Here is a 57671-nt window from a genome sequence, read left to right as displayed (position 1 = left end):
ACTGAACACGGCATCGCCCTCGGCGACCCGGCGCACCGCGTCGGCCAGCTCACCGCCGTCGATCGTCTTGGTCACATATCCGCGCGCGCCGGCCCGGATCGTCGCGATGACGTCCTCGGCGGCGTCGGACACGGACAACGCCAGGAACACCGGGGCGTCGGCGCCCATCGCATCGGTGACCCCGCGCAGGACCGCCACGCCGCCTCCGGCGGGCATGTGTACGTCGAGCAGCACCACGTCGGGGCGCAGCCGGGTGATCCCGGCGACGGCCTCGGCGACGCTGCCCGCCTCGCCGGCCACCGTGAGCCCTGCCTCCCCGGCCAACTCGACCCGCACCCCCGACCGGAACACGCCGTGATCGTCGACGAGGAAGACGCGATACTGCCGGTCACTTCGCGGCTGCGGCTGTTCGAGGGTCATGACACCTTTCCGTGTTCGGCTCCGGCACTGTCGGCCGTTGACGGCAGCGCACCGGAAGCCGGTGCGCCGGAATCATTATCGCGTTCTTGAGCGAGGGTGGCGGCCCCTTCTGGAGCCTGCACCTCCCCCCGCGGCATGGTGACCCGCACGTTGGTGCCACGCCCGGGCGCCGACCTGATCGTCACATGCCCACCCACACGTTCGGTGCGGGCGCGGATCGACCGCGCGATGCCCTGCCTATCGTCGTCGACCCGGCCGAGGTCGAAGCCGACGCCACGATCACGCACGAAGACCTCGACCTCGTCGTCGCCGACCTCGAGATAGACATCGACCTTGCGTTCGCCGGAATGCTTGGCCGCGTTGACCAATGCCTCGCGGGTGACGCCGACCAGCGCAGGCCAGCGCTTGGCGGCGACCTTGTCGGTGTCGTCGTCGGGACGCAGATCGCCGACGGTGACGACCTCCACCTCGATGCCGTAATGGTCCTCGACCTCTCCGGCGACACTGGTGAGTGCGGCGACCAACGAACTGCCGCGCTGCGCCGGGTCACCGAAGAGCCAGCTCCGCAGTTCGCGTTCCTGGCTGCGGGCGAGGCGGGCCACCTCCTCGGGTCTGGCCGCCTTCTTCTGGATGAGGGCAAGTGTCTGCAGCACCGAGTCGTGCAGGTGGGAGGCGATCTCCTCGCGCTCGGCATTTCGGATACGCGCTGCCCGTTCGGCATTCAGGGTGCGCCACATGCGCATCCACAGCGGGACGGTCAGCAGCAGGACGCCGAGCAGGGTGGCGGCCACGGCCAGCAGCGTGGTGCTCAGACCGCCGAAATTGCGGGTGCCGGCGAACACGATGACGACGAGGCCGCCGATCACGAGCACCGCACCGCCGGCCAGCCGTGTCCACGTCAGCAGCGGTCCGTGGGGACGCGAACGCGCCGAGGTGTCGAATTCCCGCCACACCAGACTCGCACCGACGGCGACGAACACCAGCGGCACCAGATAGGTTGCGGGCGTACCGGACGCAGCGAATCCCACCACGCCCATCGCGACGAGACCGATGATCGCCAGCCCCCAGGCCTGCCGCCGTTCGGCGGGCGTGGGCGCGGTGACGTCGTCGCCCAGCGGGCAGAAGAACCAGAGCAACGCGTACGCGAGGGCACCTGCGCCGGCCATCGCGGTCAGCACCACGAAGACCACCCGAACCCGGAACGCGTCGACGCCGAGGTGGTCGGCGACGCCACCGGCGACACCACCGATCACGCGGCCGCCACTGCGGCGCGACAGCCGCTGCGGTCGCTCGATCTCCGCAGTTCCCATCTGTCGATACTGACACGTTCACCCCGTCGACGGCATCAGGGTTCACCCGGGTGCCGACCCGGAGGACCGTGGGCGCACCGGCGCCGGGAGCGAAGCGAGCGGGCCGCATGTATCGGGCCACCGGCCGGTGCCCGGGCCCCGATCCGATCCGGGTGGATCTCAGGGTCGTTCCCCGATGTGCCGACCGCGACGGGGCGACAGGATGGCTGTCATGAATACCGCACACCTTCGGATGCAACTCGGGCGATTGTGGGACACCCGGCCGGTACGACCTTCCTCCCCACGCACCATCGCCGGCGTCTGCGCGGGCATCGCCGGGCGCTACCGGATCGACCCCACGCTGGTGAAGGTGGCGTTCGTGGTGGCAGCGGTATTCGGCGGCAGCGGCCTGATCTTGTACGTCGCGGCATGGATCGTCTTCCCGTCGAGCACCGGCGCCCGCGCCCGCGCCGAACGCAGCCACGGCGGCCATGCGCACGGCTGGTTCAACAACCCGACAGTCATCCTCTGGGTCGTCATCGTGATCGTGGCGTCCTCCGTCCTCTCGCGGGGACCGTGGGGTTCGGGCGGTGTGGTCGGCGGACTCCTGATGCTCGTCGGGTGGTGGTTGCTGTTCCTGCGCACCCCCGAGCCACCCGCCGGCACCAGCGTGACGACGGTGGCGATCCCCGAGTCGCCGCAACGGTTCGTGCGCTGGACCCCGCGTGCGGTGCGCACCGGCGCCCCGGTCGCGGCTGCCGCTGCCACCGCCACCGGCGCGCGGGCGGCTGCGGCTGCCGTACCCACCGACACCGGCGCGCGGGCGGCTGCGGCTGCCGTACGCACCGACACCGTGCCCACCGACACCGTGCCCACCGACACCGTGCCGACCGAGACCGGCCCCACCGACTTCCTCGACGCCACCCCGCCTTCGTGGGATCCGCTCGGGGCCGCGCGGTTCGCGTGGGACCTGCCCGAGCCCACCACCCCGCAGCCACCGCCGGTCACCTATCCGCGCCACCCACGGCGTTCGGCATTCTCGTTCGTCGTGCTCGGCCTCGCCATCCTGGTGGTCGCGGGCGGAGTCGCGGCCAATGCGCTCGGAGCGGACTGGTTCACCACTGCTCACGTACTGTCCCTGGCGTTGGCGGTGATCGGCGCCGGGCTGCTCGTCAATGGGCTGCGCCGCCACACTCCGCGTTCACATCCGGGCGCCTTGGCGCCGCTGGCGATCGGATTGTCGGCGGCGGTGATCGTGACGACGCTGCTCACCACCTGGGGGCCCGACGACCACCGGCTGGGCATGCCCGCCGGCGGGATCGGCGATCGCAACTGGAAACCATTGAGCCAGAATGATATCCGGGATGAGTACACCTTGAGCACGGGGAGCATGACACTCGACCTGCGCGATATCACGCTCGCCGCCGATGACACCGTGCATCTGCGCAACGGGATCGGTGAGATCGTTGTCAAGGTTCCGGCCGGGATGAACGTCCGGGCCAACTGCTCCGCCGGCGCCGGCGACTACACCTGTCCGGAAGGCCTCGACGGCGGCGCAGACGGAACCGGCGGGCCGGTACTCACCATCGATGCGCACACCAACGTCGGCAGTGTGGAGATCAAGCGATGAACCAGTCGAATCAGAACAGCATAGGAGACGAGATGAACGGCGCCACAAGCTCATTCGACACGTCCGCGAGCTCGGAGCCGGGTGGGGTGCGGCGCCGCCGCGCACCTGCGGTCGCGCTGACCGGCGTGGTCGCGCTGGTGATAGCGGGATGGGGCCTCGCAGACGGGCCACGCGTTCCCGACCCGGCCACCATCGGGTGGCTCGTGGTGGCCGTGGCCGTCGCCATCGGCGCGCTGCTGATCGTCACCGGGGCGCGGTCGGCGCGAACCTGAGCGCGGTCGGAGACCGCTACTCCCATTCGCGCGGTCGGAGACCGCTACTCCCATTCGCGCGGTCGGAGACCGCTACTCCCATTCGATCGTGCCCGGCGGCTTGCTCGTGACGTCGAGGACGACGCGGTTCACGTCGGGCACCTCGTTGGTGATGCGGGTGGAGATGATCTCGAGCACCTCGTAGGGCACCCGCGTCCAGTCCGCGGTCATCGCGTCCTCGGACGACACGGGGCGCAGGACGATCGGATGCCCGTAGGTGCGGCCGTCGCCCTGCACGCCGACGCTGCGGACGTCGGCGAGCAGCACCACCGGGCACTGCCAGATCTGCGTGTCGAGCCCGGCGGCGGTGAGTTCTTCCCGGGCGATGAGGTCGGCGGTGCGCAGCATGGCGAGCCGGTCGGCGGTCACCTCACCGACGATGCGGATCGCGAGCCCCGGACCCGGGAACGGCTGGCGGCCGACGATCTCCTCGGGCAGACCGAGTTCGCGTCCGACGGCGCGGACCTCGTCCTTGAACAGCAGGCGAAGCGGTTCGACGAGTGTGAATTCGAGGTCCTCGGGCAGCCCGCCGACGTTGTGATGGCTCTTGATGTTGGCGGTGCCGCTGCCGCCGCCGGATTCCACGACATCCGGGTAGAGCGTGCCCTGCACCAGGAATTCGACCTTTTGGTCGTCGGCGGCGTGTTCGCCGAGCACGTCGGTGACCGCGCCTTCGAAGGATCGGATGAATTCGCGGCCGATGATCTTGCGTTTCTGCTCGGGATCGGAGACCCCGCTCAGTTCGGAGAGGAAGGTCTCGGCGGCGTCGACGGTGACCAGTTTCGCGCCGGTGGCACCGACGAAGTCGTGCTGGACCTGCTCACGCTCCCCTGCCCGCAGCAGCCCGTGGTCGACGAAGACACAGGTGAGGCGGTCGCCGATGGCTCGCTGCACCAATGCTGCGGCGACCGCGGAATCCACCCCGCCCGACAGGCCGCAGATCGCCAGGCCGTCACCGATCTGGTCGGCGACCTGATCGATCAGGGCGTCGGCGATGTTGGCCGCGGTCCACGTCGGCTCCAGGCCGGCGACCTCGTAGAGGAAGCGGGTGAGGAGCTGCTGACCGTGCGGGGTGTGCAACACCTCCGGGTGGTACTGGACACCGGCCATCCGCCGTTCGACGTTCTCGAAGGCGGCAACCGGGGCACCCGGCGTCGAGCCGGTGACCGTGAACCCTTCCGGGGCTTCGACCACGGCGTCGTTGTGGCTCATCCACACCGGCTGGGCGCCGGTGAGACCTTGGTGCAGGACACCGCCTTCGGTGGGAGTGAGTGTGGTGCGGCCGAATTCGCGACCACCGGTGTTGGCGACGTGCCCACCGAGCGTGGCCGCCATCGTCTGGAATCCGTAGCAGATGCCGAAGACCGGGATGTCGAGGTCGAGGAGTGCCGGATCCAGTCGCGGGGCGTCGTCGGCGTACACCGACGCCGGGCCGCCGGAAAGGATCAGCGCCACCGGATTCTTGGCCCGGAACTCCTCGATGCCGGCGTCGTGCGCGATGACCTCGGAGTAGATCCGGGCCTCCCGGACGCGGCGCGCGATGAGCTGGGCGTACTGGGCGCCGAAGTCGACGACGAGCACCGGGCGGGGCGCGTCGAATCCGCCGGTGGCACGCGATTGGTCTGCAGAATCGGTCACGGCACGAGTCTAATGTCCCGCCTGCGGCGGCCCCGGTGCGGATCGCGGTGCGGATTGATCGACCGCGGCGCCGCGGCGACCTCAGCACGTGGAATACTCGTTTCTCGCGATGCAAACCACCGAAAGCCGTGATCGCACCTGGTCACTGAATATCTCCGACATCACCCAGGCCGCCGTGTTCGCCGCGTTGATCGCCGCGCTCGGGCTGCCGGGCACCATCAGCGTGGGCACCAGCGGTGTCCCGATCACCTTCCAGACCCTCGGGGTGATGCTGGCAGGCGCGATCCTGGGTCCCAAGAAGGGCACGCTCGCGGTGGTCCTGTTCATGGTTCTGGCGATCGCGGGTCTGCCGATCCTCTCCGGTGGCCGCAACGGACTGACCGCGTTGAGCTCCCCGACCTCCGGATTCTTCGTCGGCTTCCTTCCCGGCGTGATCGTCATCGGGGTGCTGACCGCGCTGATGATGTGGACGCGCACGTCTCGGACGCCGCCACCGCGCTACCGGCTGCTCCCCGGTATCGCGATCAACCTGATCGGCGGCATCCTCGTGGTGTACGTGTGCGGAACCGTCGGCCTGATGATCCGTGCGGACATGACGTTGTGGGCGGCGATCGCCGCGAACGGCTGGTTCATCCTCGGCGACGCCATCAAGGCCGTCGTCACCGCCCTGGTCGCCGCGCAGGTGCACCGCGGATGGCCCGGCCTGATCGGGCCGCTACGGCGGACGCGGGCCGACGTCCCGGCCACGTCGGACTGACGCGTTCGCAATCGCCGATACCGTGATCGAATTCCGCGACGTCACCCACGCCTTCGGTGAGCGCACCGTGCTGCGCGAGGTGTCGGTCACCCTCACCGAGCGGCGCGTCGGCATCGTCGGCGCCAACGGGAGCGGCAAGTCGACCCTGGTGCGCATGATCAACGCACTCGTGGTGCCCGACCACGGCACGGTGACCGTCAACGGGATCGACGCGCGCCGCCACCGGCGCCGCGTCCGCCGGGAGGTCGGCTTCATCTTCTCCGATCCCGATCGGCAGATCATCATGCCGACGGTCGCCGAGGACATCGAGCTCTCCCTGACCCGCAGCGAACTCACCAAAGCCCAACGGGCCGAACGTACCCGGGAGATGCTCGAGCGATTCGGACTCGCCGACCACGCCGACCAGCCCGCCGCGCGGCTGTCGGGCGGACAGAAACAACTCCTCGCCCTGGCGTCGATCTTCGTCACCGAACCGGCGATCGTCGTCGCCGACGAACCGACCACGCTGCTCGATCTGCGCAATGCCCGCATGCTGCGCACGGTGTTCGCGGGTCTCGACGAGCAGCTCGTCGTGGTCAGCCACGATCTCGAGCTCGTCGCCGACTTCGACCGGGTACTGGTCGTCGACGACGGCCGCATCGTCGCCGACGATGCACCCGGGCCGGCCCTGGCGCACTACCGGGCGATGATGTCATGAATCCGCTGGGCACCTACCGCCCGGGACGCTCACCGCTGCATCGGGCGTCGCCGGGAGTCAAACTCCTCGGCCTCGCGGCCGCGATCGTGGCGATGTCGGTGTTCGTGCGGTCGCTGCCCGCGCTCGGTGTCGCAGCGCTCGCGGTCGCGGTCGTCTACGCGCTCGCCGGCATCGGCCCGCGCACCGCGTGGCGCCAGTTCCGGCCCACCCTCTGGATCCTGGTGTTCATCTTCGCCTTCCAGTGGATCTTCACCGACTGGCGCCGCGCGCTGCTGGTGTGCGGGGTCCTCGGGCTCTCGGTACTGCTGGCCGCGGTGGTGACCTTGACGACCCGCACCACCGACATGCTCGATTCGATGACGCGGGGACTACAACCCTTGGCGCGCTTGGGTGTTCGCACCGACCTGATCGCCATCGCCCTGGCGCTGACCATCCGTGCGATCCCGTTGATGGTCGAGGTCGCCGCCCAGGTCGACGAGGCACGGCGGGCGCGCGGGCTGCGGCCGGGACCGCGAATCCTGGTGGCGCCCATCGTCCTCGCCGCGTTACGCACCGCCGACGGATTCGCCGAGAGCCTCTCGGCCCGCGGCCTCGACTGAGACACTGTCTTCGCGTACCCACTGTTCGTACAGGCTGCGCAAGGTCGGGGCGTCGACCTCCACGCCCGACCGGTCGGCGTATTCCTGGACGTGACGGGCCAATTCGGGTTGCTCATGCGGTTCGAGCACGATCCCGTATTCGGTCTCGAGTACGTAGGCGATCCCGCCCTTGCCCGACTGGGAGTTCACGCGGATCACCGCCTCATAGGTGCGGCCGATGTCGGCCGGGTCGATCGGCAGATACGGCACCTCCCAAGGCAACCGGCGCTCGGCGATCCCGGTGGCTGCGGCACGTTCGCGGTGCTCGGCCAGTCCCTTGCGGATGGCGTCCTGATGGGTTCCGCTGAACGCCGTATGCACCAGCGACCCGGCATAGGGATGGCGCGGATGGATCTCGATGCGGTTGGCGTACTCGACGGTGCGGGCCACCTCGTCGATGTCGGAGAAGTCGATCATCGGATCCACGCCCTGCGCATGGAGATTCAGTGCCAGGGTGGCGATGTCGACGTTGCCGGTACGTTCCCCGTTGCCGAAGATGCACCCCTCGACGCGTTGGGCGCCGGCCAGCACGGCCAGCTCGGCGCACGCGATCCCCGTACCCCGGTCGTTGTGCGGGTGCACCGACAGGATCACCGACCCGCGGCGGTCCAGGTTGCGGTACATGTACTCGATCTGGTCGGCGTACACGTTGGGCGTCGCCACCTCGACGGTCGCGGGCAGATTGATGATCACCGGCCGGTCCGGACTCGCCTCCCACAGTCCGGTCATCGCGTCGCACACCTCGAGGGCGAAGTCCGGTTCGGTCAGATTGAACACCTCGGGAGAGAACTCGAAACGAACGTTGTCGAGCCCGTCGGCGCACTCGAGGATGTCGCGGCCGCCGCGGGTGATGATCTCCCGCAGGCCGTCCCGGTCCCGTCGCAGCACCACGTCACGCCAGATCGGGGCGGTCGCGGTGTACATGTGGATGACCACATCGTTGGCGATGCCCCGCACCGAATCCACGGTGCGTTCGATGAGATCGCGCCGTGCGGGGGTGAACACGACGATCGTCACGTCGTCCGGGGCGATGTCGTCGGTGGCCAGCATCCGGACGAAGTCGAAGTCGGTCTGCGACGCCGACGGATAGCCGACCTCGATCTCCTTGTACCCCATGGCGACCATGAGTTCGAAGAAGCGTCGCTTGCGTTCGGGGTCCATCGGTTCGGCCAGTGCCTGATTGCCGTCGCGCAGGTCGACCGGTACCCACAGCGGCGCGGTGGTGATCCGGTTGGTCGGCCAGCGGCGGTCGGTCAACGGGAGCTCGACCCGGTCGTGGACGGCGCGGTAGCGGTACGACGGCATCTGCGAGCATTGTTGGCGGTTCCACGCCGGGGCACCGGTTGCCACGCCGCCGGCCGGCGTGGAGATCGTGGGGAAAGAAGTTGTGCGCATGGTATTTCGGACTCCGTGGTCGAGATCGGTGTTCGACCGGCACGACGGCTCCCACGGCGGGGAGCCGGTCGTGATCAGGCCCCGCCGTGGCAGCGAAGGAGGAGACGCGCACAGAACTGCATGCCCCGAAACCTAACAGTCCTCAGACAAGTGCGCAAGCCGTGGCCCGAGGACGACCGAACGGCGGGGCCGTCAGCCGGCGTCGACGTGTGCGGCCGGCGTGATCGGCAACCGCAGGGCGCCCGGCGCGTCGGCCGGAACGACCGGGGTCGTCGGCGCGACGGGGGCCACCCGGGCGTATCGCTCCCCCTGCGCCGGGCGGGTATCCGCCTCCCCCTTGTTGGGCCAGAAGGCCATTGCGCGTTCGGCCTGCGCGCAGATCGACAGGGACGGATTCACCCCGAGGTTCGCCGAGATGGCGGCGCCGTCGGTGATGTGCAGCGTCGGATAATGCCACACGCGGTGGTACGGATCGATGACGCCTTTCGCCGGCACGTCGGAGATGGCACACCCACCGAGATAGTGGGCGGTCAGCGGCATGTTGACGATGTCGCCCCAGGTGCCGCCGGCGACGCCACCCGGAAGTTTGCGTGCAATCCGGCGGGTGGCCTCGTTACCGGCGGGAATCCACGTCGGATTGGGTTCGCCGATGCCTTGTTTGCTGGTGATGTAGCGGAACGGTCCGCGCTCGCGGACGAAGGTCGTCAGCGAGTTGTTGTTGTTCTGCATGACCAACGCGATCACGGTGCGTTCACTCCAGCGGCGCACCACCAGGAGGCGACCGAGCGACAACGGATTCGCGGCGACCTGGCGCACGAATTGCCCGAATCGGTTCGCCGGAGACCCGCCGTCGGTGAGCAACGTCTGCAGATAGGCGATCGCGTTGGAGCCCTTGCCATATCGCACCGGCTCGATGTGTGTGCTGGGGTCGGGATGAAATGACGAGGTGATCGCGACGCCCCGCGAATAGTCGTGTGCCGGATCGTATCTACTGGCCATCGCCCCCAGGATGGACTCGGAGTTGGTGCGGGTGAGACGGCCCAGCGCATCCGAGATCCGTGGCAGGGTGCGATATTTGGCGTGATGCAGCAACCGCTGCGTGTTGAACGTCCCCGCGGCGACGATCACCTGCGACGCGGTGTAGGTCCGCGTGCGGCGCCGTACCGGTCCCCACGCCGACGAGCGGTGGGTGCCGACCTCCCAGGTGCCGTCGGCCCGTTGGGCCAGTCCGTCGACCGTGGTGCGGTCGACGATCGTCGCACCGTGGCGTTCGGCAAGGCCGAGGTAGTTCTTCATGAGGGTGTTCTTGGCGCCGACACGGCAGCCGGTCATGCAGGCACCGCATTCGGTGCAGGCGGTTCGCTCCGGTCCGGCGCCGCCGAAGTACGGATCGGGCACGGTATGTCCGGGCCGACCCGCCAGGCCCGTCTTCTCCCCGAAGAACACCCCGACCGGGGTGGCGGTGAAGGTGTCGCCGACGCCCATCTCCTCGGCGACGTCGCGCATGATGCGATCGGACTCGGTGAAACTCGGATTGGTCACCACCCCGAGCATCCGCCGGGCCTGCTCGTAGTACGGGCCGAGTTCGTCCGCCCAGTCGGTGATGTGGTTCCACTGCGGATCGGCGAAGAACGGCGTCGGTGGTTTGTAGAGCGTGTTCGCGTAGTTCAGCGATCCGCCGCCGACCCCCGCGCCGGCCAGGATCATGACGTCCTTGAGCGCGTGGATGCGCTGAATGCCGAAGAGTCCCAGCTTCGGTGCCCACAGCCACTTGTGCAGACGCCAGCTGGTCTTGGCGAACTCCGAGTCCTCGAAGCGACGGCCGGCCTCGATCACGCCGACGCGATATCCCTTCTCCACCAGCCGCAGCGCGCTGACGCTGCCGCCGAATCCGGAGCCGATGATGAGCACGTCGAAGTCGGTGGGGTCACGGTGGGCTGCCATGAAAACATTCTAACGTTCATTGTCACATCAAGTGACGTGGGTCTCCCGGTAGCCCGGCTGACGGCGTTCCGGCCATCGGGGCATCCCGTCACCGATGGACGGTGAGCCCCACCTTCTGGAACTCCTTGAGGTCGGAGTAGCCGGCCTTAGCCATCGAACGACGCAGTGCGCCAACAAGATTCAACTCACCAAACGAGTTGGCGGATGGCCCGGAGAGGACCTGTTCGAGGGTCGTCCGCTCGTCGGGGATCGCAACTTGCAGCAGCGCCCCCCGCGGGGTGTCCGGATGCGCCGCCGCCGACGGCCAGTACCAGCCACGCCCTGGCGCCTCGACGGCCGCGGCCAGCGGCGTCCCGAGCACCGCCGCGTCGGCACCGCACGCAATCGCCTTGGCGAGGTCACCCGAGTCGTGGATGTCGCCGTCGGCGATGACGTGCACGTACCGCCCGCCGGTCTCGTCGAGGTAGTCGCGGCGCGCCGCAGCGGCGTCGGCGATCGCCGTCGCCATCGGCACCCCGATACCGAGCACCTCGCCGGTGGTCGTGGCCCCTGCGGTGGAGCCGTATCCGACAATGACACCCGCTGCACCTGTGCGCATCAGATGCAACGCGGTGCGGTGATCGTGGACGCCGCCGGCGATGACGGGGATGTCGAGTTCGGCGATGAAGGTCTTGAGGTTCAACGGATCTCCGGAACCGTTGGCCACATGCTCGGCCGAGATGATGGTGCCGTGCACCACCAGGATCTCCACTCCCGCGGCCACCAGCGCCGGCGTCAGCTCGGGTGCGTGCTGCGGGCTGACCCGCACCGCCGTGGTCACACCGGCCTCGCGGACCGTGGCCACCGCGCGCGCGAGCAGGTCTGGGTCGAGCGGCGCGGCATGCAGTTCCTGCAGCCGGCGCACCGCCGCTTGCGGGTCCGGGTCGGTGGTGGCGATCTCGACGAGCTCGGCGATCTTCTCGTCGACGTCGCGATGCCGTGCCCACAATCCCTCTCCGTTGATCACCCCGAGCGCACCGAGCCGGCCCAGTTCGATGGCCACTTCCGGCGACACCAGGGCGTCGGTCGGATGACTCAGGATCGGCGCGTCGAACCGGTAGGCGTCGATCTGCCATGCGGTCGAGACGTCCTTGGACGAGCGGGTCCGTCGGGACGGCACGATACTGATGTCGTCGAGCTCGAACGTCTGCCGTGCCGTCCGACCCATGCCGATGTCCACGAGATCACGCACCCTTGCGCCTTTCTGTCCGGCCCACGATCCGATGCGGACGTGGGCCCCGAGGTCCGGAGACCGGGAGAAGTTGAGATCGGGAGAACTTGCCGGGAACTCAGCGAGAATAGTAGTTCGGTGCCTCGGCGGTGAGAGTGATGTCGTGTGGATGCGACTCCTTGAGACCCGCCGCCGTGATCTGGACGAACTGCGCCTGCTGCAGTTCGGGAATCGAACTCGCACCGGTGTAGCCCATTGCCGCGCGGAGTCCACCCACGAGTTGGTGGATCACCTGGGTCAGCGGTCCGCGGAACGGCACCCGCCCCTCGATGCCCTCGGGCACGAGCTTCTCCTCGTTGAGGACGTCGTCCTGGAAGTAGCGGTCCTTGGAGTAGGACTTGGCTTGCCCACGACCCTGCATCGCGCCCAGCGATCCCATGCCGCGGTAACTCTTGAACTGCTTACCGTTCACCAGGACCAGATCGCCGGGAGCCTCGGCAGTGCCGGCCAGCAACGACCCGAGCATCGCCGTCGACGCGCCGGCAGCCAACGCCTTGGCGATATCGCCGGAGTACTGCAGGCCACCGTCGGCGATGACGGGGACGTCGGCCCGCTGACAGACGGTCACGGCCTCGAGGATCGCGGTGATCTGCGGGGCACCGACACCGGCCACGACGCGGGTGGTGCAGATCGACCCCGGCCCGATGCCGACCTTGACCGCGTCGGCACCGGCGTCGACGAGCGCCTGGGCGGCCTCGCGCGTGGCGATATTGCCCCCCACGACCTGTACCCGGTCGCCCGTCTCGGCCTTGAGTTTGGCAACCATGTCGAGCACCAGCCGATTGTGCGCGTGTGCGGTGTCGACGATGATCACGTCGACACCCGCGTCGGTCAGGGCCATCGCACGATCCCACTGGGCCTCGCCGGTTCCCACGGCCGCACCGACGAGCAGCCGGCCGTCGGCATCCTTGGTGGCAAACGGATGCTGTTCGGTCTTGACGAAGTCCTTGACGGTGATCAGCCCGGTCAGTTTGCCGTTGCCGTCGACGATCGGCAGCTTCTCGATCTTGTGGCGGCGCAACAACCCCAGCGCGGCCTCGGCCGAGACACCCTCCTGGGCGGTGATCAGCGGCGCCTTGGTCATGACCTCGGCAACCGGCCGGTCCTGGTCGACCTCGAACCGCATGTCGCGGTTGGTGATGATGCCGACGAGCTCACCGGTTCCGTCGACGACGGGCAGCCCGGAGATGCGGTACCGAGCGCACATGGCGTCGACCTCGGCGAGCGTGTCCCCCGGCGAGCAGGTCACCGGATCGGTGACCATGCCGGCCTCCGACCGTTTGACGGTCTCGACCTGAGCGGCCTGGGACTCGATGGACAGGTTGCGGTGCAGCACGCCCATTCCGCCCGCGCGCGCCATGGCGATGGCCATGCGTGCCTCGGTGACGGTATCCATCGCCGAACTGACCAGCGGCACGCGCAGGGAAATGTTCCTGGTCAGCCGGGACGATGTATCCGCCTCACTCGGGACCACATCCGAAGCCGCGGGCAGCAACAGGACATCGTCAAAGGTGAGACCGAGCATTGCCACCTTGCCGGGATCATCTCCACCGGTGCGAACGTGTGTCATCCGTTCATGGTATCCGGCGATCGCGGCGCCAACCCAATGCGACGATCCGACCCATGCCGCCACCGCGGAGTCGGCGCCGTCGATCTGTGGAACCGATGCGGCGCTGGTCACGTGAAATCGGTTACGGTGGAGTCGTGCGTGACCACTTGCCACCCGGCCTCCCACCCGACCCCTTCGCCGATGATCCCAGCGATCCCGCGTCGGCGTTGGATTCGGTCGAGCCCGGCATCCCACTCGACGAGAACGAGCGGGTCGCGGTCGAGGAGGACCTCGCCGACCTGGCAGTATATGAAACGCTGCTGGCCCATCGCGGCATCCGCGGCCTCGTCGTCGTCTGCGAGGACTGCCACGAAGATCATTACCACGACTGGGATATGTTGCGCGCCAATCTCTTACAACTTCTGATCGACGGTACCGTGCGCCCGCACGAACCAGCTGTCGACCCACGTCCCGACGACTACGTCACCTGGGACTACTGCCGCGGCTACGCCGACGCATACGCACAGCTCGGCGGCGAGCGCTGAGCTAACTCGGCGGCACCACCGTCGAGGTCTGAGCCGAGGTCGGCGTCGGTGTCGTCGGAGCCGGACTGGTCGGCGTCGTGGACGTCGGCGGGGTCGTGGTCGTCGGTGTGGTCGACCGATCAGACGTCGGCGGGGTGGGACTGCCCGACTGCGGGGACGTCGAATCGGGTGCGGTGGTGGCGGGACCCGGCGCCCGCGAGCTCTGCCCGGGGGCACCGGACTCGTCGGCACGCAAGCGGCTGATCCACTGATTCATCTGCTCGCGGGTCTGCGCGTCGCGCACCGGCCCCATCTTGGTCTGGGCACGCGCGATGAGCTGCTGCGCCTGGACCATGTCGCCCGAGGCGAGCGCGGCCTCGGCCTGTTCGAGGTCGGAGCGCACATCGTAGGCCGCCTGCGTCTCCGAGGCCTTGTCGGCGAATACGACCTTCTTGACACTCCAGAGCGAGTCGCCCGGCTGAGCACCTTCGCTGACGACGGTCAGACCGGCAACGGCGACCACGGCGATCGCGGCCGCGCCGGCGATCACCCGCAGTCCGCGACCTACGCGCGTGCCGCGGCGCGGTGCGCCATCGGTCGCCATCGCGTGCTCGACCTCCGCGATACCGGGCAGCAGCGGCGCCGGCTCGGCGAGGACATCGTGGCGCCAACCCGAAAGCAGTGCTGCCAACTGGTATTCGGTGTCATCTCGCGTCGGGGTGGGCACGTCATGTGAGAGCGCATCGAGAAATGCGTCGTCGAAGTGCAACTGTCGTAAGTCGATGTGCTCAGTTGGGTCGGCGTCCGGCATCGGCCGACGCCGATCATGCTCGTCGTTCATTGCGTCGTCCACCTGCCTTCCTCAGCTCGTCTTTCAGTTTTGCCAGTGCTCGATGCTGGGCGACTCGCACTGCCCCCGGAGTACTGCCGACCGCGTCGGCCGTCTCCTCCGCCGACATCCCGACCACCAGCCGCAACACGAGGATCTCGCGCTGCTTGTCGGGCAGCACCGACAACAGCCGGCGCATGCGCCGACTGGCGTCGGAGTCCAGCGCCACCTCCTCGGGCCCGCCGAGAACCGTGGTGACGTCGGGGACGGCGTCGACCGGGTCGGCCTTGACCCGCCCCGCCACCCGCATCGCATCGGCGACCTTGTGCGCGGCGATCCCGTATACGAAGGCCATGAACGGCTTGCCCTGATCTTCGTATCGGGGCAGCGCGGTCATCACCGCCATCAACGCCTCCTGCGCAACATCATCCGCGGAGAACAAATGACGCTCTCCGACACCGATTCGCCCTCGGCAGTAGCGCAGGATGGGCTCGTGCACACTCTCGAGAACCGACGTGAGAGCCACGCGATCGCCCTGCCTTGCGGCGCGGACGGCGGCGTCCAACTCATCACCCGTCAATTTCATCGTCAGTCGAGATCCCCGCGTTACATATCGTGTGGCGGACTCACCAGGTCCGATGTGGCGGGCCGCAACGACCCGGATGGCGACGCCCGCGACCGGGGACTGCGGTGGCGGGGCGGCGAACCCCAAACACCTTAGCGATCGTTGTGCGACCTCACGAACGGCATGCCCCGGGCGTGTAGGAATCGATATAGATCGTTGACCGCCGCCACCGTCTGCGCAGACGTGTCGCCCAGCCCCTGTTGTAACGACAGCGCGGCCCACTGTAGCGGCCTCAGGCCGGCTTCGGCGGACGCATCGCCCAGCGCGATCGCGGCCTGCATCGCCACCTCTGCATGTCCGGTTGCCGCCTGCGCTGCCGCGACGATCAGTCCGGTCTTGATCCGATGCCGTTGAGTACCGCCGTCGGCCCGGTCGGCCAGCATCGCCGTCGCCCGTTGCCCGGCGTCGAGCGCGGCATCCGGGTCATCGGAGTAGATCGCCAGCTCGGCGCGGACCCACAGGGCACGCAGCCGGCAGCGGGCGTCGGTGAGCCACGGGGCGTCGGCGCCAGATGGCGAACCCTCGGCAAGTTCGTCGGCCCGATCGAGCAGCCGCCGCGCCGCCCCGAATCGGCCGAGGCCCAGGTTGTCTGCAGCAAGATTGATCAGCGCGTCGCATGCGGCCGCACGCGCCCACGCGGAGCGCCCGGGCATGTCGGCGCCGGCCAGCAGTAACGCGTGGCCGTCGCGGATCAGAGCGTCGCGGTGACGCCCGGCCTGCCGGTACAACGACGCCGCAGTACTGCATGCGAGGGACGCGACCGGCCGGTCGCCGACGACGCGGGCGTCGGTGACCACCGCGGCCAGCGCGGTCAATGCCGCCGCCCCACGGCCGTGAGCGCCGGCCGCCACCGCCGCCGACCACCGGGCAACAAGCTCGTCACCAGCGAGAACGTGGCCGGCGTCACGCCCTCCCGACGCAGTTAGCATGAATTTAACCTGGCGTCACAAATGTTAAAACCCGCAGCGACATAAACGCCTGATGACATCATTGTTTCGCTCAGGTTAATCGATAATCTTGGCGGTCGTCGTCGCATCATTTACCGACACCCTCCCATTCCACTTCTTGTGTGCGATCACCTGCTGTTCAGACGCATATTTGCAGGACATGAGCACCTGACGGCGCCCCGCTGCCGCGTCGTGCTAGTACGAAGCCGACGGCTAACCGTGCGTTAACAATGCCGGAATCTTTGGAATCATTTCGCCGTGATTGACGGTATTGACGCCGTTTCTCCAGCCCGCTTAATGTTCTCTTGCGCCACCGGAAAAGACCCTCGGCAGCTCATCTGCCGAGACTTTCCGACCCGGACTGACGCGGACCATGCCATGACCGAGGCCCACGAAGTCGGGTTCCACGTCCTGCAGAAGGAGATGCTGCCATGCCCCAGCCCAACCACCTCCCCGGCCCCAATGCAGATGTCTGGGACTGGCAGATGCACGGCCTGTGCCGTGGCGTCGAGTCGTCGGTGTTCTTCCACCCCGACGGTGAGCGCGGCCGAGCCCGAGCGCAGCGCGAGCGGCGTGCCAAGGAGATGTGCCACCAGTGTCCGGTGATCGCCCAATGTCGCGAACACGCACTGGCCGTCGCCGAACCCTACGGAATCTGGGGCGGGCTGTCGGAGTCCGAACGCAGCATGCTGATGAAGCGGCGCGTCGGTCGCCGCATGGCCAGCTGAACCACAACCGACGAGAACCACAACGCGGCCGGCGAGAGCCACCGAACCAAAAACGCCGGGGTGGTCACCAGATGGTGACCACCCCGGCGTCGTGTTCGCGCCATCACGGCCCGATCCGCCACGCGCCGAGGCGCTGCTCAGTGGGCGTGGCCGTGACCGTGATCGGCCCCGGCAGACTCCTCGGGCTTGTCGACGATGGCGGTCTCGGTGGTGAGAACCATGCGAGCAACCGACGCCGCGTTGACCACTGCCGAACGGGTGACCTTGACCGGATCGATGATGCCCTCGGCGATCAGATCGCCATAGCTCAGGGTCGCGGCATTGAAGCCCTCTCCCGCGGCCGCCTCGGCGACCCGATTGACCACGACGGCACCGTCGACACCCGCGTTGGACGCGATCCAGAACAGCGGGGCCTTCGCCGCGTCCCGGACGACCCGAACGCCGAGCGCCTCATCTTCGGGAAGTCCGGCCGCGAGATCGTCGAGCACCGACGCAGCCTGCACAATGGCCGAACCGCCGCCGGCGATGATCCCCTCTTCGACAGCGGCCTTGGCCGCCGCGACGGCATCCTCGACACGGTGCTTACGCTCTTTGAGATCCGTCTCGGTGGCAGCACCGACCCGGATGACCGCGATACCGCCGGAAAGCTTCGCCAACCGCTCGGCCAGCTTCTCGCGATCCCAGTCGGAGTCACTGTTGTCGATCTCCCGGCGCAACTGTGCGGCGCGATCGGCGATGGCCTCCGAGGTGCCGCCGCCCTCGACGATCGTCGTCGTGTCCTTGGTGACGACGACGCGCCGGGCCGAACCCAGCAGATCGAGCTCGGCACCGGCCAGGCTGAGGCCGATGTCAGACGAGATCACGGTGCCACCGGTGACCACCGCCAGATCATCCAGGAACGCCTTGCGGCGGTCACCGAAGAACGGCGCCTTGACCGCGACCGCCTTGATCGTCTTGCGGATCGAGTTGACCACCAGCGTCGACAGCGGCTCGCCCTCGACGTCCTCGGCGACGATCAGCACCGATCGGCCCGCGTTGACAATCTTCTCCAGCAACGGCAAGAAGTCCGGCAGCGAACTGATCTTGTCGCGGTACAGCAGCACCAACGTGTCCTCGAGGACCGCTTCCTGCGCGTCGGCATCAGTGACGAAATAAGGTGACAGATAACCCTTGTCGAACTGCACTCCCTCGGTGACCTCGAGGTCGGTACTCAGACCCGAACCCTCCTCGACGGTGACCACACCATCGACACCGACGGTCTCCATGGCCTTACCGACCATCTCGCCGACCTCGCCATCACGCGAAGACACGGTCGCGATCTGGGCGATCCCCTGCTGACCCGCCACCGGCGTCGAACGACGCAAAAGCTCCTCGCTCAGCGCGTCCGCAGCCTTGCCGATACCCACACCCAGCGAGATCGGCCCCGCGCCGGCAGCGACGTTGCGCAATCCGGCCGCCACGATCGCCTGCGCCAGCACGGTCGCCGTGGTGGTGCCGTCCCCGGCAACGTCATTGGTCTTGGTCGCCACCGACTTGACCAGCTGCGCCCCGAGGTTCTCGAACGGATCCTCCAGGTCGATGTCGCGGGCGATGGTCACACCGTCATTGGTGACACTCGGTCCGCCGAAGGCCTTCGCCAGAACCACGTGACGACCACGCGGCCCCAACGTCACCTTCACGGTGTCGGTGAGCTGATTGATGCCGCGTTCGAGCGCGCGGCGCGCCTTCTCATCGAATTCGATCTGCTTTGCCATAAGTCTCTGCTTTCTGCGATCGCTCCGCGAATCGCGTGTGTTTGCGCCTGGGTGCACTGCTCTTCGTCGTCGCCGGCGTCAGGTTTGGCGATCGCTCCGCGAATCGCGTGTGTTTGCGCCTGTATGCACCGCTCTTCGTCGTCGCCGGCGTCGTCGCTACGCTCCTTGCCGCTCCACTCTGGTTTGGCGATCGCTCCGCGAATCGCGGTGTTTGCGCCTGGGTGCACTGCTCTTCGTCGTCGCCGGCGTCGTCGCTACGCTCCTTGCCGCTCCTCCTGCATCGCAGCGCGCGCAAACACTCTGTGGTTTGGGGGTTTTCTGTGTTTATCGATCGGTGAGGCAACTCCGCCCCGGGACCCCCTGCGGGGTACCGGGGCGGAGAGTCACGCTTGTCTCGCTGGTCCTACTTGCCGATGACCGCGAGCACGTCGCGGGCCGACAGGATCAGGTACTCCTCGCCGGCGTACTTGATCTCGGTGCCGCCGTACTTGCTGTAGATGACGGTGTCACCTTCCTTGACGTCGACCGGGACCCGATTGCCCTGCTCGGTCACCCGTCCCTCGCCGACGGCGATGACGGTGCCTTCTTGCGGCTTCTCCTTGGCGGTGTCCGGAATGACCAGACCCGACGCGGTGGTCGTCTCGGCCTCGACGGCCTGCACCAGGATCTTGTCCTCAAGCGGCTTGATATTCACGCTCGCCACGATGTGAGTCCTCTACTTTCTCATCCGAGAAAACGATGTACTTGTTGCAGATGAAACTGCACTTGGGGGCTCTGCCACAAACCTCGTCGTCGCGGGTGCCGAGGTTCACAACACAGTGCCTACTGGCACTCTATACATGCGAGTGCCAGCACTCAAGACTGGCGGGTGCAAAATCTCAACCCTGATCGCAAAGCTGCGGCACGGCATCGCAATCCTCGTCAGCCGGTGGCATCTCCCCCGACCTCGATGCCTGCGGCTGCGACCCCGGCGAGGCGAGGGCCGCACTGCGCCTGCCGAACCAGCTCACCGTGAGCGAACCGAGCAGGCCGACCACCGACAGGCCGCTGACCAGCCAGATCGCCGTCGTCATACCGCCGAGGAGCTCGCCGTGACGGGTCGGCTGACCCGAACTCGCCAAGATCGCCGTGACCACCGCCAGCATCACCGCACCCCCGATCTGAACGCTGGTGTTCACCAGTCCCGATGCCAGACCTTGTTCGTCGTCGTCGACACCGGCCGTGCCCTGAGCGGTCACCGACGGGAACGTCAACGCGAAACCGATGCCGAGCAGAACGATGGTCGGGAGCAGGAAGTTCACATATCCCATCCCGGGCTGCGCCCGCGCGAACCACAGGTAGCCACCCAGAAAGGCCGCGAAACCCCCCACCATCAGAAGCGGCGTGGGCACTCGGTCGAGCACTCGATCCATCCGGATCGCACTGGCCGCGACGATCAGCCCGGCAGGCAAGAAGGCCAGCGCCATCGCCAACGGTGTCCAACCCAGTGAGTCCTGCAGATACAGCGTCACCACGAACTGGAAGGAGACATACCCGCCGAACATCAACGCACCGGAGACATTCGCATGGACCAGCAGATAAGACCGCAGAATCCCCAGGCGCACAAGCGGATGGGGGTGCCGCACCTCGATGCCGACGAAGGCGATCGCCAATACCGCGGCGGCGACAAAGGTGCCGATCGTCGCCGCCGACGCCCAGCCGGCCGTCGGCGCCCGGACCACCGCGAACACCAGCAGCAACAGGGCACCGGTGCTGGTCACCGCGCCCAGCACGTCGAACTGCGCCCAGCGGAATTGCACCTGCTCACCCCGCGGCACGACGCGCAGTCCGGCCAGGAACAGCAACACCGCGACCGGGCCCGGGAACATCAGCGTGGCGCGCCACGACCATTCGGTCAGCAACCCGCCGAACACCAGACCGAGCGAGAAGCCGCTGGCGCCGCACACCGTGTAGATACTCAGCGCCCGATTACGCGCAGGCCCCTCCGCGAAGGTCGTGGTGATGATCGACAGACCGGCCGGAACGGTGAACGCCGCGGCCACCCCCTTGATGAACCGCAGCCCGACGATCAGCATGTTGATGTCGACGACCGCGCTCGCCACCGATGCCAGCGCAAACACCGCCAGCGCACCGAGGAATACCCGCCGGCGGCCGAGAAGGTCGCTGACACGGCCGCCGAGCAGGAGCAATCCGCCGTAGCCGAGTACGTATCCGCTGACGATCCACTGCAGTTGACTCTGTCCCAGGTCCAGGTCGGCGCCGATCGAGGGCAGCGCCACCCCGACCATCGACACGTCGAGCCCGTCGAGGAACAACGCACCGGCCAGGACGACAAGCAGAAGCCACGTCCGCCCCGGCCAGCCGGAACCACTGGTCACGTGCCCCGCCGCGACATGTCCGGCCGGATCGGGCTGCCCGGAAAGCGTTTCCGGGGCACGCGGCGGCCCCGTGCGCCTGCTTGCGTCGGAAAGGTCCGAAGACTTGCGGTCTGTGAATGCCATGCGCTGACTATATGCAGTCGCATCTAATGCGTCTACATTACTTGAGATCACATTGGTTTCCCACGCATGATCTCGTTCCCGGTGATAGTCTGCGGCCATGAGCACGACGGCCGGACGAGAGGCAACGGGGACCGCCACGAGCAGCCCCGACCTGGGCTCAGACGGATCAGACCCAGACGCCTTGACCTCTGACGAACTGGCGGTCGCATGGCACGACCTCTCGGTGCGATTCCACCGCATCCAGTGCACCCTCGATCGTGAGCTCCAGGCCAACCACCAGCTCTCGTCGAGCGAGTTCGAGGTCCTCGAACTTCTTTGGGCGGCAACAGATCACACACTTCGCATGAGCGATCTGGCGGGCCGGGTACACCTCACCCAGAGCGCGTTGTCAAGGGTGGTGAGCCGTCTGGACAAGGCCGGACTCGTCGACCGCACCATGTGTGCCACCGACCGCCGATCGGTATTCGCCGCGCTGACCGACACCGGGTCGCAACGCTACGGGCAAGCACGTCCGACGCAGCGTCGCGTGCTGGCGCAATCACGCGTCAACTGTCCGGAGATGTCGGCCTGCACCCCGACGGAGCCGTCCCGGTCCTGACGATCACAGTTGTGAGATCTGCACACTCATTCCGGGGTCGGTGGCCACGGTCAGCGGTGAGGGTGCGGCCCCGCCTGCGATGACGTGGGCGCCGAGCGTCGCGATCATCACGCCGTTGTCGGTGCAGCGCCGCGGACTGGGAACCCGCAAAGTGATACCTGCTGCCGCACAACGTTCTTGAGCCAGTGACCGGATTCGCGAGTTGGCGGTCGCCCCACCGCCGAGGACGAGGGTGTCGACGCCGAGATCGGCGCACGCGCGAATCGCCTTCATCGTCAACACGTCGGCCACCGCTTCCTGAAACGACGCGGCCACATCGGCGACCGGCACCTCGACACCATCACGACGGCACTTCTCCACATACCGTGCGACCGCGGTCTTGACCCCGCTGAAGGAGAAGTCGTACCGGGAGTCGCGCGGGCCGGTCATACCGCGCGGAAATGCGATGGCGTTCGGATCTCCTTGCGCCGCAGCCTTGTCCAGCGCCGGCCCGCCGGGAAAGCCGAGGCCGAGAAGCCGGGCGACCTTGTCGAAGGCCTCCCCGGCCGCATCGTCGACGGTGGTGCCCAGTTCGATGATCGGCGCGGCGAGATCGGTGACATGCAGCAGGTGCGTGTGGCCGCCGGAGACCAGCAGGGCCACACATTCGGGCATCGGGCCGTGTTCGAGGGTGTCGACGGCGACGTGACCACCGAGGTGATTCATCGCATACAGCGGCACATCCCACGCCAGCGCATAGGCCTTTGCGGCGGCGACCCCGACCAACAGCGCCCCGGCCAGGCCCGGCCCGATGGTGACGGCGATGGCGTCGGGCCGGTCGATCCCGGCGGCGCCGCGGGCGCGACGCATCGTCGGCACGATGGCCTCGAGGTGTGCGCGCGAGGCGATCTCTGGCACCACTCCCCCGAACCGCGCGTGTTCGTCGACGCTGGAGGCCACCTCGTCGGCCAGCGGAACCGCACGGCCGGGCTCGGTGCCGACGCCCGGTTCCCAGGCGACGATGCCGACCCCGGTCTCATCACATGAGCTCTCGATACCCATCACGATCATGTGTGTTCACCATTCTGCCGGTCGGTCGGGACGAGTGAGTCGTCGACGCCCGCGCGCCCGGAGGCCGACGACCGGATCATCGTGTAGGCGTCGGCACCGGATGGCTGGTAGTAGCCGCGCCGGACTCCCGACCTGACAAAGCCGTTGCGCTCGTAGAGGGCAATCGCGGTGTCGTTGTCCACCCGGACCTCCAAGAAGACCGGTGCATCGACGGCATCGGCCACCCCGAGCAGCGCGGCGAGCAGCGCGCGGCCGTAACCACGGCCGCGGTGGGTGGGTGCGACCGCGATCGTGTGGATCTCGCATTCGTGATCACCCCCGGAGCCGAGGGTGGAGATCCCGGCGTAACCGACGGCCGACCCGCCGAACTCTTCGCGGGCGGCAAAGTACCGGTTGTACGGCGCATTGAGCTCGGCACGGAATGCCGTTGCGGGCCAGGGTGAATCACCGGCGAACATCTCCTTCTCCAGCGCCGCACACCGCGGGATGTCGCGGTAGTCGAGGGCGTCGATGAGCAGGGAGCCGGTACTCATGGGGCACTCACCGTCCGAGTGCGATGGTCTTGTCGTTCCACCGCGTCGGGCCTGCGCAAGTACAGCGGCACCAAGGGGCCTGGCGCCGCACAGGTCGCCGACGCGTGCTCGGCGACGCCGAGCAGGGCTCCCACCCGCGGCACGGTGACCACCGGATCGTCTCCCGCCCAACCAGTCTGGCGCAGATGCGAAGCGGAACCACCGACCGCGTCGACCTTCACCTCGGCGAGCCGGTCGGCCACCACCGCGGGCGCGCTCACCTCGGGACCGCTCACCCGCGTGCGCCCGCCGTCGGAGTACAACGCCCAATACACCTCGCGGCGGCGCGCATCGGTGACCACGAGCACCGAGTCGGCACGCGGGTCCCGGGCGCCCGCGGCGAGTGCGATCGCATCGAGCGAGCACACCCCGAACACCGGAAGTCCCAGTGCATCACCGAATCCCGCCCCGGTCGCCATGCCGACCCGCAACCCGGTGAACGGTCCGGGACCGGTTCCGACGACCACGGCGTCGAGTTCGTCTCGACCGATCCCCGCCTCGTCGAGCACCTCGGCGACGAGGGTCGTGAGGATCTCAGCGTGGCGGCGACCATCGGAGACCGCGCGGGCGGCCAGGACCCGCACCTCGGGTGCGCCGGCCGGAACCGTCGTGACGCGGCCGAGGCCGGTGACGACGGTGTCGGTGGCGGTGTCGATGGCCAGCACGATCCGCGGGTCACGTACCACCAGTTGCAATGTACTCACAGATGATTCACCCATTCCCAACTCGCATGCCGCACATCGGTATCGGGGTCGCGGACCAGACGCACCAGCAGATGCCGGTCGGCAAGCCGCTCGACGACCCCCTCGCCCCATTCGACCACCACCACGGCGTCGGTGATGTCGGTGTCGAGATCGAGCGCGTCGAGTTCTTCGAGACCACCGAGCCGATAGGCGTCGACGTGGATCATCCCCGGCCGTCCCGCCTCCCCCGCACGGTGCTCGCGCGCGATGATGAAGGTCGGCGACGAGACCGCGCCCACCACTTGCAGTCCACGCCCGATGCCGCGCGCGAGCGCGGTCTTGCCCGCCCCGAGCGGCCCGTCCAGGATCACCAGATCGCCGGCGGAAAGTTCTTGTGCCAGTTCCTCTCCCAATGCCTCGGTGTCGGTGACGTCGGGCAGTTCCCGGGTGCTCACGCGCGCGCCTTCCGCTGCCACCAGCGGCGGCGGCGCCGGACGGGGGCAGGCGGGGCGGCCGGCCGTGGCGGACGGGCCCGTTCGACGAGTTCGGCGATCGCATCGGTGACCCGGTCGGGTGCCTCGATCGGCACCATGTGTCCGGCACCCTCGACGACCTCGAGCCGGCAGTGCACCCCGAGTTGTTCGTGGAGGAACACCGAATTGGGCAGCGGGGTCATCCGATCCTGGTCACCGCAGATCACGACCGAGGGGACCTGCCCGAGCATCGGCAGACCCGGCGACTCGTCGTGACGTTCGAGCGCGTTCAGGAAGTTCACGATGGTCGCAATCGGGGTGTTCTGGATCATCTTCTCCACCGCGCGGCCCGCCGCCGGACTGTGGAAGTCCGCGCCGAAACTCGCTACCACCAGGACCGGTTCGAGGATGAGCCGCGTCAGGTCCCGGCCGGCCTCGATGACGCGTGGGGTGTGGCGAGCGGCCACCGCGAACGCGTCCAGCAGCGGATTACGCAGTCCCCGACCGATTCCCTCCTCGGTCAGGCCACTGGCCGCGGTGGCCACCAGCGCGACCCCCACGACCGGTCCACCGGCAGCGAAGAGCGCGGGATTCCTGCGCCCCAACGCCATCAGCGCCATACCGCCCATCGAATGCCCGACGAGCACCACGGGACCGTTCGGCGCGAACGTGTCGATCACGGCGCGCGCGTCATCGGCGAGCTGTTCGATCGTGGCGGTCTCCGCCGTGGCGGCATCGCTGTGTCCGTGGCCGCGATTGTCGTAGAACACCATGCGCATTCGGCGTCCGGCCCAGGCCTCGGCGAGCGCGTACCGCTGGAAATGCCACGCCGCCAGCCGCAGGCTGAATCCGTGCACGAAGACCACGGTGAGCTCGGGGATGTCGTCGGCGCCCAGGCCACCGAGGTCGACGGTCCGCACCGCGAGCCGGACCCCGTCGTCGGCCGTCACGGTCGATGCGGCGTCGGCGTACATGGCGGTGAAATCGATTCCGGCGTACGGGTCGCCGGCCTTGCGCATCCCACGCCGGGTGGCGGTGCGGGCCGCGCCGGCCGCGGCCAGCCCGCCCAGGGTGGCCAAACCCGCGGCCGGTCCGCCGCGTTGGGCCGAGCTCACCACTGTGCCCCCGCCTCCGGCCGGCCGGTCGTATAGCTGAGCTGCGCCCGCCCGCCGATTCGGGACAGGATCTCGTAGTCGATGGTGCCGATGGCCTCGGCCCAGTCCTGTGCCGTGGGACCGCCGCCGGCTCCCGTCCCGAACAGTTCGACCGCATCGCCTTCGGCCACGTCACCGCCGTCGGGGCCGAGATCGACGACGAACTGGTCCATGCAGACGCGGCCGACCTGGTCGAACATGCGACCATTGATCCGGACCCGCAGCCGCCCCGAGGCGAGTCGGGGTACGCCGTCGGCGTATCCGGCCGGAATGACCGCGATGGTGGTCGCCCCCTCGGACACCCACGTATGACCGTACGAGACGCCTTGTCCGGCAGGGATTCTCTTCACCAACGCCACCTCGGCGCGCAACGTCATGGCCGGGATCAGCCCGAAGTCACGACCCGGGATCGGCACCCCACCGTAGAGCGCGATGCCTGGTCGCACGAGGTCCCGTGCCAGGTCCGGACGGGTCAGTGCCGCAGGCGAATTCGCGATGTGGACGACCTCCGGTGCGGCGCCCACCCGGATGAGGTCGGCGCGCGCGTCGTCGAGCCGGGCCGCCTGCTGCGAGTTCAGCGGATGCTCCGGCTCGTCGCCGCGCGCCAGGTGACACATGAGCGCACGCACCCGCACGGCGTCATCGGCGACCGCCTTCGCGAGATCATCGGCGAAGTCCGGCCATTCCTCGGGTGCCACGCCGCTGCGCCCGAGCCCGGTGTCGAGTTTGACCGTCACGGTGGCCGTGGCGCCCGTCGTGCGGGCGGCCGCGACCACGGCCGCCAGCTGCCGCCGCGACGACAACGCCAGATCGAGGTCGGCGTCGATGGCGGCGGCGAAGTCGGCACTGTTGGTGTGCAGCCACGACGTGATGTGGGCGCCGATACCCGCCGCGCGCAGCGCGAGTCCCTCCGCGATCACCGCCACGCCGAGTTCCGCAGCCCCGGCGGCCAGCGCGGCGCGCGCGACCGGGACCGCACCGTGCCCGTATCCATCGGCCTTGACCACGGCGATCACCCCGGCGCCGGATGCATCACGTACCACGCCCACGTTGTGGGCGATGGCGTCGAGGTCGACGGTGGCGGTGAGCGCTGAGGTGGTCATCGCCGACCATTGTCCCAGATCGGCCGGGGCCGGGCGGGACACCCATCCGCAGGCCGGGTCATCCGTGTCACGCGTCGACTGCCCGATCACGAGTCGGCGAGCAACGCCCGGATCGCCGGACGCAGCGCGCCCAGCAGGGTCGACGCGCCGATCGGAGCGCCCTGCGCAGCCAGCGCCGCGGCATGCGCGTGCACTCGCGCGGCGGCCGCGCCCGCCCAGATGGGCGGCAGGCCGGCGGCCAGCAGGGCCCCGGCGATCCCCGACAAGGTGTCACCGGCGCCGGCCGTGGCCGCCCACGACGATCCGGCGTCGTTGCCGAAGACGACGCCGTCGGACTCGGCGACCAGGGTGATACGCCCCTTCAGCAGGATGGTCACCCCCCAGCGCCGGGCCAGCCCGGCGACCGCACCGAGCCGGTCGGCACCCACGGGCTGACCGGTCAGCCGGGCGAATTCACCCGCGTGCGGGGTGAGCAGGGTCGGCGCGTCACGACCGACGACGAGGTCGTGGTGCTCGGCGACGAGGGTGAGCGCGTCGGCGTCGAGCAGTACCGGCAGATCGGTGGCCAGGATGGTGCGCAAGGTGTCCAGCGCGGCATCATCGGTGCCCGCACCGGGCCCGATCATCCACGCCTGCACCCGGCCCGCCTCCGACAACTCTGGTGCGGCAACGACTTCCGGAAAGTGCGCGACCACCTCGGCATGCGCCGAACCCACAAAGCGCGTCATCCCCGACGTGGCGGTCACCGCCCCGCCGGTCGAGAGGATGGCCGCACCCGGAAAACGATGCGACCCGGCGATCACGCCGACGACGCCCTGGGTGTACTTGTCGTCGTGGGTGCCGGGGATCGGCCACGCCTCGGCGACCTCGGCATCACGCAGCGAATAGAGGAACGGTCCGCCCTGACGTCCGAGCTCGCCGCGAATCCCGATGTCCACCAACTCGATCCGGCCGCACTGCGGCGCCGCGAGCAGATGCGCGTTGCGCAGCACCCCGAAGGTGACCGTGATGTCGGCCCGCACCGCAGGCTGATGGACCTCGCCCGTGTCGGCATCCACCCCGGACGGCAGATCGACCGCGACGACCCTCACCTCCGGGTCGAGCGCACCGAACACCTCGGCGGCGTTGGGACGCAACGGCCCCCGGCCGCCGATGCCGACGACCCCGTCGACGACGACGTCGAGATCGGCGGGCAGTTTCTCGACGACACGCCCGCCACGACGCCGCAGCGCCGCGAGTCCGGCCGGATGCGCCTTTCCCGGTTCGAGCAGGACGGCCGCCACGTCGACACCGCGCCGGGCGAGCTCCGCCCCGGCGAACAGCGCATCGCCGCCGTTGTCGCCCGCACCGACCACCAGGCCGACCTTGCGCCCGTAACACCCATCGTCAGAACGGAATTCACTGATCACAACGTGCGCGACGCCGTACGACGCACGCCGCATCAGGGTGCCGTCGGTCAGCAGGTCTCCGGTGGCCCGCTCGGCGTCGCGGACCTCGTGCGCGGTGAAGTGGTTGACCGGCATCGCTGAACCTATTCGACCGTGACCGACTTGGCGAGGTTACGTGGTTTGTCGACGTCGTAGCCGCGCGCCTGCGCGACACTGGCGGCGAACACCTGCAGCGGCACCGTCGAGACCAACGGCTGCAACAGCGTCGGCGTCTTGGGGATGGGAATGAAGTGGTCGGCGACCGACCGGGCCGACTCGTCGTCGTCCTCGGCGATCACGATGGTGACCGCACCGCGCGCCTGGATCTCGCGAATGTTGGAGACCATCTTCGAGTGCAGCACCGCCCGTCCGTCCGGCGACGGCATGATGACGATCACCGGCACCCCGTCCTCGATGAGCGCGATCGGCCCGTGCTTGAGCTCACCGGCGGCGAATCCCTCGGCGTGCATGTAGGCGAGTTCTTTGAGTTTGAGTGCGCCCTCGAGCGCCACCGGATATCCGACATGGCGGCCGATGAACAGCACGGTGTTGTGATGAGCCAGCGAATGAGCGAGCTCGCGCACCGGCTCCATGGTTCCGAGCACGTCGCGTACCGCCTCGATCATCTGCTCCATCGCCGCGAATTCACGGCCCACCTCGTCGGCGTATTTGGTTCCGCGCGCCTGGGCGAGCGCGAGACCGACCATGTAGGCGGCCGCGATCTGGGCGAGGAAGCATTTGGTGGAGGCGACCCCGATCTCCGGGCCGGCGTGCGTGTAGAGCACGGCGTCGGATTCCCGGGGGATCTGCGCACCGTTGGTGTTGCAGATGGCCAGCACGCGGGCCTTCTGGTCCTTGGCGTGGCGGACCGCTTCCAGCGTGTCGGCGGTCTCACCGGATTGTGAGATCGCAACCACGAGCGTCGACCGGTCCAGCACCGGATCCCGGTAGCGGAACTCACTGGCGAGTTCTACCTCGACGGGCAGTCGCGTCCAGTGCTCGATCGCATACTTGGCGAGCATGCCGGCGTGATAGGCGGTCCCGCACGCAACCACGAAGACCTTGTCGACGTCACGCAGATCCTGATCGCTCAGCCGCTGCTCGTCGAGGACGATCCGCCCTTCCTCGAGATGTCCGAGCAGTGTGTCGGCGAGTGCGGCCGGCTGCTCGGCGATCTCCTTGAGCATGAAGAAGTCGTAGCCGCCCTTCTCGGCGGCCGCGAGATCCCAGTCGATGTGGAACGGTTTGCCCGCCCGCGGATTCTGATCGAAGTCGGTGATCGTGTAGCTGTCGGCGGTGATCACGACGACCTCGTCCTGACCGAGCTCGACCGCCTCACGGGTGTGCTCGATGAACGCCGTCACGTCGGAGGCGACGAACATCTCGCCCTGACCCACGCCCACGACCAGCGGTGTGGAGCGCCGTGCGGCGACGATGGTCCCCGGGTGGTCTGAATGGGTGAACACCAGCGTGAACGCGCCCTCGAGACGACGCAGCGCGCGGTACGCGCTTGCCACGAAATTCCCCGCTTCGGGTCCGTCGGCATATTCGCGTTCGACGAGGTGCACCGCTGTCTCGGTGTCGGTGTCGGAGGTGAACTCGATGCCCTCGACCTCGAGTTCGGTGCGCAGCGGCGCATAGTTCTCGATGATGCCGTTGTGCACGACGGCCAGCTTGCGATGTGAGCTCACATGCGGATGCGCGTTGCGATCGGTGGGCTGACCGTGCGTGGCCCACCGGGTGTGCCCCATCCCGGTCGTGCCGGTCAGTGCGTCCCGGCCGACCGTCGCGATCACCTTGTCGAGGTTCTCGAGCCGACCGGCCTTCTTCTCGACGGCGGTATGGCCGTGACCGTCGAGGATCGCCACACCCGCCGAGTCGTAGCCGCGGTATTCCATTCGCCGCAGCGCTTCGACCACGATGTCGAGGGCGTCACGCCCTCCCACATATCCGACGATTCCACACATAGAAGGTCAGGGTACCGGGATTCTGCGGGCGATCCGGCCACGTTGCTCCCGGGGTTTGGCTCCGAGCAGCCGTGAGATGTGATCCAGCTCGTGCTCGGGCTGCTCGGTGGGATCGACGATCACGCTCTTTTCGATCACCGCGGCCGGATCGGCGAAGCCGGCATGGTCGTCGTCGCCGGCCACGGTGTACAGCAGGAATCCGGTCACCAGGGCCCGCACCTGACGATGCGTGGTCTTGTCGGCGCCGTTGACACCCACCATCGACTTCCAGGTGCGGCGTTCGAGCAGTCCACGACTGGTCGCCGCAGGCAGCGTGCGCAACACCACATCGCCGCCGTAGGTCTGCGCCAGTGGCCGCGCATTGGCATCGAAGGTGTCCAGTTCGGTTCCGGCCGCCAAGATCAGGCCGGGGGCGCGCACCTGTGCCGCGGCAGCCGGGAGCAACGCGGTGCTCGGCGCGGGGAAGACCGCGACGACGCCGCGGGCCGGCAACGACGGTTGTCCCAGCAGTGGTTCGTCGGATGCCGCGATCACCGCGGCCGCCGCACCGAAGCCGTGGCCGACGAAGCCGGCCTTCGAGGGGTCGACGGTGATCTGTCCGTCGCCGAGCGGCGCGTGGGCGACCACGCTGAGCGCGGAGCGCATCTCGGCGGCGAGACCGGAGTCCGAGGGCGCGAGACCGCGGTGCCCGTCGGGCACCGCCACCACGAAACCCCATGAGGCCAGGTGATAGGCGAGGTCGCGGTAGCGGCTGCCACCGCAACGCCACGCGTGGCCGAACGCGATCGCGGGCAGCCGCGTGCCCTCGGCCGGCGTGAACACGCGGCCCTCGATCCCGACGATCCCGAGGTTTCCGGCCAGCACACGGTGCGGGCCGCGCCTCGTCAGCGCCTTGAACTGCTTGGCCGAAGGCTGGGACGGCTTGCTGGGTCGCTTCTTGCCGGGCACGGTGGACAGCCTATTCGTTCGAGGTCGTGACGTGCGGACTGGCCTCGGCCACGTCGGCGGGCAACAGGATTCGCGGGGTCGCGTTGTCGCACGCGTCGGCGGCGGTCTCGAGATCGGTACGCAGTTGCTGTACCTCGGTGCGGTGCGTGCGGTGATGATCGTCGAGGTCGGCCATCAGTCCCTGCTGGAGCGCGCTGTATGCACGTGAGGCCATCGTGAGACGGCCCACGGTGCCGCGCGCGAGGTGTTCGATCTGCTCGGCCGCGTTCACTGTTCACCCGCCAGTGCGAGGTCGGAGGTGGGGGCCTGCGATCTGGGCGCCTGCGATGGTGCCTGCGGTGATTGCGGAGCGGGCGCGGTCACGCCGGCCTCCTCCGTGGCGAGGGTGAACGGTACGTCGCCGACGGCGCCCGGTTCGGCCTCCACAGCGCCCGGTCTCACCTCCACAGCACCCGGTTTCACCTCGGCAGCGTCAGGTTCGGCGCCGACAGCGCCTGCTGTCGGCTTCTCCTCGAGCGGTGTCTCGCGTCCGTCGGGCCGTGCACGCCCGCCGGCCGGGTCGGACTGCCGGGAACGCGACCAGAGATTCTCGTCGTCGGCCGAGCGGTTGAGGACTCCGAGGATTGCCTCGATGCCGCGCTGGGTCTCGTGCGCGGTGGTCGTCAGCAACCCGATTCGCGAGGTGATGTCGGCCGCGATGAGCGCGGGCGGGGTGTGTCCGGACAGTACCGCTGCCGGGATTTCCGGCAGCGCGATCCCGGCCACCAGCGGCGTCGACAGCCGGGCCAGGGTGAGATACCAGGTCCGCAGGATCTGGTCGATCCCGCCGGCTGCGGCGTTCGTCGCATCGGCGACCGATCGCAGCACCGACAGGTCGCCTTCGGCGCGGCGCTGATGATCGATCACCAGGCTCACCGCAAGCGCACCTGCCCCGGACTGCCAGCCGCGATCGAGGCGCACCTGCTGTTCGGGCAGGCGATGCATCTGGTCGGCGACCACGCGATGTGCCGTGGCCAACCGTCGCGCGTCGGCCGACAGACCCGATACGTCGAACCGTCCGATCCGCGCAAGCACCGAGCGGACCTCGTCATCGGCGGGTACGGCCACCCCGACCACGCGGCCGACCGAGAGCACCGAGATCAGATCCTCGACACCGGCGACCGCCCGATCCCGCAGCACGACAAGGGTTTCCGACGGCTCAGGCACGGACTGCACCATCGTCGCCACCGGCCAGGCGGACAGTGCGTGCGGACTCGTCGTCGGCCGCGCGGATCTGGTCGAGGCCACGTGTGAGGGCTTCGGACAGGGCCGCAGCCGAGTCGGCCTGCGCGCGCAGGCCCTGCGCCAGTGCGCGGCCGATCGCGACGAACCGTCTACTCAGATCGCCGTGGTCGTCCTCGGCATCGGCCCAGGTTCCGAAGCGATGGTCGTCCAGGTCGCCCGCCGCCACCGCGAGGACCGTGGCGGTCTTCCGGTAGAAAGCGGCGACGGCCGCCACCTCGTCGGTCTCGACCGACACCCGTGAGTACTCCACTCACATCCCCCTCCCCTGGCCGGGCCCCGCTGTCGACCCGTTCATTGGACGCGCAGATGCCCGCTATGGTTCCCTTGCCCGATTCTTGCGTATCCGGCGCCGGCGCGCAGCAAAGTCGAGCGGGCGACTGTCCGAATGTCGCCGGACCTCAGATGTCGACGCCGTGGGCGCGCACCGCAGCGCGCAGCGCGGTCGGCCGCTGCCCCGTCGGCAGGTCGTCCACGAGTTCGAAGGCAGCGCCGATCAGCCGGGCACCGCCATCGGCTTCCTCGCTGTCACCGACCATGAGGGCGTCGGATCCGTCGATCCCGAGCGCATCGGTGGCGGCACGGAAGATCCGGGGGTCGGGTTTGACCACACCGACCTCATAGGACAGCGCATACGCCTCCACGGTGCCGCCAAGACCGTTCAGGGACAGCACTTTTCGCAGATCGAACGCGATGTTGCTGACGATGCCCACACGTATCTGCGTCGCCGCGAGCGTCCTGAGCACCGATGCGGTGTCCGGGAAGGGCACCCAGGAATGGGGATCGAGGACATGTTCGTACAGCGATTCGGCCTGCCCGGGCACATCCAGTCCCGAGGCGCGCAGTACCGAGATGTAGGCGCGCCGATGTTGCCCGGGGTCGAGATCGCGTCGCTCCCAAGCTTTTCGGTCATCGTCACCGATGTCGGCAGGCAATCCCACCGGCTGGGTCATCCGACGCACCAGCTCGGCCTGCTTGTCGACGTCGAGCGGCCGGCCCTGCGCGTCATGCAGATCGGTGAACCACTCGTCTCGTGCCTCGAAGCGGAACAGGGTGCCCGAGAAATCGAACAACACGGCGCGCGGGGTTCGGCCGCCGACGTCGCTCGTCGGCATCGGCCGCTCCGTCATGAGCCGACAGCCGAGACCACGTCGGCGACGCGGGTGGCGATGGCGTGTGCCAGGTCCGCGGACGGCGCCTCGACCATCACGCGCACGAGTTGCTCGGTACCAGAGGGGCGTAACAGAATTCGGCCGACGTCACCGAGCTCGGCGGCGGCCGCGGAGACCGCCGCGGTCACCGAATCAGCCTGCGCCACCACATGTTTGTCGCCGACTCGCACGTTGATCAGCTCCTGCGGCAGCACCGTCATGATCGTGGCCAGCTCGGCGAGACGGGCGGAACTCTCCACCATCTCGGCCATCAGCAGCAGGCCGGTGAGGATACCGTCGCCGGTGGTTCCCGACGTCGGGACCACGATGTGACCGGACTGCTCACCGCCGAGCGAATAGCCTCCCCGACGCAGCTCTTCGAGCACATATCGGTCGCCGACCGCGGTGGTGCGCAACGAGATTCCCGACTCGCGCATGGCAATGTGCAGGCCGAGATTGCTCATCACCGTGGCGACCAGCACGCCCTCGTGTAGCTGTCCGTGCCGATGCAGCGCGGTGGCCAGGATCGCCATGATGTGATCGCCGTCGACCAGCTGGCCCGTGGAATCGACTGCGAGACAACGGTCGGCGTCACCGTCGTGGGCCAACCCGAGGTCGGCGCCGTGTTCGAGCACGGCGGCCTGCAACTTGCCCATGTGGGTGGAGCCGCAGCCGTCGTTGATGTTGATGCCGTCGGGTTCGGCGTGGATCGGGATGACCGTCGCCCCGGCCGCGGCATATACCTGCGGTCCGATTTCGGAAGCGGCGCCGTTGGCGCAGTCCACGACGACCGTCAGGGACTCGAGGCGCACGGCGATCGCGGCGGCCAGATGCGCGGCGTAGCGCTCGGGCGCATCGGGGGCGTCGGAGAGCCTGCCGACACCTGCACCGGTCGGACGCGGCAGGTCCGTCTCCATGGCCGCGGCGATGCGATCCTCGATCTCGTCGTCGAGTTTGTGGCCGCCGGCGCCGAAGAACTTGATGCCGTTGTCGGGCATGGCGTTGTGCGATGCCGAGATCATCACACCGAAGGCGGCGCCGTAATCGGCGGTGAGGAAGGCAATGGCCGGGGTGGGCAGGACGCCGACCCGAATCGCGTCGACACCGGATGCGGCCAGACCGGCACAGACCGCCGCCTCGAGCATCTCGCCGGAGGCGCGGGGATCCCGGCCGACGACCGCACGCGGGCGTGGTCCGGTTCCGAGAACGAACGCGGCGGCCGAGGCCAGGCGCAACGCGAGCTCGGTGGTGAGCTCGGCGTTGGCCAGGCCTCGGACGCCGTCGGTTCCGAAAAGGCGTGCCAAGTCAGCGCTTGGAGTACTGCGACGCCTTGCGGGCCTTCTTCAGGCCGTACTTCTTCCGCTCGACCGCGCGCGGGTCGCGGGTGAGGAAGCCTGCCTTCTTGAGGGCCGGACGATCCTCGGGCGTGACCTCGATGAGGGCTCGGGCGATGGCCAGACGCAGCGCGCCGGCCTGTCCCGAGGGGCCGCCACCGACGAGCTTGGCGTTGACGTCGAACGACTCGGTGCGCTCGACGGTGACCAGCGGGGCCTTGATGAGTTGCTGGTGCACCTTGTTGGGGAAGTACTCCTCGATGGTGCGGCCGTTGAGCAGGAACTGACCGGAGCCCGGGAGCAGGCGCACACGGACGATGGCCTCCTTGCGGCGGCCGACGGTCTGGATCGGGCGGTCGAGTACGACCGGTTCGCGATCGTGGGACGGCTCGGCGACTGCGACAGCATCGACGTCGTAATCGTCGGCGGCCTGCTCGGCCGAACCGACGGCCTCGACGGCCTCGTCGACCGCGGTCTCGGCGGCCGCGACGTCGTCACCGGCAGCGGCCTGAGCCTGCGCAGCGTCCTCCACGGCGGCCTCGACGGCCTCGTCGGAAATGTTCTCGTTGCTCACTGGGCCACCTGCTTGATCTCGAAGGGGACGGGGCGCTGGGCCGCGTGGGGGTGATTCGGGCCGGCATAGACCTTCAGCTTGGACGCCATGGCGTTTCCGAGCTTGGTGTGCGGCAGCATGCCCTTGATGGCCTTCTCGAGGACGCGCTCGGGATGGCTCTCGAGCAACTCGGCGGTCGTCTGGACCTTCAGGCCACCCGGATGCCCGGAGTGCCGGTAATTCAGCTTGCGCTCGGCCTTGTTGCTGGTCAGCACGACCTTCTCGGCGTTGATGATGATGACGAAATCGCCACCGTCGACGTGCGGGGCGTAGGTCGGCTTGTGCTTGCCGCGGAGCAGGTTCGCGCTCTGCACGGCCAGCCGGCCGAGCACCACGTCGGTGGCGTCGATGACATGCCACGCGTGGGTGATGTCACCGGCCTTCGGGGTGTAGGTAGGCACAGTTGGTCCTTCAACTCTTGTCATGGAAGCTGGTCGGGTACGACGGCAGAGGTTGTTCCCGGCGACCAGTGGGGACCCGGACCTCGACTACCCGCCCAGCCGCGCTGTGCGAGCACGACCACGAACAGGTGCCATGCACCAGCGATCCAGGCTACGCGAGCGCCCAGGTCAGGGTCAAAACGCGTCTCGTCAGCCACGATCGGTCAGCGTGGCGCGATGCGAACCGAGGCCACCGCGGTGGCACACGGAGTGTCGACCGAATCGCCGCCGGTGCCGGCCTGACACCCCAGGCTGACCTGCAGATCGTGTTCGACGAGGACGTACCAGCGGATCGGGGCACCCGAGGCGGGTGCCTCGCGGTAGCTGATGACGTCGCGGCCGGCGAAGAGCGTCGAGGCAGAGAATTCGCTGACCACATCATCACCACGTTGCGCGATCCGGTTACGCAGGCTCACCGCGACCGACGACGGCGTCGACCCCGACCGGACGGGGCTCTGGATGAGCAGGATGCGGCTGCCGTCGACGGCGGCGACGAACACCGCGCGCGACTGCGCCGCCGGCCCCGGCGCACCGCTCACGGGGCCTTGTTCGGTGCGCTGCCACCCACTCGGGATGAGCACGGTGGTGCGGCCCTGTGTCACCTGTCGGTCGGTGGCCGGTGCCTGCTCGCCGCGCTGCGAGAGCCATGCATACGCGGCCAGCACCACGACGAGGACCGTCATCACTGCCGCCGCCGCCCCGAGCATCCGCCGGGTGCCGCGCCCCCGCCGCGACGACTCCGGCGGCGACAAGAACTCCGCATCGAGGTCACCGAAGTCCAGCGGCACCGGGTGCGCGGCCTTGGCACCCCACCGCGCGATCCGCCGGCGATCGACCGCCACGATCCGGCCGGCGACCGCGTATTCGAGGATCAGGCTGATGGCAGCGCCGACGTCGCCGCCGTCGGCCCCGTCGACATAGACCGCCTCGATGCCGTCGTCGATCAGTGCTTCGACCGCCGCCGCGTCCGCGGCCCCGTCGCCGCTGGGCACGAGCACCCCGGACGCCTCGATCACCCAGCCACCGCCGCCCCGACGCAGCCGCTGCACATCCCAGCGCGGCGGGCCCGGATCGGTCGGGTCGGAGCGGTGGGCCGGCACATGGGTGGTCTCGACGACCGCGCAGCGGGTCACGGTGACATCGGCATGGCTGCGGGCGATCAGGATGGCCCGGGGCGTGAACGTGCTCGCCGGATGCAGCGACCCCGCCGCCCGCGCGAGCACGCCGCTGCGCACCGGCCCCCAGGTGCTCGGATATCCGATGAGCACCGGCGCGCCACTGCCGCCGCAGATCCGGGCGAAGACGTCATGCCACCGCGCCTCGGCGGTCGCCGACACCCCGTCGGCGACGATGACCTCGGCGTCGATGGCGTTCAGCAGGGCGGTGAGGTCGGGGCCCGGGACACCGCCGATCATGGTGTGTCCGTAAGCGATATCGATCACGACCGGCCGCGCGGGCACCCCGGCATCGACTGCCGGCCCACCGGCGGATCTGGTGAACGTCATGGGCCGCCCGCCCGCGTGTCGGCGCCGGGCCGCGCGACCTGGATCATTTCCGTTGTGCGGGTACGGGATAGGAGTTCACCGCGACCGGGTACCAGTCGTTGTAGTCGGGTCCGGCCGGTGATGTAGCCCTCGTCACGGTCGCCGCTCATCAGCAGCATGTCCGACGAGAGGTCCTTGAGCCGGCCGATGACCGGGTCGAACAACGCCCGTCCGAGCCCGCCCGAGCGGCGCGCCAGCACGATGTGCATGCCGATGTCGCGGGCATGGGAGGCGAGATCGACCAAGGGCAGCAACGGATTACCCGACGACGTCGCCACCATGTCATAGTCGTCGACTATCACATACACGTCCGGACCGGACCACCAGCTGCGTGCCCTGAGCGCGTCCACCGTCAGATCGTCGGGCGGCAATCGCTTGGTGAAATACGCGGCGAGTTGCGCCATCATGGTCGTCGCGTTCTGGCCCGAACTCGCATAGCCGGCGAGATGATCTCCCTCGACCAGCCCCAGCATCGTGCGGCGGTAGTCGATGAGCACGATCTTCACCTGTTCGGGCGTGGATCCGGCGACCAGGCCGGAGACGATCGTGCGCAGCAGCGTGGTCTTGCCGTGCTCGACGTCGGCGAAGGCCATGAAGTGTGGCGCAGTGGTGAAATCCAGTATCACCGGGGCGAGTTCGAGTTCGCCGACCCCGATGGCCACCTGATTGGGTGCTAGCGTGACATCGGCATCGGCGACGAGCTCGGCGACCTGGGCGGCGGAGATCTCGGTGCCGAGTTTTCGGACCGCGAGCGCCCGCCGATCACCGTACGCAGCGCCGATCGCGTCGACGGCGAGCTGTCCGCCGGCCGGGAGCGACGCGGGTGCGGGGTCGCCGTCGAGCCGCGGCAACGCCACCAGCAGATGCATGCCGTCCGGACTGAGCCCACGGCCGGGCCGATTATGCGGCACCGACGATGCCGCCTTGCGCCCGAGTTCGGAGTCCATGGCATCGCCGAGGCGCAATTCGACGCGACTGCCGATCAGGTCACGCATCGCCGGCCGCACCTCGGCCCAGCGTGTGGCCGTCACGACCAGGTGAACGCCGTAGGAAAGCCCTTGGGAGACGATGACGCCGATCTGCTCTTCGAGGAATTCGAGTTCGCCACGCAGCACACCGACGCCGTCGAGGACCAGAAAGACATCACCGTGTGGATCGTCGGCGAGTTCGTCGTCGGATGCGAACCGGCCCGTCTGCGCCCAGGCGCGTCGACGGGCCCGATAGTCGGGCATCGACTCGATACCGAGCCGCGCGAACCGCAATTCCCGCGCCCGCACCACCGCGGCCACCTCCGCCACGGTGCGCCGCACGGCGTCCATGTCACCGCGGTTGGCCACCGACCCCACGTGCGGCAGCCCCGCCACCCCTGCGAGTGAACCGCCACCGAAGTCGAGGCAATAGAACTGCACCTGTTCCGGGGTGTGGGTGGCGGCCGCGGCGAGGATCAGCGTGCGCACCGCCGTCGACTTGCCGGTCTGCGGACCACCCACGATGGCCACATTGCCCGCGGCACCGGACAGATCGAGCAGGTGGAGTTCTCGTCGCTGGTCGAAGGGACGGTCGACGATGCCGATCGGTACCCGCAGGTTGCCGGGCGCGACCGCAGACGCGAAGTCGCGGTCGCCGACCAGCTCGTCGACGGTCGGCGACACCTCGAGTGGCGGAAGCCACACCTCGTGCGCCGCGGGTCCGGCGCCGGCGATACGGCCGACGAGCGTCGCCAGCAGCGACGGGACCGTGCTCGTTCCCGAGGAGCCCGCGGGCCGGACGGGCGGCGCATCGTTGGGCGTGGGTTCGGTTGTGGCCGTGCGGGTCACCGGTGGAACCGCGGCGAGTAAGGCAGCCGCCTGGTCGAGGACCGATCCCCCGTCCGAGCCCAACGCTGCCACCATTGCCGCATCGCCGGCACCCGAGGCGGCGCTCGCCGTCGGCCCCGGCACGTCCGCGGTGTCCAGCGGCACGGGCAATGCGGTGAACATCATGAGCCGGTGCCGCCGAACACCTCCCGCACCGATCGGATCGGAACTCGCCGTGGCGGGCGGCCGATACGGTCCGGATACATAGCAGGTGTTGAATCGAACCGGCTCTCCCGCATCGCATTTGAGGTACGCCGAGCCGGGCGCACTGGGCAGATGATAGGCGTCTGGGACGCCGAGGACCGATCGGGATTCGTTGGCCGAGAACGTCTTCAGTCCGATCCGATACGACAGATGGCTGTCCAGACCACGCAGCTTGCCCTCTTCGAGCCGCTGCGAGGCGAGTAGCAGATGAATGTGCAATGACCGTCCGAGCCGCCCGATCGCGACGAACAGTTCGGCAAAATCGGGTTTCTGGGCGAGCAACTCGGAGAATTCGTCGACCACGATGAACAGCGCAGGCATCGGTTCCAGTGGCGCGCCGGCCGCGCGCGCCTGTTCGTACTCGGTGACGTTGGCGAAGTTGCCTGCCGCGCGCAGCACCTCCTGCCGCCGATTCAGCTCACCGGACAATGCATCCTTCATCCGGTCGACCATCGCCAATTCCTGCTCGAGGTTGGTGATCAACGCCGCGACGTGCGGGCTGCGCTCGAGACCGAGAAAGGTGGCGCCGCCCTTGAAATCGACGAGAACGAAATTGAGCTCCGCCGGTGAATGGGTGGCCAGCATCGCCACCAGCAGGGTTCGCAAGAATTCCGACTTCCCCGACCCCGTCGCACCGATACACAATCCGTGCGGTCCGGTTCCCCCGTGCGCGCTCTCTTTGATATCGAGTTCGACGGTCCCACCCGAGGGCGTGTAGCCGATGGGCACCCGCAGCCGGTCGCGCGCCGTACGCCCACGCCACTGCAGTTCTGGGTCGAAACGGGACATGTCGGGGATTCCGAGAAGGGCAGGCAGGCCCGGGTCCACTGCGGTGGCCCCCGAATCCAGGTTCGCCAGACTTGCCGCGGTGGCCGGCCGATATCGCGCCAGCCGACGGGCCGCCGCCTCGCACTCGGCGACGCCCAACGAATCCATCGTCGCGAATTCCTCGATGCCGTAAGCACTTCGGGCAGACACCGATCCGCTCGCCACAACCAATTGCAACCCACGCCGGGCAGCCGGCCCATCCGCGGGTGCGGTCAGATCCACGACGGTGACGCCTTCCATCCCGGCGTCGTTGACGAGTCGCTCGGTGCCGATCACCCGACCGTCGTCGACGATGACGACCAGATGTGCACGGCCCGGCGTCGGCGGTGCCGAGCGGGAGAAACGTCCACGATCGGCCAGCTCGGCACTCAGCGCGGTCTCCAGGTCCACCAGTGTCGGGAAGACCATCCGCATCGGGCCGAGTGCGTCGGCCAGCGCCGGATGGCCCACGTGCGGTAACCATTTCGCCCAGTCCCACGCCTCGCCGGCCGGATCGGCGGTGACCACCGCCACCCGCAGATGATCCGGGCCATGAAATACGCACAACTCGACGAGCATGGCGCGCACGAGTTCTCGCGTCTCCTGGCGAACACCTTCGATATTGATCGCCGGAAATCCACGCAGCGAGATCGCGGTCGGCAGTCGGTGGATCACCGAGTGGGTCCGGATGAACCGGCGCAACGCGACCATCGACACGGGTTCGAGATCTTCGAGCGGACCGGTCTCCGGCGGGACCAGACGCGTGGCCAGGCGTTGGGTGCCCACCCCGACCCGTACGTGTGCGAAGTCGTGGTCGGCCGGCCGCCGCTCCCACATCCGGCGCGTGCCCACGACGTCGGGAATGGTCCGCGGATCGGGGTGGCTCCAGGTCAGCGCCGCGCGCTGCGCCTGACCCGTGTCGCCGACCTGGGCGCGCAGGCCGGCCAGATAGCGAAAGTAGTCCTTGCGTTCCTCATTGAGTTCGCCTGCCTTCTTCCCACCACCCCGGCCGCCGGCGGCAAACATTCCGAACATCGACATCAGCATCATGAGCGGGAACATCATGAACAGCGGATTGGTGAGGATGTTGCGTCCACCGGTCGCGAACATCATCGCGAGCATGCCGACGACCGCGACGACCATGACCACGGGCAACAACTTGAGCAGCAAGCCGCCCGGCACCACTCGCGGCACATCCGGTGGCGACTGAATGTTCAGTTCGCCACCGGGCGTGCGCGGTGGTGTGATCCGTGGCCGCCGCACGAAACCATCGGTCGTCGTCACCGTCTCCCCCTCCTCGATCCCCCACGCCGGCCGCCGGGTTATCCACCGGTCTCGATGGACAGCACACTCCGGGCCGAGCGTGCGGTTATGGTAACTGCGAATCAAGGGGGAGGTAGGGCGAAATGTCATCTGTGGATACCCGGCCACCGATCCGCGCGGACGACACCGCGCCAGGATCGGCGGGGTCGGGCACCGTGTCGATCCAACCGGCGCTGGTCCGCGTCTCGGTACTCGGCGGCAACACCCAACTCGATGTGGCACTCCCGGCCGCGATACCTGTCGCGGCCCTGATCGGTGACCTCGTCGCGCAGATCGAATCCCGCAATCCGCGACGCCAGGATCCTGATGACACCGATCCGGAGATGGCGGGCGGTCATTCCGATGGCGGACGCGCCCACTGGACCCTTTCCCGCATCGGGCAGCCACCCCTGTCGGTCAACCATTCGCTGGCCGATTCCGGTGTGCGCGACGGTGATCTGTTGATGGTGACGTCGACGCGGACCGGTGATTCGCCGGTGCTGTTCGACGATGTCGTCGACGCCGTCGCCCGACTCAACGAGTCGCATTTCGCGAACTGGTCGCCGCAGGCGGCCCGGATCCTGGGTTTCGGGGCAGCGATCCTGGCGTCGATCGTCGGCGCAGTCGCCCTGACCGGCACCCGGCTGGAGGGCAACACCCTCTGGCCGGCCATCCCCGCCGCCCTGAGCGTCCTCGCACTGATCACCGCGTCGGCGATCGTGGCCCGTCAGTACCGGGACCCGGCCACCGCGACGGTGTTGGCCGCCGCCGCCGCACCGCCGGCCTTCGTGGCCGGAATGCTGGCAGTGCCAGGCCCTTTCGGCGCCGCGCACATGGCCCTCGGTTTCGCGATCGTGACGCTGACCGCCGTGGTCTGCTACCGGCTCGGTGCGGCCGGGCCGGTGCTGCACAGCGCGCTGCTGACCGGGGCTGTGCTCGGTGGCGCGGCCACGCTGGCCGGCCTGTTCGTCGACACCTCGCCACGCAGTGTGGCGGCGGTGAGCGCGGCTGTGGGGCTGCTCGTCATCGCCCAGGCTCCGCGCTTGACCATCGTGCTCTCGAAACTTCCGCTACCGCCCGTGCCCACCGCCGGCGCCCCGCTCGATCTCGACGACGCCGAACCCGTGTCCACGATCGAGGGTATCGGCGCGATCGGCGCCATGGCACTCCCCAAAGCCGACGCGCTGGAACGTCGTTCGTACCTCGCGAATGCATATCTGACCGGGATCATCGCCGGCGCGAGCGCGATCACCGCTCCCGCGGCGGTGATCTCGTGTATGCCGTGGAACGGGGTCGACGCCAAATCCTGCGTATTTGCCGCGATCATCGCGGTCGTGCTGTGCCTGCGGGGCCGCTCGCACAGCGATCTCGCGCAGGCCTGCATCCTGGTGATCGGCGGATGTCTGACGCTCGCAGTCGTCCTCGGCTCTCTCGCCGTCGCCGGGGGCTGGTGGCCGCTCATCGGATTCGCGGTCGCCACAACGCTTCTCGTTCTCGCTCTCGTTCTGGGTGTCCTTGCACCCGGTCACGAGTTCTCGCCAGTGCTACGCCGGCTCGCCGAGCTCGGCGAATACGCCCTGATCGTGGTGATCGTGCCCCTGCTCGTCTGGATTCTCGATCTGTATCAGACGGTTCGGGACATCTAGATGCGTTGCTCGCGTGACCCTTCCGGCCGTGGCCGCCGCCTGCCGTTCGTGCTGGCGGCCGTCCTCACGTCGATCGGGCTGTGCGCTGCACTCGGCGCCGGGCCGGCACTCGCCATCGATCCGCCGCGAGTGGATCCCGGCGCGCTGATCGGCGCGGTCCCCGTCGCCCCGCCCGAACCCACCGAACAACGCACCCTGTGTGCGCGGCCGGTCACCACTTCCGCGGCGACGCGGCCGTCCCCGGCGCAGCAGATGATGAATCTCGAACAGGCGTGGCGATTTTCCCGGGGCGCCGGGCAACGGGTCGCGGTCATCGACACCGGCGTCACCCCCCATCCCCGTCTGCCGCGGCTGCGCGGTGGTGGTGACTATGTCGCGGCCGGTGACGGACTGTCCGACTGCGACGCGCACGGCACCCTGGTCGCGGGGATCATCGCCGCCACCCCGTCACCCGACGACGGATTCACCGGCGTCGCGCCGGACGCGTCGATCATCTCGATTCGCCAGTCCAGCAATGCATTCGAGGCAAAGGACCGTCGTCGGCAAGACACCGATCCGGCCGTCGGTGGCGGGTACGGCTCGGTCGGCACGCTGGCCAGCGCGGTGGTCCGCGCCGTCGACCTCGGGGCGACCGTCATCAACATCTCCGAGGTGGCGTGTGCACCGGCGAGCGCCCGGCCGGCCGATCGGGGCCTGGGTGCGGCGGTCCGCCACGCCTATGAACGCAACGTGGTCGTGGTGGTCGCGGCCGGCAATCTGTCGCAGGGCTCCGCCTGTGGCGAGCAGAATCCGCCGCCGATGCCCGGTGACGCCGACGGCTGGGGGTCGGTGGGCACCGTAGCGAGTCCTGCCTGGTTCTCGCCCTACGTTCTCGCCGTCGGATCGGTCGACGCCGGCACCGGCGCGCCGAGCGCATTCAGTCTGCACGGTCCGTGGCTGGATGTGGCCGCGCCCGGTACCGGGATCGTCAGCCTCGACAGCACGCCTCACGGAGGCGGTCTCGTCCACGCACAACAAGGCGGTTCCGGTCCACTTCCGTTGCTGGGGACCAGCTTTTCGACGCCGTTCGTCGCGGGGACCGTCGCCCTGGTCCGGGCCCGGTACCCCCAGCTGTCGGCGAGACAGGTGATGGAACGGATCATCCGGACGGCACATGCTCCGGGTACCGGACACGATCAGGTGATCGGTCACGGCGTCATCGATGCCGTGGCCGCGCTGACCGCCGAACTTCCCGACGGCGCAACCGCCGATCCGGCCGCGCCCAGGATGATCGCGGCGCCGGTCGAGCCGCCGCCGGCCGATCACACCGGCCGGAACGTCGCGCTCGCCGGTGCGGGTATCAGTGTTGCGTTGGTGGCCGCGATGCTCGCGGCCTCACTGCCGTATCGCCGGGTGCGAAAGCTCGACCCGGACGAATACTGAACGGCTACTTCGCCGTTCGCGCCGGCCGCAATTCGCGGGGCAGGGCGAAGGTCAGTGTCTCCTCGGCGGTGCTGACCTTCTCGACGGTGTCGAAGCCGTATTCGGCGAGGAAGTCGATCACCCCACGTACCAGTACCTCCGGCACCGACGCGCCCGAGGTGATACCGACCGTGCGGACGCCCTCGAGCCAAGCCGGGTCGACCTCGCGGGCGTAGTCGACCAGATGGGCCGCCGACGCGCCGTTCTGCAACGCCACCTCGACCAGACGCACCGAGTTCGACGAGTTCTTCGACCCGACCACGATCACCAGATCGCAGTCCGGCGCCATCGCCTTCACCGCGACCTGCCGGTTCTGGGTCGCGTAACAGATGTCGTCGCTGGGCGGATCGTTCAGTTCGGGGAAACGCTCGCGCAGCCGCCGCACGGTCTCCATCGTCTCGTCCACCGAGAGCGTGGTCTGCGAGAGCCAGATGACCTTCGACTCGTCGCGTACGACGACCTTGTCGACCGCATCGGGGCCGTCGACGAGCTGGATGTGCGACGGCGCCTCGCCCGCGGTGCCCTCGACCTCCTCGTGCCCCTCGTGGCCGATGAGCAGGATGTCGTAGTCGTCGCGCGCGAACCGTTTGGCCTCCTGGTGCACCTTGGTGACCAGCGGACACGTCGCATCGATGGTCCGCAGGCTGCGCTGCGCGGCCGAACGGTGGACCTCCGGGGACACCCCGTGCGCGGAGAAGACGACGATCGCCCCCTCGGGCACCTCGTCGGTCTCCCCGACGAAGATGGCTCCCCGCTCGGCGAGGGTTTCGACGACGTGCCGGTTGTGCACGATCTCCTTGCGGACGTACACCGGCGCACCATGCTTGTCGAGAGTGCGTTCGACGGTCTCCACCGCGCGGTCGACGCCGGCGCAGTATCCCCGCGGTTCGGCGAGCAGGACCCGCTTGGACTCAGTCATGGCACCCAGGGTACGTGTTGGTGAGACCGCCACGAGATGGCAGAGTGAACACATGGTTCGTGCTCCCTATCCGGCCCGTATCGCCGCAGGTCTCGTTGTCACGGCCGTCGAAGAGACGCGCAGACTGCCGACGCTGCTCGTCACGCTGCCGGTTACCGCGGTCAGCGAGACACTGCAACTGGCGATGCGTGCCCAGCAGGGCATCGCCGAACTGGCCATCAAGGGCGATGCGGCACTGGAGTCGATCTTCGACCGCCCCACCGAGGAACCGGCGTGGGCCCGGTTCGACGAGGACGAGACCGATGTCACCGACACCGTCGTCCCGATCGAGACCAGCCACCACCTCGACGGCCGCAGACCTGCAGGCAACGGCCCCGCAGCTGACGATCCCGACACCGCCGATGCCGCCGACAGCAGCCCCGACGACAGCACCCCCGAAGACGCCACCGCAGCGTCCTCCCCGCGCTCGGATACAGGACGCTTCGCCCTCTACTCCTCGGCGCCCGACGAGGTCATCGCCTCGTCGAGCGAGACCACCGAATCTTCCGCGCCGACCGGCGGCGGACCTGTGCCGGAAGTCGTGGAGTACACCGAGTACGACAACCTGACCCTCGCCCAGTTACGGGCCAAATTGCGCTCGGTCGGTGCCGAAGATCTCGGCACGCTGCTCGACTACGAGAAGGCCACCCGCAACCGGGCGCCGTTCGTCACCATGATCGACAACCGGATCACCTCGGCCCAGAACAAGCGCACGCCATCGAAGTGATCGCGTCGCAACACCGGCGCGGACGGTCCGCGTGAGCGGCGGCGGGTCGGCGAATTCTGCCGACAACCCGTGGCCGGTCCGCACGGTCAACACCAAGATCGCCGACTGGGTTCACCGGCTCGGGCAGATCTGGGTGGAGGGTCAGGTGACCCAGATCAGTAGGCGACCCGGCACGCGCACGTCTTTTTTGACGCTGCGCGATCCCGCCGCCGACATCTCGATCTCGGTGACGTGCAGCCCGGACCTGCTCGCGCGCAGCGAGGTTCGGATCACCGACGGCGCACATGTGGTGATGCTGGGGCGCCCCAGCTACTACACCGGCCGTGGTTCGATCTCGTTGCGCGTCACCGACATTCGGCCCATCGGCGTGGGTCAGCTACTACTCGGCATCGAACGGCGCCGGCAGTTGCTGGCCGCCGAGGGTTTGTTCGACCCTCGACTCAAACGAGCGCTGCCGTTCCTGCCACGCACGATCGGCCTGATCTCCGGTCGCTCGAGCGCCGCCCAACGCGACGTCGTGTCGGTGGCGTCGGCGCGGTGGACGGCCGTACGCTTCGACGTTCGCGACGCCCCCGTGCAGGGCCCCACTGCGGTGCCCCGCATCATCGCCCACCTGCGCGAACTCGACGCCCACCCCGAGATCGACGTCATCATCATCGCCCGCGGCGGCGGCAGCGTCGAGGATCTGCTGCCGTTCTCCGACGAGGCGCTCCTGCGCGCGGTGGTCACCTGCACCACCCCGGTCATCAGCGCGATCGGCCACGAACCCGACACCCCGCTGCTCGACCTCGTCGCCGACGTCCGCGCCGCCACGCCCACCGATGCCGCCAAGCGGGCGGTACCCGATGTGGAATCCGAACTCGCCGCGATCGCCGTGCTGCGCCGCCGCAGCGCACGCGCCCTGCGGAACTGGGTGCATCGCGAGGACCGGGTGCTCGCCGGGTTGCGCAACCGGCCGGTCCTGGCCGACCCGTTCTCGATCCTCGACCGGCATACCGAACGCGTCGAGCGACTGCGGGCCGATGCGCGCCGTGACCTCATCCGCCACGTCGATACCGAGGGCCGCCGGACCGAACATCTCGCGGCCCGGCTGGCCACACTCGGCCCGGCCCAGACCCTCGCCCGCGGCTACGCAGTGGTGCAGCGCGTCGACGCCGACCCGCCGTACGTCCTCGACTCGGTCGACGAACTCCCGGATGCGTCGCAGTTGCGTATCCGGGTCGCCGACGGCTCGATCCACGCGCAGGTGACCGCGACCGAACCGGCCCACAACCAGGAGGAACAGTGAGTCCGCAACCGACACCGAAGAACTCCGACGTCGAAGGTTCCGGAGACGGACCCATCCCGGTGGCCGAGCTGGGTTACGAACAGGCCCGCGACGAACTCGCCGAGGTGGTGGCGACCCTGGAACGTGGTGGGCTCGACCTCGATGCGTCACTGTCGCTGTGGGAGCGTGGTGAAGCGCTCGCCGATCGCTGCGAAGCGCATCTGACCGGGGCGCGCGAACGGATCGAATCGGTGCTCGACGACGGTACGGATACCGACAGCGACACAGCGGACAACGAGGACTGACCGCGTCCCGACCCGACCCGGCCGGGTCTCAGCCGCGGCCCGGCAGCGGCTGCTGATCGAGCACCGACGTCGCCATCGCGGCCATGTCGTCATCGGGGCCGGCCGACAGGATCGCGATCCGCGCGGTCCCGAGGTCGGTGATCCAGAACTTGTTGTCGCCGGTGGTGCTGTAGGTGACCCACTGATGACCACCGAGCTCGCGGGTACCGCTGCCGGAGGCCACGTGCGAACCGTCGGCCAGGTGATCGACCAGATCGTCCTCGGACGCATCGGTCTGGGTGAGCTGGAGATAGCTGCCGTGGCCGGTGATCCAGCCGACGTTGCTCACCACATGCCCCGACACATTCTCCCGGCTGCCCGAATTCGGCTTCCAGCCATCCGGATCGGGTGGTTTGCGGATCGGGAACGGCATCGTCTGCGAGTCGGCGAGCAGGGCGCTCTGGACGTCGAACGGGTTGGTCCGGTCGTCGGCGGCCGTGCCGGTGAGGCCCACCGAACAGTTCCCCGACGCGATGGCGACGATCGCGCAGATCACGAGCAGCGGGATGATCGACCAGATCATGTCCTTACCGCTGATCAGGTAGCGCGGTTTCTGGGCCATGGCGCTCAGTATTCCAGTCGGCACGCCGCGGTCGGCAATCGCCCACCGTCGTTGCCCGCGCACGACGCGGCGGCTCGGGTGCGGCGCAGGGCGGTGACCAGCGCATCGACATGACATGCGAGGATGGGACCACCGCATCGCCGCACGCCGAGGAGTCGAAGACATGACCGAAGCCACCCCCCAGGCCCCCGATCGCAACTTGGCGATGGAGCTGGTACGAGTCACCGAGGCCGCCGCCCTGGCCGCCGGACGCTGGGTGGGTCGCGGCGATAAGAACGGTGGTGACGGCGCTGCCGTCGACGCCATGCGCCAGTTGCTCTCGACCGTCTCGATGCGCGGCGTCGTCGTGATCGGCGAGGGCGAGAAGGACGAGGCGCCGATGCTGTTCAACGGCGAAGAGGTCGGCGACGGCACCGGCCCCGACTGCGACGTCGCGGTCGACCCGATCGACGGAACCACCCTGATGGCCGAGGGCCGCCCGAACTCGATCGCGGTCATCGCCGTCAGCGAGCGCGGCACCATGTACGACCCGTCCGCGGTGTTCTACATGGACAAGATCGCTGTCGGCCCGGAAGCCAAGGGCGCCATCAACATCGACGAGTCGGTCGAGTGGAACATCAACTCGGTCGCCAAGGCCAAGGGCATCGACGTCGCCGACCTGACGGTCGTCGTTCTCGATCGTCCCCGCCACGCCAACCTGATCGGCGAGATCCGCCAGGCCGGCGCGAAGATCCGCCTCATCTCCGACGGCGACGTCGCCGGCGCGATCGCGGCGGCCGGCGACTACAGCAGCGTCGACATGCTGATGGGTGTCGGCGGCACCCCCGAGGGCATCATCACCGCCGTCGCGATGAAATGTATGGGCGGCGAGATCCAGGGCAAGCTGTGGCCCCGCAACGACGAAGAGCGCCAGAAGGCCATCGACGCCGGACACGACCTCGACCGGATCCTGACCAACGACATCCTGGTCAGCGGGGAGAACTCCTTCTTCTGCGCCACCGGCGTCACCAACGGCGACATGCTGCGCGGGGTGACCTACCGTCCGGGCGGTGCAACCACCCGCTCGCTGGTCATGCGGTCCAAGTCGGGCACCATCCGGCGTATCGAGGCCGTCCACCGGCCCGCCAAGCTGCGCGAGTATGCCGGCGTGAGCATCTGAGACCGACGGCACATCGACGGGTCGGTTAGGGCAGCCTTACCGGCTGAATGAGGGCCGGGCGCCGATAACATCGTCGCGTGAGTGAACCAGCCCTTGCTCCGGAGTTCCGCTATGCCGACCTGCTGCCCTCCGGAGCCGACGAGACCCCCTACCGGTTGATCACGACCGACGGGGTCTCCACGTTCGAAGTCAACGGCCAGGAGTTCCTGAAAGTCGAGCCGGAAGCACTGGAGAAGCTGACCGCCGAGGCGATGCACGACATCAGCCACTACCTGCGGCCGGCGCATCTGGCACAGCTGCGCAAGATCATCGACGACCCGGAGGCGTCGGGCAACGACCGCTTCGTCGCGCTCGACCTCCTCAAGAACGTCAACATCTCCGCCGGCGGTGTGCTGCCCATGTGCCAGGACACCGGCACCGCGATCATCATGGGCAAGAAGTCCGAGGGTGTGCTAACCGGAAGCGATGACGCCCAATGGATTTCCCGGGGCGTGTACGACGCGTACACCGAGCTCAACCTCCGCTACTCGCAGCTCGCCCCGCTGACGACCTACGACGAGAAGAACACCGGCACCAATCTGCCTGCGCAGGTGGAGATCTACGCCACCGAACAGGGACCGAAGGGGCCGGAGTACAAGTTCCTGTTCATGGCCAAGGGCGGCGGCAGCGCCAACAAGTCGTTCCTGTTCCAGGAGACCAAGGCGATCCTGAACCCCAAGCGGCTCTTGGAGTTCCTCGACGAGAAGATCCGGTCCCTGGGTACCGCGGCCTGCCCGCCCTATCACCTTGCGGTGGTCATCGGCGGCACCTCGGCCGAATTCGCCTTGAAGACAGCCAAATACGCGTCGGCGCACTATCTCGACACGTTACCCACCGAGGGCTCCATGGCCGCACACGGCTTCCGTGACGTCGAGCTCGAGGACGAGGTCTTCAAGCTGACGCAATCCTTCGGTATCGGCGCACAGTTCGGTGGCAAGTACTTCTGTCACGACGTCCGGGTGGTGCGTCTGCCGCGTCACGGCGCGTCATGCCCGGTGGCGATCGCGGTGTCGTGCTCGGCAGACCGTCAGGCCCTGGGCAAGATCACCGCCGACGGCGTCTTCCTCGAACAACTCGAGACCGATCCGGCCCAGTACATGCCGGATGCCGGGGTAGCCGAGGACATCGAGGGCGGCGCGGTCGTCGAGGTCGATCTGAACCGGCCGATGCCCGAGATCCTCGCCGAACTGTCGAATTACCCGGTGAAGACCCGACTTTCGCTGACCGGGCCGCTCGTCGTCGCCCGCGACATCGCACATGCCAAGATCAAGGAACGCCTCGACGCCGGCGAGCCGATGCCGGAGTACCTGCGCGATCATCCCGTCTACTACGCCGGGCCGGCCAAGACGCCAGAAGGCATGGCATCGGGATCGTTCGGCCCGACCACCGCCGGACGCATGGACTCCTACGTCGAGCAGTTCCAGGCCGCGGGCGGTTCGATGGTGATGCTCGCCAAGGGCAACCGGTCCAAGCAGGTCACCAATGCCTGTGCGGCGCACGGGGGTTTCTACCTCGGCTCGATCGGCGGTCCGGCCGCACGCCTGGCCCTCGACTGCATCAAGAGCCAGGAGGTCATCGAATACCCCGAACTGGGTATGGAGGCCGTCTGGAAGATCGAGGTCGAGAACTTCCCGGCGTTCATCGTCGTCGACGACAAGGGCAACGACTTCTTCACCGACCCCTCCGGTTCGGTGACGGTGCCGCTGAACGGCGTGCGGGTCCGCTCCCGGGAGCGCTGAAAACCGTTGTGCCGTAGATCGGTGCCACCAGGTGACACCGATCTACGGCACTGAATCGTCTACGGGCACCGTGCGCACCGGCTCGCCGAGCCCGTCCATCCGCCCGCGCTCAGCGCGCGTGCCACCTTGCGCGCCGTCACACAGGGTCGGTCGTACACCTGCCCCCAGCCCAGGCGCAGCGTCAGGCGCGCTGCGCCGACCGCGGCGTCGAGATCTCGTTCCATGTCGCGGTCGCGGTCCCGCGCAGAGTCATGCCAGGCGCGCCCATCCAGCTCGACGACCACTCCCCACTCGCCGTAGTCGACATCACGCAGTCCGCGCCGATCCGCGGTCGTCGGAGCCTGCCGTTGCGGCGACGGAAGTCCGTGCGCGCGTTCGACTCTCGTGAGGTAGCCGCGCTCGAGCACCGAGCAGGTGCCGTCGCGGACGTCACAAAGAACTTTCTCGACAAAGGCGCGGTGACGCAGCCGCGTCCGGCGTCGCACCGCCACGAGGAGCCGATCCGCTGTGGTCTTGCGCGCTCCGACCGCATCGGCAAGACACGCGACGACACTCATCTCGGACGACGTTGCACCGACGATGTCGAGTAGCGCTTCCTCGGTACGCACGCGCGGCGGCTGCGCATGCCACAACACCTTGTCGTCGAGTCCCGACCCGTAGTGCACGACGACGCCGGACCGTTGTGTCACCCGTCGGGCGCGATCCACCACGATGTGGATCGGCTCCGACGGCGCGCGCTGCCCGTCGTCCACGGCCGATGCATGACCGCCGGACACGGCAGATGTATGACCGCCGGACACGGCCGATGTATGACCGCCGGACACGGCAGATACATGACTCAGCGCCGCAGGAAAGGCGTCGAGTACGGCACTCCACGCTCGATGCTGCCAGGTGAGCGGACCGGTGTGGTCCACATAGACACCCGGGTACACGACGGCCCACTCGTTGCGCCGAACTTTGCGGCGGATGAACGGAGCCGAGTATCCGCACTCGATCACCTGCCTGCGCGCGACGACGCCCTCCTGCCGGTCGAAAAGCTCGCCGAGGAGAGCCATGTCGGGCGATGCCACCGGTCGGTCATCACGCACGTCCTCCACCGTCATGTCGCACAGTGTGACCGCCGCCGACACCGACAACCCCTTGCCGAGCGGAACTTGTGCACAACTTCGACGCTGCGCACGGCCTGTGCCGTACTTCGGTGCCACTCGGCGACATCGAAATACGGCACTGACCCGGCAAGCATCCCGGAATGGCGCCGAGTAGCGTGGTTTGGGGTTCGCCACCGTCGACACCGGAGGAATGCATCACATGACCGAGCAGCAGTTCCGCATCGAGCACGACACCATGGGCGAGGTCAAGGTGCCCATCGAAGCGCTGTGGCGAGCACAGACGCAACGCGCGGTGGAGAACTTCCCGATCAGCCACCGTCCGCTCGAGCGCACCCAGATCCGTGCGATGGGACTGCTGAAGGCCGCGTGCGCACAGGTCAACAAGGACCTCGGACTGCTCGACGCCGACAAGGCAGACGCCATCATCGCCGCCGCGAAAGAGATCGCCGACGGGCGTCACGACGACCAGTTCCCCATCGACGTGTTCCAGACCGGGTCGGGTACCAGCTCGAACATGAACACCAACGAGGTCATCGCGTCGATCGCGAAAACCCATGGCGTCGAGGTACATCCGAACGACCACGTCAACATGTCGCAGTCGTCCAACGACACCTTCCCCACCGCCACCCATGTGGCCGCCACCGAGGCCGCGGTGAGCGATCTCGTCCCCGCGCTCGACCATTTGCGACTGGCACTGCGGGATAAGTCGAATCAGTGGCGTGAGGTGGTCAAAAGTGGCCGCACCCACCTGATGGATGCGGTGCCGGTGACGCTGGGACAGGAGTTCGGCGGATACGCGCGTCAGGTCGAGGCCGGCATCGAGCGCATCCGGACGACGCTGCCCCGTGTCGGCGAGTTGCCGATCGGCGGTACCGCGGTCGGCACCGGCCTCAACGCGCCCGCCGGCTTCGGCACCAGGGTCGTCGCCGAACTGCGCAAGCTCACCGACGTCGACGCGTTGCGGCTGGCGGCCGACAACTTCGAGGCGCAGGCCGCACGCGATGGCCTCGTCGAGTTGTCGGGTCAGCTGAAGACGGTCGCGGTCTCGCTCACCAAGATCGCCAACGACGTCCGCTGGATGGGGTCGGGACCGCTCACCGGACTCGGCGAGATCAGCCTCCCCGACTTGCAGCCGGGTAGTTCCATCATGCCCGGCAAGGTCAACCCCGTTCTGCCCGAGGCTGTTACGCAGGTGGCCGCACAGGTCATCGGCAACGACGCGGCGGTCACCTGGGGGGGCGGCAACGGCGCCTTCGAACTCAACGTGTACATCCCGATGATGGCCCGCAACGTGCTGGAGTCGCTCACGTTGCTGGCCAACGTCTCCCGTCTGTTCGCCGACCGCTGTATCGCCGGACTCGTCGCGCATGAGGACCAACTGCGAACCCTCGCCGAGAGCTCACCGTCGATCGTGACGCCACTCAACTCGGCGATCGGATACGAGGAGGCCGCCGCCGTCGCCAAGGAGGCCATCAAAGAGGGCAAGACGATCCGGCAGACGGTCATCGACCGTGGTCTCATCGGCGACAAACTCAGCGAAGCCGAACTCGACAAGCGTCTCGACGTCCTCAAGATGGCCAACCTGGATCATGAACGCTGATCCGCCCGACCCGTCCACCGCGCCCTCGGGGCAGTTCGAGAACGGGCCGCGGGCAACGCATGCGGTCGAGGTGTCCGACGAGATCGATGCCGCGACGAGATCTCTTGCCGCACATCACGTCTACGTGGAGGTACTCGACCCCGACACACCGGTCGCCGAGCAGGCGCGGGCTCAGATCGACAGGGTGACCGCTGCCCGCGGCGACTTCGGTGGCCGGCGGGCGGTGGCATTCGCGCCGACCTGCGCCGGCGCATGACATCGGGCGCACAGACGGTGGGCACCACAAACGGCGACGCCGCCGATCCCGGCGGGATCGACGACGGCGCCTCGTCACTTCACGATTCGATCTGGGTTGTCAGCCACCGGTGCCGAGCAACGACGGAAGAATTCCGACCAGCTGATTGAGCAGTTGGGTCAGCGATTCGTCGCCCAGGAGTCCGGTGAGATCACCGGGAATCGTCGGCGTCGAGCTCTGCGGCGTGGTGGTGCCCGGTGTGGTGCTCTGCGGTGTCGTGCTCTGCGGAGTCGTGCTCTGCGGAGTTGTGCTCTGCGGTGCGGTGCTCGACGGTGCACTCTGGTTGACCCCGATGGTGATCTTGGGATGCTTGGCCGGATCGAGCCACTTGAGGACGTTGCGGAGCACGCCCTTGTCGATGGACACGCAACCCTGCGTCGGCTCACCGGTGCTGGCGTGCAGGAAGATCGCCGACGCCTTGCCCGGGACGCGCTGCGGGTTGGAGGCGATGTTCACCGCGTAGTCATAGGCCGAGCCGGCGCCGTAGAGGTTTTCGCTGTCGCCACCGGGGGTCTGGGCCTGATGGACATGGGTGTTGTAGGTGGGCGACTTCATGTTGGAGTCCCACCAATCCTGTTGGGTCGCCTGGAAGTACGGCATCTTGGTACCTGGGTTGGCCAGTCGGCCGAAGGCCTGGTCCAACGCGAAGGTGCCCTCAGGTGTCCGGTACACGTTGTCCTGCGGCTGCCCCATTCCCAACTCGCCCAGGAAGGCCTTGGTCGGGCCGAACACGGGCTTCCAGCTCCCGCTCGCCTCCCGTTCGAAGGCGGTCAACGACGCCGTCTGGTCGCTCGCCTTCGGTGCCGTCACCACGATCATCTGACTCGTCTGCTCCGCGCCCGGAACATTGCCGGAAGATCCGGTGCCGGCCAGGGAGTTCAGGATGGTGTCGAGTGCGGGGATGCCGCTGCGCGGAATGCTGATGCCCTCGGGCAGCGTCAGACGCGGAGTGGCCGAGGGCGTTGTGGTACCCGTTGGCGTGGTCGTTCCTGTTGGCGTGGTCGTTCCTGTTGTCGGCGCGGCCGGTGCGGCGGCGGCGTATCCGGCCCCGCCGGCGAAAGCAGCCATCACCGCAAGCACCAATAGTCCCAGGAATCCCAGTGGTCTCTTCAGTAACTTCTGCACCACACCAGTGTGGCAAAGCGCAAGAGCCCGTGAATCTCGCGATGGTCACGGTGCGGCATGGATCTGATTACCACCGCGGAAGCGGGCGAAGCGCGACTTCACCGCCGTGGATCTGGGTGGCCGTCGGGTGTCGTGGAGTAAGCCACGGCCGTTCCATGCCGTACGTCATAGCCGCAACGCCTCCCGACGTTGCCCACAAACCCCTGGTACCGCACCTTTACCCACGAGTAGGGTTTCGTCGGCTCCGCAGATGCGGGCCGGAAGGGTCGGTCCTCATCTATGCCTCCGCTGAGTCGGATTGCGCGCCTGCAGATCGCGGCCATCGTCGTCATCGGGCTGGTCATCAGCGTCGTCGCGGGCTTTCGGCTCGTCCATGTGAACCGTCTCGTCGGTGTCGGCGTCTACACGGTCACCATGCACCTCCCCGACTCCGGCGGGATCTTCACCAATGCCGAGGTCACCTATCTGGGCGTGCCGGTCGGCCGGGTCGGCCCGCTGCGCCTGACCCACGATGGCGTGGACGTGGAACTGCAACTGGACTCGAGTGCATCCCGGATCCCGGCGTCGGCCACGGCGGTGGTGGCCAATCGCTCGGCCATCGGCGAGCAATACGTCGACCTGCAACCGACACGCGGTGATGGCACATACCTGCATGACGGTGCGGATATCTCCACCTCGTCGGTGCCACCACCGCTCGACCAAGTGGTGGCCTCGACGATCCGGCTCGCCGACTCGGTACCGCTCGACGACCTGCACACCGTCATCACCGAATTGGGCAGGGCACTGGGCGGACAGTCCGACAACCTGACCCGGCTCGTCGATTCACTCTCGACGCTGTCGAGGGCCGGCGCCGACAACCTGCCCGCAACCGTCGGGCTCATTCAGGACGCGAATACCGTACTGGCCACGCAGGCCGAGCAATCCGATGCCATCCTCACGTGGTCGCGCGGACTCGATCTGATCACTGCGACGCTGTCGGCCGCCGATCCCGACCTGCGCCGGCTGCTGACCACCGGCACCGCGTCGGCCAGTCAGATCTCACAACTGGTGCAGCGCAACGGCGGTGACGCCGCGAAGGTCGTCCACGACCTCGCCTCGGTGACGCGCACCATCGCGCCGGCCACCTACACCACGTCATTGACCTTCGCGATGCTGTCACAACTCTCGGCGGGCAGCCACTCCACCGCACCGGGCGACGGACAGATCCATTTCGGCATCGTCCTGGAGACCAACAATCCGCCGACCTGCACCCGCGGCTACGAGAGCACCCAACGCATCATCGACGACGTGAGGCGCCGCAACCCGCGCTTCGACATCCGCTACGACGACTTCCCGTTCAACACCGACGCCTCGTGCACGGCGCCCTTCGGCAGCACCAGCGGGGTACGGAGCGCCGACCGCGTCGCCCTCGCGAATCCCGACACCGCTCAGCCGTGGGATTCGACGCCCAAGAAGGATCCCGATCGCCTCGACCTCGCTCCGCTGGCACGCCAGCTCGCAGCACTCCTGGGCGTGCAACCGACATCCTGACCATCGCGCGTCAGGACTCTGAGACGCCCGGCTCCTCGGGCCCACGCAGCCGGATGGCGTTGGCCCACAACCGCGTTGCGGTGACCACCATCTGATCGAGGTCGGCGTAGTCGCCGAGGGCGAAGGCCTGATATGCCATCCGCGACACCATGCCAGA

53 protein-coding genes and 1 pseudogene (2 of these 54 running past the window's edge) are annotated in these 57671 nt (G+C 68.2%); 18 read left to right on the top strand and 36 right to left on the bottom strand.

Annotated elements, in window-relative coordinates; all coding sequences use genetic code 11:
- Window positions 1-420 carry the 5' portion of a response regulator gene (locus ACPXB3_RS12230; protein ID WP_425705052.1) on the bottom strand. The gene continues 270 nt to the left of window position 1, outside the view, so only the first 420 of its 690 coding nucleotides appear in the window; its start codon is at window positions 418-420; its stop codon lies off the left edge, out of view.
- Window positions 417-1730: a PspC domain-containing protein gene (locus ACPXB3_RS12225; protein WP_425727749.1), complete on the bottom strand. Its 1314-nt coding sequence runs from the start codon at window positions 1728-1730 to the stop codon at window positions 417-419. Before ACPXB3_RS12225 ends, ACPXB3_RS12230 begins: the two co-directional genes overlap by 4 nt.
- Window positions 1731-1941: 211 nt before the next feature.
- On the opposite strand from ACPXB3_RS12225, the gene ACPXB3_RS12220 reads away from it, so the two are divergent.
- Window positions 1942-3339 carry a PspC domain-containing protein gene (locus ACPXB3_RS12220; RefSeq protein WP_425727748.1) on the top strand — a complete coding sequence of 466 codons (1398 nt, stop codon included), beginning with the start codon at window positions 1942-1944 and terminating at the stop codon, window positions 3337-3339.
- 32 nt (window positions 3340-3371) lie between these two features.
- Complete coding sequence (locus ACPXB3_RS12215) at window positions 3372-3611, top strand: hypothetical protein (RefSeq protein WP_425705055.1); 240 nt, start codon at window positions 3372-3374, stop codon at window positions 3609-3611.
- Between the two features lie 72 nt (window positions 3612-3683).
- Here the strand turns inward: ACPXB3_RS12215 and guaA are convergent, their stop codons facing one another.
- The gene (gene guaA, locus ACPXB3_RS12210; RefSeq protein ID WP_425727771.1) at window positions 3684-5231 is read right to left on the bottom strand and encodes a glutamine-hydrolyzing GMP synthase; all 1548 of its coding nucleotides are present in this window, start codon (window positions 5229-5231) and stop codon (window positions 3684-3686) included.
- Between the two features lie 166 nt (window positions 5232-5397).
- On the opposite strand from guaA, the gene ACPXB3_RS12205 reads away from it, so the two are divergent.
- The 3 genes from ACPXB3_RS12205 to ACPXB3_RS12195 are packed head-to-tail and all read left to right on the top strand — an operon-like array spanning window position 5398 to window position 7341.
- Window positions 5398-6045: a biotin transporter BioY gene (locus tag ACPXB3_RS12205; RefSeq protein ID WP_425705056.1), complete on the top strand. Its 648-nt coding sequence runs from the start codon at window positions 5398-5400 to the stop codon at window positions 6043-6045.
- A gap of 22 nt (window positions 6046-6067) precedes the next feature.
- Window positions 6068-6742, top strand: a complete 675-nt coding sequence (locus ACPXB3_RS12200; protein WP_425705057.1) for an energy-coupling factor ABC transporter ATP-binding protein — start codon at window positions 6068-6070, stop codon at window positions 6740-6742.
- The gene (locus ACPXB3_RS12195) at window positions 6739-7341 is read left to right on the top strand and encodes an energy-coupling factor transporter transmembrane component T family protein (protein ID WP_425705058.1); all 603 of its coding nucleotides are present in this window, start codon (window positions 6739-6741) and stop codon (window positions 7339-7341) included. The genes ACPXB3_RS12200 and ACPXB3_RS12195 overlap by 4 nt, the downstream gene beginning before the upstream one ends.
- On the opposite strand, the gene ACPXB3_RS12190 is transcribed toward ACPXB3_RS12195, so the two are convergent.
- From ACPXB3_RS12190 to guaB, 4 genes are all read right to left on the bottom strand, one after another.
- A complete protein-coding gene (locus ACPXB3_RS12190; protein ID WP_425727747.1) occupies window positions 7288-8775 on the bottom strand; it encodes a 2-isopropylmalate synthase in 1488 nt (495 codons plus the stop codon). The two genes, ACPXB3_RS12195 and ACPXB3_RS12190, sit on opposite strands and share 54 nt — an antisense overlap.
- A gap of 192 nt (window positions 8776-8967) precedes the next feature.
- Window positions 8968-10719, bottom strand: a complete 1752-nt coding sequence (locus tag ACPXB3_RS12185; protein ID WP_425727746.1) for a GMC family oxidoreductase N-terminal domain-containing protein — start codon at window positions 10717-10719, stop codon at window positions 8968-8970.
- Window positions 10720-10807: 88 nt separating this feature from the next.
- Window positions 10808-11950 carry a GuaB3 family IMP dehydrogenase-related protein gene (locus tag ACPXB3_RS12180; protein WP_425727745.1) on the bottom strand — a complete coding sequence of 381 codons (1143 nt, stop codon included), beginning with the start codon at window positions 11948-11950 and terminating at the stop codon, window positions 10808-10810.
- Window positions 11951-12047: 97 nt separating this feature from the next.
- Window positions 12048-13559, bottom strand: coding sequence for an IMP dehydrogenase (gene guaB, locus ACPXB3_RS12175; RefSeq protein ID WP_425705062.1), 1512 nt, complete (start codon window positions 13557-13559; stop codon window positions 12048-12050).
- Window positions 13560-13693: 134 nt separating this feature from the next.
- Between guaB and ACPXB3_RS12170 the strand changes: the two genes are divergently transcribed.
- A complete protein-coding gene (locus ACPXB3_RS12170) occupies window positions 13694-14083 on the top strand; it encodes a DUF5319 domain-containing protein (protein ID WP_425705063.1) in 390 nt (129 codons plus the stop codon).
- A gap of 1 nt (window position 14084) precedes the next feature.
- On the opposite strand, the gene ACPXB3_RS12165 is transcribed toward ACPXB3_RS12170, so the two are convergent.
- The 3 genes from ACPXB3_RS12165 to ACPXB3_RS12155 form a co-directional block, all read right to left on the bottom strand.
- Window positions 14085-14915 (bottom strand): anti-sigma-D factor RsdA, encoded by an 831-nt coding sequence (locus ACPXB3_RS12165; RefSeq protein ID WP_425705064.1) that lies wholly within the window; start codon window positions 14913-14915, stop codon window positions 14085-14087.
- Window positions 14887-15477 carry a sigma-70 family RNA polymerase sigma factor gene (locus ACPXB3_RS12160; protein WP_425727744.1) on the bottom strand — a complete coding sequence of 197 codons (591 nt, stop codon included), beginning with the start codon at window positions 15475-15477 and terminating at the stop codon, window positions 14887-14889. The genes ACPXB3_RS12165 and ACPXB3_RS12160 overlap by 29 nt, the downstream gene beginning before the upstream one ends.
- A gap of 131 nt (window positions 15478-15608) precedes the next feature.
- Window positions 15609-16445, bottom strand: a complete 837-nt coding sequence (locus ACPXB3_RS12155; protein WP_425705066.1) for a hypothetical protein — start codon at window positions 16443-16445, stop codon at window positions 15609-15611.
- A 449-nt stretch (window positions 16446-16894) separates the two neighbouring features.
- On the opposite strand from ACPXB3_RS12155, the gene ACPXB3_RS12150 reads away from it, so the two are divergent.
- Window positions 16895-17191: a WhiB family transcriptional regulator gene (locus ACPXB3_RS12150; RefSeq protein WP_425705067.1), complete on the top strand. Its 297-nt coding sequence runs from the start codon at window positions 16895-16897 to the stop codon at window positions 17189-17191.
- A gap of 137 nt (window positions 17192-17328) precedes the next feature.
- Here the strand turns inward: ACPXB3_RS12150 and groL are convergent, their stop codons facing one another.
- The 3 genes from groL to ACPXB3_RS12135 form a co-directional block, all read right to left on the bottom strand.
- The gene (gene groL, locus ACPXB3_RS12145; RefSeq protein WP_425727743.1) at window positions 17329-18945 is read right to left on the bottom strand and encodes a chaperonin GroEL; all 1617 of its coding nucleotides are present in this window, start codon (window positions 18943-18945) and stop codon (window positions 17329-17331) included.
- 403 nt (window positions 18946-19348) lie between these two features.
- The gene (gene groES, locus ACPXB3_RS12140; RefSeq protein WP_006334733.1) at window positions 19349-19648 is read right to left on the bottom strand and encodes a co-chaperone GroES; all 300 of its coding nucleotides are present in this window, start codon (window positions 19646-19648) and stop codon (window positions 19349-19351) included.
- A 175-nt stretch (window positions 19649-19823) separates the two neighbouring features.
- Window positions 19824-21446 (bottom strand): MFS transporter, encoded by a 1623-nt coding sequence (locus ACPXB3_RS12135; protein WP_425727742.1) that lies wholly within the window; start codon window positions 21444-21446, stop codon window positions 19824-19826.
- A 97-nt stretch (window positions 21447-21543) separates the two neighbouring features.
- Here ACPXB3_RS12135 and ACPXB3_RS12130 point away from each other — a divergent pair, with 97 nt between their 5' ends.
- The gene (locus tag ACPXB3_RS12130; RefSeq protein WP_425727741.1) at window positions 21544-22044 is read left to right on the top strand and encodes a MarR family winged helix-turn-helix transcriptional regulator; all 501 of its coding nucleotides are present in this window, start codon (window positions 21544-21546) and stop codon (window positions 22042-22044) included.
- A gap of 3 nt (window positions 22045-22047) precedes the next feature.
- On the opposite strand, the gene tsaD is transcribed toward ACPXB3_RS12130, so the two are convergent.
- The 18 genes from tsaD to eccCa form a co-directional block, all read right to left on the bottom strand.
- Window positions 22048-23094: a tRNA (adenosine(37)-N6)-threonylcarbamoyltransferase complex transferase subunit TsaD gene (tsaD, locus tag ACPXB3_RS12125; RefSeq protein WP_425727740.1), complete on the bottom strand. Its 1047-nt coding sequence runs from the start codon at window positions 23092-23094 to the stop codon at window positions 22048-22050.
- Window positions 23091-23627, bottom strand: a complete 537-nt coding sequence (gene rimI, locus ACPXB3_RS12120; protein ID WP_425705072.1) for a ribosomal protein S18-alanine N-acetyltransferase — start codon at window positions 23625-23627, stop codon at window positions 23091-23093. Before rimI ends, tsaD begins: the two co-directional genes overlap by 4 nt.
- Window positions 23624-24370 (bottom strand): tRNA (adenosine(37)-N6)-threonylcarbamoyltransferase complex dimerization subunit type 1 TsaB, encoded by a 747-nt coding sequence (gene tsaB / locus ACPXB3_RS12115; protein WP_425705073.1) that lies wholly within the window; start codon window positions 24368-24370, stop codon window positions 23624-23626. Before tsaB ends, rimI begins: the two co-directional genes overlap by 4 nt.
- A complete protein-coding gene (tsaE, locus tag ACPXB3_RS12110) occupies window positions 24367-24804 on the bottom strand; it encodes a tRNA (adenosine(37)-N6)-threonylcarbamoyltransferase complex ATPase subunit type 1 TsaE (protein ID WP_425705074.1) in 438 nt (145 codons plus the stop codon). Before tsaE ends, tsaB begins: the two co-directional genes overlap by 4 nt.
- Complete coding sequence (locus ACPXB3_RS12105) at window positions 24801-25940, bottom strand: alpha/beta fold hydrolase (protein ID WP_425705075.1); 1140 nt, start codon at window positions 25938-25940, stop codon at window positions 24801-24803. Before ACPXB3_RS12105 ends, tsaE begins: the two co-directional genes overlap by 4 nt.
- Window positions 25934-27079, bottom strand: a complete 1146-nt coding sequence (alr, locus tag ACPXB3_RS12100; protein ID WP_425727739.1) for an alanine racemase — start codon at window positions 27077-27079, stop codon at window positions 25934-25936. Before alr ends, ACPXB3_RS12105 begins: the two co-directional genes overlap by 7 nt.
- A gap of 86 nt (window positions 27080-27165) precedes the next feature.
- Window positions 27166-28602: an NAD(P)H-hydrate dehydratase gene (locus tag ACPXB3_RS12095; protein WP_425705077.1), complete on the bottom strand. Its 1437-nt coding sequence runs from the start codon at window positions 28600-28602 to the stop codon at window positions 27166-27168.
- An 8-nt stretch (window positions 28603-28610) separates the two neighbouring features.
- A complete protein-coding gene (gene glmS / locus ACPXB3_RS12090) occupies window positions 28611-30473 on the bottom strand; it encodes a glutamine--fructose-6-phosphate transaminase (isomerizing) (RefSeq protein ID WP_425705078.1) in 1863 nt (620 codons plus the stop codon).
- A 6-nt stretch (window positions 30474-30479) separates the two neighbouring features.
- On the bottom strand, window positions 30480-31421 hold the full coding sequence (locus ACPXB3_RS12085) for a dienelactone hydrolase family protein (protein ID WP_425705079.1): 942 nt from the start codon (window positions 31419-31421) through the stop codon (window positions 30480-30482).
- A gap of 10 nt (window positions 31422-31431) precedes the next feature.
- Complete coding sequence (locus ACPXB3_RS12080) at window positions 31432-31692, bottom strand: hypothetical protein (protein ID WP_425705080.1); 261 nt, start codon at window positions 31690-31692, stop codon at window positions 31432-31434.
- Window positions 31689-32627, bottom strand: a complete 939-nt coding sequence (locus ACPXB3_RS12075) for a hypothetical protein (RefSeq protein ID WP_425705081.1) — start codon at window positions 32625-32627, stop codon at window positions 31689-31691. Before ACPXB3_RS12075 ends, ACPXB3_RS12080 begins: the two co-directional genes overlap by 4 nt.
- Window positions 32620-32940: a hypothetical protein gene (locus tag ACPXB3_RS12070; RefSeq protein ID WP_425705082.1), complete on the bottom strand. Its 321-nt coding sequence runs from the start codon at window positions 32938-32940 to the stop codon at window positions 32620-32622. Before ACPXB3_RS12070 ends, ACPXB3_RS12075 begins: the two co-directional genes overlap by 8 nt.
- A 163-nt stretch (window positions 32941-33103) precedes the next feature.
- Window positions 33104-33817, bottom strand: a complete 714-nt coding sequence (locus tag ACPXB3_RS12065) for an HAD family hydrolase (RefSeq protein ID WP_425727738.1) — start codon at window positions 33815-33817, stop codon at window positions 33104-33106.
- A gap of 11 nt (window positions 33818-33828) precedes the next feature.
- The gene (glmM, locus tag ACPXB3_RS12060; protein ID WP_425727737.1) at window positions 33829-35157 is read right to left on the bottom strand and encodes a phosphoglucosamine mutase; all 1329 of its coding nucleotides are present in this window, start codon (window positions 35155-35157) and stop codon (window positions 33829-33831) included.
- Between the two features lies 1 nt (window position 35158).
- Window positions 35159-35761: a 30S ribosomal protein S9 gene (gene rpsI / locus ACPXB3_RS12055; protein ID WP_425705085.1), complete on the bottom strand. Its 603-nt coding sequence runs from the start codon at window positions 35759-35761 to the stop codon at window positions 35159-35161.
- Entirely contained in the window at window positions 35758-36201 is a 444-nt protein-coding gene (gene rplM, locus ACPXB3_RS12050; protein WP_425705086.1) for a 50S ribosomal protein L13, read from the bottom strand. The genes rpsI and rplM overlap by 4 nt, the downstream gene beginning before the upstream one ends.
- Window positions 36202-36404: 203 nt before the next feature.
- A complete protein-coding gene (locus tag ACPXB3_RS12045) occupies window positions 36405-37745 on the bottom strand; it encodes a type VII secretion-associated protein (RefSeq protein WP_425727736.1) in 1341 nt (446 codons plus the stop codon).
- Window positions 37742-41935, bottom strand: coding sequence for a type VII secretion protein EccCa (eccCa, locus tag ACPXB3_RS12040; protein ID WP_425727735.1), 4194 nt, complete (start codon window positions 41933-41935; stop codon window positions 37742-37744). The genes ACPXB3_RS12045 and eccCa overlap by 4 nt, the downstream gene beginning before the upstream one ends.
- A 122-nt stretch (window positions 41936-42057) precedes the next feature.
- Here eccCa and eccD point away from each other — a divergent pair, with 122 nt between their 5' ends.
- Window positions 42058-43599 carry a type VII secretion integral membrane protein EccD gene (gene eccD / locus ACPXB3_RS12035; RefSeq protein ID WP_425727734.1) on the top strand — a complete coding sequence of 514 codons (1542 nt, stop codon included), beginning with the start codon at window positions 42058-42060 and terminating at the stop codon, window positions 43597-43599.
- On the top strand, window positions 43600-45021 hold the full coding sequence (gene mycP / locus ACPXB3_RS12030; RefSeq protein WP_425727733.1) for a type VII secretion-associated serine protease mycosin: 1422 nt from the start codon (window positions 43600-43602) through the stop codon (window positions 45019-45021). It abuts the gene before it with no gap.
- Window positions 45022-45025: 4 nt separating this feature from the next.
- On the opposite strand, the gene ACPXB3_RS12025 is transcribed toward mycP, so the two are convergent.
- Entirely contained in the window at window positions 45026-45979 is a 954-nt protein-coding gene (locus tag ACPXB3_RS12025) for a 4-hydroxy-3-methylbut-2-enyl diphosphate reductase (RefSeq protein ID WP_425727732.1), read from the bottom strand.
- Between the two features lie 52 nt (window positions 45980-46031).
- On the opposite strand from ACPXB3_RS12025, the gene ACPXB3_RS12020 reads away from it, so the two are divergent.
- Genes ACPXB3_RS12020 through ACPXB3_RS12010 form a run of 3 tightly spaced genes read left to right on the top strand, consistent with a single transcriptional unit; the run spans window position 46032 to window position 48317 of the window.
- Window positions 46032-46745 carry a lipid droplet-associated protein gene (locus ACPXB3_RS12020; RefSeq protein WP_425727731.1) on the top strand — a complete coding sequence of 238 codons (714 nt, stop codon included), beginning with the start codon at window positions 46032-46034 and terminating at the stop codon, window positions 46743-46745.
- A gap of 31 nt (window positions 46746-46776) precedes the next feature.
- Window positions 46777-48033 carry an exodeoxyribonuclease VII large subunit gene (gene xseA, locus ACPXB3_RS12015; protein WP_425727730.1) on the top strand — a complete coding sequence of 419 codons (1257 nt, stop codon included), beginning with the start codon at window positions 46777-46779 and terminating at the stop codon, window positions 48031-48033.
- Entirely contained in the window at window positions 48030-48317 is a 288-nt protein-coding gene (locus ACPXB3_RS12010) for an exodeoxyribonuclease VII small subunit (protein ID WP_425705094.1), read from the top strand. The genes xseA and ACPXB3_RS12010 overlap by 4 nt, the downstream gene beginning before the upstream one ends.
- Window positions 48318-48345: 28 nt before the next feature.
- On the opposite strand, the gene ACPXB3_RS12005 is transcribed toward ACPXB3_RS12010, so the two are convergent.
- Window positions 48346-48918, bottom strand: a complete 573-nt coding sequence (locus ACPXB3_RS12005) for a DUF4245 domain-containing protein (RefSeq protein WP_425705095.1) — start codon at window positions 48916-48918, stop codon at window positions 48346-48348.
- 163 nt (window positions 48919-49081) lie between these two features.
- Between ACPXB3_RS12005 and glpX the strand changes: the two genes are divergently transcribed.
- Both glpX and ACPXB3_RS11995 read left to right on the top strand, forming a co-directional pair.
- On the top strand, window positions 49082-50077 hold the full coding sequence (gene glpX / locus ACPXB3_RS12000; RefSeq protein WP_425705096.1) for a class II fructose-bisphosphatase: 996 nt from the start codon (window positions 49082-49084) through the stop codon (window positions 50075-50077).
- A gap of 77 nt (window positions 50078-50154) precedes the next feature.
- The gene (locus ACPXB3_RS11995; protein WP_425727729.1) at window positions 50155-51855 is read left to right on the top strand and encodes a fumarate hydratase; all 1701 of its coding nucleotides are present in this window, start codon (window positions 50155-50157) and stop codon (window positions 51853-51855) included.
- A 59-nt stretch (window positions 51856-51914) separates the two neighbouring features.
- Here the strand turns inward: ACPXB3_RS11995 and ACPXB3_RS11990 are convergent, their stop codons facing one another.
- The gene (locus ACPXB3_RS11990; RefSeq protein ID WP_425727728.1) at window positions 51915-52958 is read right to left on the bottom strand and encodes a type IV toxin-antitoxin system AbiEi family antitoxin domain-containing protein; all 1044 of its coding nucleotides are present in this window, start codon (window positions 52956-52958) and stop codon (window positions 51915-51917) included.
- 205 nt (window positions 52959-53163) lie between these two features.
- Here ACPXB3_RS11990 and ACPXB3_RS11985 point away from each other — a divergent pair, with 205 nt between their 5' ends.
- Together ACPXB3_RS11985 and ACPXB3_RS11980 are read left to right on the top strand one after the other, a co-directional pair.
- Entirely contained in the window at window positions 53164-54564 is a 1401-nt protein-coding gene (locus ACPXB3_RS11985; RefSeq protein WP_425705099.1) for a class II fumarate hydratase, read from the top strand.
- A gap of 34 nt (window positions 54565-54598) precedes the next feature.
- Window positions 54599-54820: pseudogene (locus tag ACPXB3_RS11980) on the top strand (PIG-L deacetylase family protein); the annotation flags it as partial.
- 99 nt (window positions 54821-54919) lie between these two features.
- Here ACPXB3_RS11980 and ACPXB3_RS11975 read toward each other — a convergent pair.
- Complete coding sequence (locus ACPXB3_RS11975; protein ID WP_425705162.1) at window positions 54920-55960, bottom strand: L,D-transpeptidase family protein; 1041 nt, start codon at window positions 55958-55960, stop codon at window positions 54920-54922.
- Window positions 55961-56263: 303 nt separating this feature from the next.
- Between ACPXB3_RS11975 and ACPXB3_RS11970 the strand changes: the two genes are divergently transcribed.
- Complete coding sequence (locus ACPXB3_RS11970; RefSeq protein ID WP_425727727.1) at window positions 56264-57514, top strand: MCE family protein; 1251 nt, start codon at window positions 56264-56266, stop codon at window positions 57512-57514.
- Window positions 57515-57524: 10 nt separating this feature from the next.
- Here ACPXB3_RS11970 and ACPXB3_RS11965 read toward each other — a convergent pair whose 3' ends face one another.
- On the bottom strand, window positions 57525-57671 hold the end of the coding sequence (locus ACPXB3_RS11965) for a TetR family transcriptional regulator (protein WP_425727726.1). 558 nt of this gene lie beyond the right edge of the window; 147 of the gene's 705 nt are visible here — the last part of the coding sequence; its start codon lies beyond the right edge, outside the window; the stop codon is at window positions 57525-57527.

The organism is Gordonia sp. DT219 (genome assembly GCF_049847065.1).
GTDB lineage: Bacteria > Actinomycetota > Actinomycetes > Mycobacteriales > Mycobacteriaceae > Gordonia.
Note: the sequence above shows the minus strand (reverse complement) of the source record. Positions and strands in the feature narration are given on the sequence as shown.

Excerpts from the sequence above, each read along its gene's own strand:
- ACPXB3_RS12190 (WP_425727747.1), bottom strand. The coding sequence starts at position 8,775 with ATGCGCACAACTTCTTTCCCCACGATCTCCACGCCGGCCGGCGGCGTG.
- ACPXB3_RS12130 (WP_425727741.1), top strand. The coding sequence starts at position 21,544 with ATGAGCACGACGGCCGGACGAGAGGCAACGGGGACCGCCACGAGCAGC.
- ACPXB3_RS12195 (WP_425705058.1), top strand. The coding sequence starts at position 6,739 with ATGAATCCGCTGGGCACCTACCGCCCGGGACGCTCACCGCTGCATCGG.
- rimI (WP_425705072.1), bottom strand. The coding sequence starts at position 23,627 with ATGAGTACCGGCTCCCTGCTCATCGACGCCCTCGACTACCGCGACATC.
- ACPXB3_RS11985 (WP_425705099.1), top strand. The coding sequence starts at position 53,164 with ATGACCGAGCAGCAGTTCCGCATCGAGCACGACACCATGGGCGAGGTC.
- ACPXB3_RS12095 (WP_425705077.1), bottom strand. The coding sequence starts at position 28,602 with ATGCCGGTCAACCACTTCACCGCGCACGAGGTCCGCGACGCCGAGCGG.
- ACPXB3_RS12135 (WP_425727742.1), bottom strand. The coding sequence starts at position 21,446 with ATGGCATTCACAGACCGCAAGTCTTCGGACCTTTCCGACGCAAGCAGG.
- ACPXB3_RS12215 (WP_425705055.1), top strand. The coding sequence starts at position 3,372 with ATGAACGGCGCCACAAGCTCATTCGACACGTCCGCGAGCTCGGAGCCG.
- ACPXB3_RS12155 (WP_425705066.1), bottom strand. The coding sequence starts at position 16,445 with ATGCTAACTGCGTCGGGAGGGCGTGACGCCGGCCACGTTCTCGCTGGT.
- ACPXB3_RS12005 (WP_425705095.1), bottom strand. The coding sequence starts at position 48,918 with ATGGCCCAGAAACCGCGCTACCTGATCAGCGGTAAGGACATGATCTGG.
- glmS (WP_425705078.1), bottom strand. The coding sequence starts at position 30,473 with ATGTGTGGAATCGTCGGATATGTGGGAGGGCGTGACGCCCTCGACATC.
- ACPXB3_RS12065 (WP_425727738.1), bottom strand. The coding sequence starts at position 33,817 with ATGCCGACGAGCGACGTCGGCGGCCGAACCCCGCGCGCCGTGTTGTTC.
- ACPXB3_RS12020 (WP_425727731.1), top strand. The coding sequence starts at position 46,032 with ATGGTTCGTGCTCCCTATCCGGCCCGTATCGCCGCAGGTCTCGTTGTC.
- ACPXB3_RS12150 (WP_425705067.1), top strand. The coding sequence starts at position 16,895 with ATGCCCCAGCCCAACCACCTCCCCGGCCCCAATGCAGATGTCTGGGAC.
- mycP (WP_425727733.1), top strand. The coding sequence starts at position 43,600 with ATGCGTTGCTCGCGTGACCCTTCCGGCCGTGGCCGCCGCCTGCCGTTC.
- ACPXB3_RS12225 (WP_425727749.1), bottom strand. The coding sequence starts at position 1,730 with ATGGGAACTGCGGAGATCGAGCGACCGCAGCGGCTGTCGCGCCGCAGT.
- ACPXB3_RS12160 (WP_425727744.1), bottom strand. The coding sequence starts at position 15,477 with ATGAAATTGACGGGTGATGAGTTGGACGCCGCCGTCCGCGCCGCAAGG.
- ACPXB3_RS11990 (WP_425727728.1), bottom strand. The coding sequence starts at position 52,958 with ATGACGGTGGAGGACGTGCGTGATGACCGACCGGTGGCATCGCCCGAC.
- eccD (WP_425727734.1), top strand. The coding sequence starts at position 42,058 with ATGTCATCTGTGGATACCCGGCCACCGATCCGCGCGGACGACACCGCG.
- ACPXB3_RS11970 (WP_425727727.1), top strand. The coding sequence starts at position 56,264 with ATGCCTCCGCTGAGTCGGATTGCGCGCCTGCAGATCGCGGCCATCGTC.
- ACPXB3_RS12205 (WP_425705056.1), top strand. The coding sequence starts at position 5,398 with ATGCAAACCACCGAAAGCCGTGATCGCACCTGGTCACTGAATATCTCC.
- groL (WP_425727743.1), bottom strand. The coding sequence starts at position 18,945 with ATGGCAAAGCAGATCGAATTCGATGAGAAGGCGCGCCGCGCGCTCGAA.
- tsaD (WP_425727740.1), bottom strand. The coding sequence starts at position 23,094 with ATGATCGTGATGGGTATCGAGAGCTCATGTGATGAGACCGGGGTCGGC.
- ACPXB3_RS12045 (WP_425727736.1), bottom strand. The coding sequence starts at position 37,745 with ATGACGTTCACCAGATCCGCCGGTGGGCCGGCAGTCGATGCCGGGGTG.
- ACPXB3_RS12220 (WP_425727748.1), top strand. The coding sequence starts at position 1,942 with ATGAATACCGCACACCTTCGGATGCAACTCGGGCGATTGTGGGACACC.
- guaB (WP_425705062.1), bottom strand. The coding sequence starts at position 13,559 with ATGACACACGTTCGCACCGGTGGAGATGATCCCGGCAAGGTGGCAATG.
- alr (WP_425727739.1), bottom strand. The coding sequence starts at position 27,079 with ATGACCACCTCAGCGCTCACCGCCACCGTCGACCTCGACGCCATCGCC.
- glpX (WP_425705096.1), top strand. The coding sequence starts at position 49,082 with ATGACCGAAGCCACCCCCCAGGCCCCCGATCGCAACTTGGCGATGGAG.
- ACPXB3_RS12025 (WP_425727732.1), bottom strand. The coding sequence starts at position 45,979 with ATGACTGAGTCCAAGCGGGTCCTGCTCGCCGAACCGCGGGGATACTGC.
- ACPXB3_RS12185 (WP_425727746.1), bottom strand. The coding sequence starts at position 10,719 with ATGGCAGCCCACCGTGACCCCACCGACTTCGACGTGCTCATCATCGGC.